33 protein-coding genes and 4 pseudogenes are annotated in these 47077 nt (G+C 69.5%); 18 read left to right on the forward strand and 19 right to left on the reverse strand.

The window, feature by feature from the left end; genetic code table 11:
* Positions 1–37: 37 nt before the first annotated feature.
* Positions 38–691: pseudogene (locus JYK17_RS34115) on the reverse strand (alpha/beta hydrolase family protein); the annotation flags it as partial.
* Positions 692–866: 175 nt separating this feature from the next.
* Here JYK17_RS34115 and JYK17_RS34120 point away from each other — a divergent pair.
* A complete protein-coding gene (locus JYK17_RS34120; protein ID WP_108012560.1) occupies positions 867–1700 on the forward strand; it encodes a PIG-L family deacetylase in 834 nt (277 codons plus the stop codon).
* Between the two features lie 128 nt (positions 1701–1828).
* On the opposite strand, the gene JYK17_RS34125 is transcribed toward JYK17_RS34120, so the two are convergent.
* From JYK17_RS34125 to JYK17_RS34135, 3 genes are all read right to left on the reverse strand, one after another.
* Positions 1829–2149 carry a hypothetical protein gene (locus JYK17_RS34125; protein ID WP_222811913.1) on the reverse strand — a complete coding sequence of 107 codons (321 nt, stop codon included), beginning with the start codon at positions 2147–2149 and terminating at the stop codon, positions 1829–1831.
* Between the two features lie 107 nt (positions 2150–2256).
* Positions 2257–3519: an alpha/beta hydrolase gene (locus JYK17_RS34130; protein WP_222811892.1), complete on the reverse strand. Its 1263-nt coding sequence runs from the start codon at positions 3517–3519 to the stop codon at positions 2257–2259.
* Positions 3520–3691: 172 nt separating this feature from the next.
* Positions 3692–3952, reverse strand: coding sequence for a tautomerase family protein (locus JYK17_RS34135; protein ID WP_108012557.1), 261 nt, complete (start codon positions 3950–3952; stop codon positions 3692–3694).
* A 97-nt stretch (positions 3953–4049) separates the two neighbouring features.
* Here JYK17_RS34135 and JYK17_RS34140 point away from each other — a divergent pair, with 97 nt between their 5' ends.
* Complete coding sequence (locus tag JYK17_RS34140; RefSeq protein ID WP_222811893.1) at positions 4050–4907, forward strand: helix-turn-helix transcriptional regulator; 858 nt, start codon at positions 4050–4052, stop codon at positions 4905–4907.
* Positions 4908–4975: 68 nt separating this feature from the next.
* On the opposite strand, the gene JYK17_RS34145 is transcribed toward JYK17_RS34140, so the two are convergent.
* Both JYK17_RS34145 and JYK17_RS34150 read right to left on the reverse strand, forming a co-directional pair.
* On the reverse strand, positions 4976–5551 hold the full coding sequence (locus tag JYK17_RS34145; protein ID WP_222811894.1) for a HutD/Ves family protein: 576 nt from the start codon (positions 5549–5551) through the stop codon (positions 4976–4978).
* 157 nt (positions 5552–5708) lie between these two features.
* Positions 5709–6278: a carboxymuconolactone decarboxylase family protein gene (locus JYK17_RS34150; RefSeq protein ID WP_234547271.1), complete on the reverse strand. Its 570-nt coding sequence runs from the start codon at positions 6276–6278 to the stop codon at positions 5709–5711.
* 136 nt (positions 6279–6414) lie between these two features.
* Between JYK17_RS34150 and JYK17_RS34155 the strand changes: the two genes are divergently transcribed.
* On the forward strand, positions 6415–6711 hold the full coding sequence (locus tag JYK17_RS34155; protein WP_108012553.1) for a winged helix-turn-helix transcriptional regulator: 297 nt from the start codon (positions 6415–6417) through the stop codon (positions 6709–6711).
* A 210-nt stretch (positions 6712–6921) separates the two neighbouring features.
* Here JYK17_RS34155 and JYK17_RS34160 read toward each other — a convergent pair whose 3' ends face one another.
* Positions 6922–7629 carry a TetR/AcrR family transcriptional regulator gene (locus JYK17_RS34160; protein ID WP_108012552.1) on the reverse strand — a complete coding sequence of 236 codons (708 nt, stop codon included), beginning with the start codon at positions 7627–7629 and terminating at the stop codon, positions 6922–6924.
* 85 nt (positions 7630–7714) lie between these two features.
* Here JYK17_RS34160 and JYK17_RS34165 point away from each other — a divergent pair, with 85 nt between their 5' ends.
* From JYK17_RS34165 to infA, 5 genes and pseudogenes are all read left to right on the forward strand, one after another.
* Entirely contained in the window at positions 7715–8833 is a 1119-nt protein-coding gene (locus JYK17_RS34165) for an FAD-dependent oxidoreductase (RefSeq protein ID WP_372465357.1), read from the forward strand.
* Between the two features lie 311 nt (positions 8834–9144).
* Positions 9145–9728, forward strand: a pseudogene (locus JYK17_RS34170) (dihydrofolate reductase family protein).
* A pseudogene (locus JYK17_RS34175) lies at positions 9725–10127 on the forward strand (VOC family protein). The pseudogenes JYK17_RS34170 and JYK17_RS34175 overlap by 4 nt, the downstream one beginning before the upstream one ends.
* A 183-nt stretch (positions 10128–10310) precedes the next feature.
* Entirely contained in the window at positions 10311–11102 is a 792-nt protein-coding gene (locus JYK17_RS34180; RefSeq protein WP_222811896.1) for a GNAT family N-acetyltransferase, read from the forward strand.
* Entirely contained in the window at positions 11099–11323 is a 225-nt protein-coding gene (gene infA / locus JYK17_RS34185) for a translation initiation factor IF-1 (protein WP_108012548.1), read from the forward strand. The genes JYK17_RS34180 and infA overlap by 4 nt, the downstream gene beginning before the upstream one ends.
* Before the next feature lie 102 nt (positions 11324–11425).
* Here infA and JYK17_RS34190 read toward each other — a convergent pair whose 3' ends face one another.
* Positions 11426–12187 (reverse strand): PIG-L deacetylase family protein, encoded by a 762-nt coding sequence (locus JYK17_RS34190; protein WP_222811897.1) that lies wholly within the window; start codon positions 12185–12187, stop codon positions 11426–11428.
* A 98-nt stretch (positions 12188–12285) separates the two neighbouring features.
* Here JYK17_RS34190 and JYK17_RS34195 point away from each other — a divergent pair, with 98 nt between their 5' ends.
* Complete coding sequence (locus JYK17_RS34195; RefSeq protein WP_222811898.1) at positions 12286–13182, forward strand: aminoglycoside phosphotransferase family protein; 897 nt, start codon at positions 12286–12288, stop codon at positions 13180–13182.
* 81 nt (positions 13183–13263) lie between these two features.
* Here JYK17_RS34195 and JYK17_RS34200 read toward each other — a convergent pair whose 3' ends face one another.
* Together JYK17_RS34200 and JYK17_RS34205 are read right to left on the reverse strand one after the other, a co-directional pair.
* Positions 13264–17328: a beta-galactosidase gene (locus JYK17_RS34200; RefSeq protein WP_372465358.1), complete on the reverse strand. Its 4065-nt coding sequence runs from the start codon at positions 17326–17328 to the stop codon at positions 13264–13266.
* A 248-nt stretch (positions 17329–17576) separates the two neighbouring features.
* On the reverse strand, positions 17577–18473 hold the full coding sequence (locus JYK17_RS34205; RefSeq protein ID WP_222811900.1) for a LysR family transcriptional regulator: 897 nt from the start codon (positions 18471–18473) through the stop codon (positions 17577–17579).
* A 90-nt stretch (positions 18474–18563) separates the two neighbouring features.
* Here JYK17_RS34205 and JYK17_RS34210 point away from each other — a divergent pair, with 90 nt between their 5' ends.
* Positions 18564–19931: an aspartate aminotransferase family protein gene (locus JYK17_RS34210; protein ID WP_128804256.1), complete on the forward strand. Its 1368-nt coding sequence runs from the start codon at positions 18564–18566 to the stop codon at positions 19929–19931.
* 333 nt (positions 19932–20264) lie between these two features.
* The gene (locus tag JYK17_RS34215) at positions 20265–21038 is read left to right on the forward strand and encodes a hypothetical protein (RefSeq protein ID WP_108012542.1); all 774 of its coding nucleotides are present in this window, start codon (positions 20265–20267) and stop codon (positions 21036–21038) included.
* A gap of 95 nt (positions 21039–21133) precedes the next feature.
* Here the strand turns inward: JYK17_RS34215 and JYK17_RS34220 are convergent, their stop codons facing one another.
* From JYK17_RS34220 to JYK17_RS34250, 7 genes are all read right to left on the reverse strand, one after another.
* Positions 21134–21730 carry a hypothetical protein gene (locus tag JYK17_RS34220; protein ID WP_222811901.1) on the reverse strand — a complete coding sequence of 199 codons (597 nt, stop codon included), beginning with the start codon at positions 21728–21730 and terminating at the stop codon, positions 21134–21136.
* Positions 21727–23037 (reverse strand): hypothetical protein, encoded by a 1311-nt coding sequence (locus JYK17_RS34225; RefSeq protein ID WP_222811902.1) that lies wholly within the window; start codon positions 23035–23037, stop codon positions 21727–21729. The genes JYK17_RS34220 and JYK17_RS34225 overlap by 4 nt, the downstream gene beginning before the upstream one ends.
* Positions 23034–23828: an ABC transporter ATP-binding protein gene (locus JYK17_RS34230; protein ID WP_222811903.1), complete on the reverse strand. Its 795-nt coding sequence runs from the start codon at positions 23826–23828 to the stop codon at positions 23034–23036. The genes JYK17_RS34225 and JYK17_RS34230 overlap by 4 nt, the downstream gene beginning before the upstream one ends.
* Before the next feature lie 47 nt (positions 23829–23875).
* Positions 23876–24676 carry a zf-HC2 domain-containing protein gene (locus JYK17_RS34235; RefSeq protein WP_108012538.1) on the reverse strand — a complete coding sequence of 267 codons (801 nt, stop codon included), beginning with the start codon at positions 24674–24676 and terminating at the stop codon, positions 23876–23878.
* Positions 24673–25212, reverse strand: a complete 540-nt coding sequence (locus tag JYK17_RS34240) for an RNA polymerase sigma factor (RefSeq protein WP_222811904.1) — start codon at positions 25210–25212, stop codon at positions 24673–24675. The genes JYK17_RS34235 and JYK17_RS34240 overlap by 4 nt, the downstream gene beginning before the upstream one ends.
* A gap of 78 nt (positions 25213–25290) precedes the next feature.
* Positions 25291–26394, reverse strand: coding sequence for a Gfo/Idh/MocA family protein (locus JYK17_RS34245; protein WP_222811905.1), 1104 nt, complete (start codon positions 26392–26394; stop codon positions 25291–25293).
* Between the two features lie 30 nt (positions 26395–26424).
* Entirely contained in the window at positions 26425–27780 is a 1356-nt protein-coding gene (locus tag JYK17_RS34250) for a phosphatase PAP2 family protein (RefSeq protein ID WP_108012536.1), read from the reverse strand.
* 565 nt (positions 27781–28345) lie between these two features.
* Here JYK17_RS34250 and JYK17_RS34255 point away from each other — a divergent pair.
* On the forward strand, positions 28346–29410 hold the full coding sequence (locus JYK17_RS34255; RefSeq protein ID WP_234547272.1) for a glycoside hydrolase family 3 N-terminal domain-containing protein: 1065 nt from the start codon (positions 28346–28348) through the stop codon (positions 29408–29410).
* 6 nt (positions 29411–29416) lie between these two features.
* Here the strand turns inward: JYK17_RS34255 and JYK17_RS34260 are convergent, their stop codons facing one another.
* The gene (locus tag JYK17_RS34260) at positions 29417–30190 is read right to left on the reverse strand and encodes a glycosyltransferase (RefSeq protein WP_222811907.1); all 774 of its coding nucleotides are present in this window, start codon (positions 30188–30190) and stop codon (positions 29417–29419) included.
* 144 nt (positions 30191–30334) lie between these two features.
* Positions 30335–31987: a beta-1,3-glucanase family protein gene (locus JYK17_RS34265; RefSeq protein WP_108012533.1), complete on the reverse strand. Its 1653-nt coding sequence runs from the start codon at positions 31985–31987 to the stop codon at positions 30335–30337.
* Between the two features lie 390 nt (positions 31988–32377).
* On the opposite strand from JYK17_RS34265, the gene JYK17_RS34270 reads away from it, so the two are divergent.
* The 6 genes and pseudogenes from JYK17_RS34270 to JYK17_RS34295 all read left to right on the forward strand — a co-directional run.
* On the forward strand, positions 32378–34984 hold the full coding sequence (locus tag JYK17_RS34270; protein WP_222811908.1) for a glycoside hydrolase family 127 protein: 2607 nt from the start codon (positions 32378–32380) through the stop codon (positions 34982–34984).
* Positions 34985–35160: 176 nt separating this feature from the next.
* Entirely contained in the window at positions 35161–38568 is a 3408-nt protein-coding gene (locus JYK17_RS34275) for a glycosyl hydrolase (RefSeq protein WP_222811909.1), read from the forward strand.
* Between the two features lie 122 nt (positions 38569–38690).
* Entirely contained in the window at positions 38691–41960 is a 3270-nt protein-coding gene (locus tag JYK17_RS34280; protein WP_222811910.1) for a family 78 glycoside hydrolase catalytic domain, read from the forward strand.
* Positions 41961–42078: 118 nt separating this feature from the next.
* Entirely contained in the window at positions 42079–44622 is a 2544-nt protein-coding gene (locus JYK17_RS34285; RefSeq protein WP_222811911.1) for an MGH1-like glycoside hydrolase domain-containing protein, read from the forward strand.
* A 42-nt stretch (positions 44623–44664) separates the two neighbouring features.
* Positions 44665–46761: a glycoside hydrolase family 30 protein gene (locus JYK17_RS34290; protein WP_222811912.1), complete on the forward strand. Its 2097-nt coding sequence runs from the start codon at positions 44665–44667 to the stop codon at positions 46759–46761.
* A gap of 95 nt (positions 46762–46856) precedes the next feature.
* Positions 46857–47077, forward strand: a pseudogene (locus tag JYK17_RS34295) (1,3-beta-glucanase); the annotation flags it as partial.

The raw sequence follows: 47077 nt of genomic DNA on the forward strand, positions 1-47077 counted from the left end.
AACTTCGTACTCGGTGGTGCACTCACACGAGTACCTGGACAAGGGCGGGTGTCGTCATCGTGGAGAAGTCCGTGGTGAGGAAGAAGGAGTAGTTCTGGGCCGCGGCCTCGGTGAGGGCATCTCCGCCCCTGCCGGGCGAGGCGAGCAGCACGCCTGCCTTGATCCGGGGCTCGGCCAGGTCGACCTGTGCTCCGTCCTGTGGATCGGTGAGCCGGGCACCCAGCAGCAGACTCGCCGTGTGGCCTCCCATCGAGTGCCCTGCCACGGCGACCCTGGTGGGGTCCAGGCGTCCGAGGAGCTGGGGCACGGCAACCTCGATGTCGTCGAGGTGATCCAGGATGAACTTCATGTCCATGGCCCGTGACCGCCAGTAGAGCGGCGCCTCCGGAGCATCGGGATCCAGGACCCGACTCAGCGTCTTGGAGCTCAGGTGGGTGGGCTGGATCACGACAAACCCGTGCGCCGCCCAGAAGTTGGCGAGCGGAGCGTAACCGTTGAGCGAGGAGAGGTGGTTCGAGTGACCGTGGCCGTGCGAGAGAAGGATGATCGGCAGATCGTCGCCGGTCACGGGCGCGGACACCCTCATCTGTAGGTCCACGGCGCGGCCAGGAGACGGAAGCACCACTGGACTGACGGAGAAGACAGGAGTTGCTGAGCCGGCGGGAGCCGACGAGTAGGTCGGGGCACTCATGTGCGTTCACCTTTCCCTAGCGGAACAACGTTCCGCTTACGATACGGAGCAATGTTCCGTATCGTCAACCCAGACAGCTCCTCGCGTGGAGGTGCCAAACGGCCGCGCCGGGAACAGGTGATCCGGCCGACAGTGTTGGATCAACCGAAGGCATGTATCACAGGAGGAATGTTTTATGGCTGACCGACCCTTGACCCTCATGGCTGTTCACGCCCACCCCGACGACGAGGCCACCGGAACCGGAGGAATCCTCGCGCGGTACGCGGCGGAGGGGATTCGGACTGTTCTTGTGACGTGTACCGACGGCGCTTGCGGTGATGGACCGGGGGGCGTCAAGCCGGGTGACCCGGGGCACGATCCGGCCGCCGTCGCCTCGATGCGCAGTCAGGAACTCCAAGCGAGCTGTGAGGCGCTGAAGATCAGCGATCTGGAGATGCTGGACTACGCCGACTCGGGAATGATGGGCTGGCCGAGCAACGACGCCCCCGGATCCTTCTGGCAGACCCCTGTCGAGGAAGGCGCCGCCCGGCTCGCCGAGCTCATGCGCCACTACCGGCCCGATGTGGTCGTCACTTACGACGAGAACGGCTTCTACGGACACCCCGACCACATCCAGGCCCACCGCATCACGATGGCCGCGCTGGAGATGATCGAGCTGACGCCGAAGGTGTACTGGACGACGGTGCCCCGCTCGGGAATGCAGCAATTCGGCGAGATCATGCGCGAGTTCCAGGAGGACATGCCCGAGCCGGATCCTGCCGAGACCGCCGCATTGGCCGAGATCGGCCTTCCCGACGACGAGATCACCACCTGGGTGGACACCACGGCGTTCAGCGGCCAGAAGTTCGACGCGCTGGCCGCGCACGCCAGCCAGAGCGAGAACATCTTCTTCCTCAGGATGGGCAAGGAGAGGTTCGCCGAGTTGATGGGCGTGGAGACCTTCGTACGGGTCCGGGACACCACCGGCGCCGCCCTACCCGAGAACGATCTCTTTGCCGGACTGCGCTGATCCAGTCGGCTGAGCCAGTCGGCTGATCCAGTCGTTCCCCGGCCAGGTCGGCAGGCCCTCGCCCGGCAGTATCGGCGAGGGCCCATCGCCCAGCGGCAGGGAACGGACGGAGTGGATTCCTCTCGGTTCTACTGAATGCCTTCGCCGTCGAGGAGGCGGAGCAGCACTTCAGCCTCCGCACGGAGTCTGGCGGCTCGGTCGGCGTGCGCGGGCGCGGTCAACTGCGCTGCGGCTTCCAGTCGTTCGGCGGCCTCGGCTCGCACGATGTCCGCGACGACGGCCTCGGTCAGCTCACGCCGTACTGCCTCGGTGGCGCCGACTCCGACCGGTGACTGTTCGAGGGCCAGGCCGCGCGCTGCGTCGGCGTCCACAGGCACGGCCTCCGCGTTGTCCAACGCGGCAAGTGTCGCGCGCAGGGCGCTCACTGCCGCCTTGTCGCGGGCGCGCATCGCTTCCGGAAGGGCTTGACGCATTCGGACACGTAGAGGCATTCCGGGACTCTACGGGCCATGATCCTCACGCCGCAACGGAGTATCTCGGCAACGCCAGTTCTCCGTCACCTGTGCTCGGTGGCGCCGGACGAGGGTTCCGCGCCGGATGCGCGTACCGCGATGTGGTCCGACTTGGGGTGGTGTCGGGGCACGACGTCCTGCGGGAAGGTCAGCTGCTGGTTCATCCATTTCAGGGTGGCCGGCATTTCCCGTGTCCAGGTCGGGAAGTTGTGGCTGCCCTTGTCCGGCAGGATCGACACCACGCGCATGGGGGCTCTGACGGCCTTGATGAAGGCCAGTGTCTGGGGGTAGCCCCGCTCGCCGTGCTTGCTCTCGGCGACCAGTACGGAGACCTGGGGTGCGGGCAGGTGCTTGAGGCGCCACATCAGGTCGTGTCCGTTGACCCGGTTGACACGGCCCAGCCCGCTGCCGAAGAGATTCCCGGTCGTGGGGTCGTCCTTGACCTTGTAGTCGGGTGAGAGGGCGCCGGCCGTCGTGTAGACGCCGGGGTTGCGCATCGTCAGCTGCAGGGCGCAACTGCCGCCGGAGGAATAGCCCATGACGCCCCAGGAGCTGGCGTAGTGGCCCACCCTGTACGTGGCCTTCAGGGCGTCGGGGAGGTCCTTCGCCAGGAAGGTCTCGGCCTGCGGTCCGCCCGGGACGTTCACGCACTCGGTGTCGCGCGGCGGCGCGATCGTCGGACGGATCATCACCATGATGGTCGGCTGCATCTGGCCGCTCTTCTGCAGCTGTCCGGCGGTCTGTGGCACGCGAAGGTACTGCGCGAGATTGAAGACGCTGCCGGGGTAGCCGCTGAGCGCGACGATCACGGGGAAGCGCTGCCGGTGGTACGCCGGCTGGAAGTACTGCGGCGGCAGATAGACGAGGGCCGGGTCGACAACGCCCGTCCGGCGTCCGATGACCTTCACCGACTCGACCCGCCCGTTGACCGCCGCAGGCCCGGTGGGCAGTCCGCTGACGCGGCGCAACTGCTGATCTCCGGCGGGCTGTATCAACGCACCCTTGGCGGCGACGCCGGTCACCGGCCCGTCGCTGCCGTGCCCGGCCGCCTGTGTGATGCCGACCGGCGCGGTGTCCACATGGCCGAATAGCTCGCCCCACGATCCGAAGAACTGGTACGACGAGTTCAACCAGCATCCGCACGCAGCGATGATCATCAGCTGAGTCACCCCAACGGCCGCCAGCCGTCCGAGCACTGGCCACAGCCCCTGCCTGGCGAGCCGTGGCCAGAACCAGACCAGCAAGGCCACACAAACGACGGAGATGGCCGCCATCACGTACACGGTCGTCTCGCTGGTCAAGCCCATTGCACTCAGTCCCCGGTTTCCTTGCCCGTGGTCTTCCCGACACCCAGAAGGAGGGATGCAGGACCCTCCACGTTCCCCAACAAACGCAAAAGGGACAAAGACCTGGGCCCTTCGGTGTTTCCTCCGAAGGGCCGGATTGGTGGCCGGTGATAGGTGACCCGTGACCGGTGGGTCAGGCGTCGCCCGGATCGGACGGTGTCGCCTCTTCCGATGTCGCCTCTTCCGGTGTCGCCCCTTCGAGCATGGCGAGGGTCAGCACGTTGCCGCCGATGCCCCAGCCGCCGTCGGCGACCTCTTCGATCAGGACCATGGTGTTGTTGCGGGCGCGCTCGCCGTAGATCTCGACGTAGAGCTCCGTGGTGCGGGTGACGATCTCCTCCTTCTGCTTCGCAGTGAGGGTCTTCTCGGGGACTTTGAAGTTCGCGAAAGGCATGGTTCTACGGTGCGGCGGTCGCAGCCTGCGCACCAGGGGATGCCATCCCCTGTGTCAGGGGCCCGTCGGCGGGCCGGCGTCGCGCAGACTGGGATGTATGGGCTCCCTCAAATACACCGAGCTCGGCGCCTTCCTGCGTTCGCGCCGCGAGCGCATCCGCCCCGAGGATGTCGGCCTGGTCGCAGGCCCGCGCCGCCGCGTACCGGGACTGCGCCGCGACGAGGTTGCGCAGCTCGCGGGTGCGTCGACCGACTACTACAACGAGATCGAGCGGGGCGCGGGATCGCAGCCTTCCGAGCAGATGCTCGCCGCCCTGGCACGCGCGCTGCGCCTGACGTCGGACGAGCGCGACTACCTCTACCGCCTGGCCGACCGCCCCCTACCAGCCCCCGGTGGGCCGCAGTCGCATGTGCACCCCGGGATGATGGACCTGCTCACGCGGCTGTGCTCGACGCCGGCGCAGGTCATCACCGACCTGCACGTCACGCTCGTGCAGAATCCGCTCGCCGTCGCCCTGCTCGGCGACCAGTCGGTGTTCCGCGGCAAGAACGCTAGCTACGTCCACCGCTGGTTCACGGACGCCGAAGCGCGCCGCCTCTATCCCGAAGCGGATCACGACACGCAGTCCCGCAGGTTCGTCGCCGACCTGCGGGCCGCCGTGGCCCGTCGCGACGCAAAGGATCTCCAGGCTCGCACCCTGATCGACGACCTCAACACCCACTCCCCCGAGTTCGCCGCCCTGTGGGCCGAGCACGAGGTCGCCGTCCGCAGGGACGACCGCAAGCGCATCAACCACCCCGCACTCGGCATCCTGGAAGTCAACTGCCTCAGCCTGCTCAGCGAGGACGGCCGCCAACGCCTGCTCTGGTTCACCCCGGCCCTCGGCACGGACAGCGCCGGCAAACTGGATCTGCTCGCCGTGATAGGAACCGAGCTCTCGGAGACCCCGCCCTGACCGGCGCTACGGTGGTGCTGCAACGTCGGCTTCGAGTGTTCAGGGCCGGGATACGGGTCGCGCTACGGCTATCGAACTTCGGCACTGCCTACGAGCGTGACGAGCGCGGCAACGCCGGTCACGTCGAGGGTCTCGTCGCGGGCATCGGTGATCAGTGCCCCGTCGAAGCGGTCGAGGACCGGACCGGACGCCTCGAAAACCGCGGAACCCTCCAGTACGACGACGAGGACCGTCGTGTCAGCGGCAGCGGAGAGCGCCACCCGGTCGCGTACGATCTCGACCTTCGCGGTGGCTCGACCGCGCCGGACCATGACGTTGAAGTCGACGAGCGGACCGCCGAGCAGCCGGCAGTCGGTGGTGGCATCTCCGGGGAAGGCGAAGGGGACGTACCGCTCGGCCACGGTGTGGGAAGTGCCGTCGACGGTGAGCACCATGCCGGGGCCGTCGACCAGGGTGATGACGCGGTCGACATCTTCGAAGCGGGAGAACGGGCCTGCCTCGGCCACGTCGGCGAGGCTGACCCGCCACGCAAAGTCCGAGATCCCTGCCTGGCTCGGAGCCGACGCGACCTCGCGGGTCAGTCCGCCTCCGTTCTTCCACGGCACTGCCGGGCGCTCGTCCGCTCTCAGCACGCGCACCGTCATCCCGCACTCCCTCTCGTCCCAGGTCCGCGCAGTGATCACCCGGACCGGCACAAGGATAGGCAGGACCGACAGGCAGGACGTTGCGGGCCTCGCCAACACGACTGGGCTGCCCGCGCCGCGGACTTCCGGCCCACCGGAGGCTGGGAGTCGCGGCTCGTCAAGCGCCGGGGAGGAAGTCGGTGAAGCGTGGCGCGTCGGGCTCGTGCGGTACGCGCGCGGCTCGTGCGGCGAAGCTGACGGCGTGGTACCAGCCGCAGAGCAGGAGCAGGTCGAGCAGTTGGAGTTCGTCGAAGAGCGAGGCGAGGCGTGCCCACAGTGCGTCGTCGATGTCGGAGTGCTTGTGCAGGGCGTCGACGGCGAGGACGAGCAGCCGTTCCCGTTCGGACGTCCAGCACTCGTCGGCGGGGCCGCCGTGCGCCAGCGACGCCGTCTGCTCGTGGCTGAGGCCGACCCTGTCCGCGTACGTCATCACGTGTACGCCCCACTCGTACTCACAGTCGCACAGCGCACACGTCCGATCGATGACGATTTCGCGCTCACGCATCGTCAGGCTCAGTCGCCTGCCCAACTCGTAGCGGCCCCATTCATGCATGGCGCCGGTCATCGGCAGGTTTCTGGCGAACATGCGGAACAGTCCGATGGGTTCGGCTCCCGCCGGCATCATGCGCGCGAGCTGCGCGCCTGCCTGGTCGGTGTATGGCGGCTCCAGCAGGGCTATCCGGGACATTGGCACTCCCCTCGTTTCGGAAACAGAAACACCACGGTCCGGATGCTAATGTTTCGGATAACGAAACACAAGGAGGGTCATGCCGACACCGCGTCCAGGAGTTCCGGTCCGTGGTTCGACGACCGGCCGTCCGATCATGGCCGCGATGGACCTCTTCGGCCGCCGCTGGGCACTGCGCATCCTCTGGGAGCTGCGCGCCGGCCCCCTCGGCGCCCGCGCACTGCTGGCGCGGTGCGAGGGCCTTTCCTCCAGCGTCCTCTACCAGCGCCTCCGCGAACTCACGTCAAGCGGGCTCATCACCCCCTCGCCGGACGGCTACGAGCTCACCCGCCTGGGAACCACCCTCGGCCAGGCCCTCCGACCGCTCGACGAGTGGGCGGTCACCTGGGCGCGGGAACAGCAGCAGGACGGCGAGGACCCCGGGGAGGCGTGAGGCCATGCCCCGGCCAGGGGGTTCGAACTCGCGCTACGAGATCGATCCCGGCGGGCCGGACCGCGCACCGGCCGGCGGAAGGCGTCGGGATCGTGCTGTTCGTGGCGGGGCGGGTCGACGCGGTGGCGCTGGGCCAGGCCAACGAGGATCGAGGAGTCGTTGACGGGCAGGACGTCCCCGAGTGCGGCCCCCTGACGCTCGTCGTACGGATCACCGGACCTTCTCGCCGATTCCGGCCAGGATGAGGTCGATGCCGGCCAGGAACTGCTCGCGGTCGTCGTGTCCGGGCAGCTGTGCCGCCACCTGGCGCATGAACGGGTACTGCGCCGGGTCGAGCTGCGCCCACCGGGCGGCGGCGGTCGCGAGGAACGCCGTTCGATCGGTGCCGGGGGCCAGGAGGCGGGCGGCCGCGGCGTGGTGTCCGGCGAGGCCGAGGACGTAGTTGACGAGCGCGGAGGCGCAGTTGAACTGCGCAGGTTCGGGGACGCCGAGCGCCTGGAGTTGGCCGCCGACGGCTTCGAAGATCCGTAGTACCGCGAACTGCCATGGCTCGCGGGAGAGTTGGGTGCCCACCCAGGGGTGCGCGTCGATCGCGTCGTACACCCCGAGGGCGATGCTTCTGATCGCCTCCCGCGACTCCGTGCCGCCCGCCACGTCGGTCACGACGCGGGCGATGACGTCGCTTGCGGCCGCCGCGAGCAGTTCGTCCTTGTTGGCGACGTGCCAGTAGATCGCTCCGCTGCCGGTCGCCAGCCGGGCCGCGAGGGCGCGGAAGGTCAGCGCGCTCTCGCCTTCGGTGTCGAGGATCTCGATCGCGGTCTCGATGATCCGCTCCTTGGAGAGCGCATCCGTACGCCGCTGCGTCCGCTGCACCCGCTTCGCCTTGGTCACCGCTCCATTTTGACACGGCTGGAACATTGTTCCAAACTCTGGATGGAACGTTGTTCCAGGCGCGGTCGGCCATGAACGGTCACGGCCGGGCACATCCGGAAGGAGCATGACGATGACCCCAGTCACGATCATCGGCGCCGGACTCGGCGGCCTCACCCTCGCCCGGGTCCTGCACGTCCACGGCATACCCGCGACGATCTACGAGGCCGAGCCCTCGGCGCATGCGCGCACGCAGGGCGGCCAGCTCGACATCCACGAACACAACGGGCAGCTCGCCCTCGAAGTGGCCGGGCTCACCGACGAGTTCCGCGCGATCATCCACGAGGGGGGCCAGGCCACACGCGTCCTCGACCCTGACGGGAAGGCGTTGCTCGACGCCCCCGACGACGGCATGGGCGGGCGACCCGAGGTCCTCCGGGGCGATCTGCGCCGGATCCTGTGCGATTCCCTGCCCGCGGGGACGATCCAGTGGGGGAAGAAGCTCGCCGGGGTCTCGGCGCTCGGCGGCGGACGCCACGCCCTGACCTTCACGGACGGATCGACCGTCACCGCCGGGCTCCTCGTCGGGGCCGACGGTGCCTGGTCGAAGGTGCGCCCGCTGCTGTCGGACGCCGAGCCCGAGTACGTGGGCATCACGTTCATCGAGACCTACCTGCACGACGTCGACCGGCGGCACTCCGCGGCCGCCGAGGCCGTCGGCTCCGGTTCCATGACCGCGCCCACCCCGGGCAAGGGGATCGTCGCGCATCGCGAGGCCGGAGACGTCCTGCACACGTACGTCCAGCTGAAGCGCCCCGCCGAATGGGTCGGCGCGATCGACTTCAGTGACGCGGCCCGCGCGGCGGCCCAGGTCGCGGCGGAGTTCGACGGATGGGCTCCCGAGCTCACCGCGCTGATCACCGACGGTGAGACCGATCCGGTCCCGCGCATGATCTACGCGCTCCCGGACGGGCATCGCTGGGACCGCGTGCCCGGGGTGACGCTCGTCGGCGACGCCGCGCACCTGATGGCGCCGAACGGCGAGGGGGCGAACCTCGCCATGCTCGACGGCGCCGAGCTGGGGGAAGCGATCGCCGCTCAGCCCGACGACATCGAGGCGGCGCTCACCGCCTACGAGCAGAAGCTGTTCCCGCGCAGCGAGTCGGAGGCCGCGGACACCCACGTGCTCCTGGACCTCTGCCTCGGCGACCGGGCGCCGTACGGTCTCATCGACTTCCTTTCCCCCCGCTGATGTGTTCGGCGAGGTGCCGAATCGGTCAATGCCCTTGGGACGACTGGTCGTTGCCGTTGACGCATGATGAGACCCGGAAGCCAATTCCATGAAGCTGTCCCGTCGCGCCACCACCGCCAAGGCGGCCGCCACGGCGACCTACAACGGCGCCTGCGGCACCGGCTACACCGTCGGCGACTCCGGCCACTGCAGCTGACCCACACCCAAGGGGGGCGGGTCTACCACCCGCCCCCCTTGCACCGATGAGTTTGCCGACCGTCTGAAGTCTTCCTCGTGACTCGAGGTGTCGACGAGGAGAGATGGAGGCCGGTATGTCCAACCCGATTCGGCTGTACATGTCAATGTCGCTCGACGGCTACATCGCCGGGCCGGAGGATCGCCCGGGCCAGGAGCTCGGACGCGGTGGTGGACGTCTGTTCAACTGCTCGACGACCGGGAGTCCGACGGCCCCAGCGGACAGGTCTATCGCGAGGCGCTGGCAACCGGCGCGGTGATCTCGGGCCGCCGGACCTTCGAACTCGCCGGCCGTTGGCAGGGCGATCACCACGGTGGTGTGCCGATTTTCGTGCTCACCCACCAGGTGGACGACGGGGACGTCCCGCCCGGCCATGCACGCTTCGTCACGGACGTGGAGGACTGCGCCCGGCAGGCTCGCGCGGACGCCGGGGACCGGCCGATCATGGTGCATGGCGCGGGCGCGGCCCAGGCGCTCCTTCGTACCGGTCAGCTGGAGGAGATGGAGATCCACCTGGTTCCGGTCCTCCTCGGGGCCGGCCGTCCGCTCTTCGCCCACCTCGGTGGTGAGCACACCGAGCTGGAACTCGTCCGACGGCTGGAGGACCGAGACGTCACGCACCTCCGCTACCGTGTCCGCCGCCCCGAGGAAACCGCATGAAGACGCTCTTCGTCTCCTACCGTGTCACCGACCTGGACCGCTCGCTCGATTTCTACTTCGCCCTGGGCTATGCCGAGTTGGGCAGGATCAACGCCGACCACGGCGTTCACCTGGCGATCCTCCACTTCCCCGGCGAACCGGCGGCCTCGCTCGAACTGGTTCACCGTCCGGCCGACGGACGTGTCGACGTGGGCAGCGGTTTCGACCACCTTGCGATCCAGGTGGACTCGCTCGCCGCGACGATGGAGCGGCTGGCCGATGCCGGTCTGCGACCGGGACCTGTCCAGTACCCGGGCGGCCTGGACCTCGTGGCTCGCCGACCCGGACGGCTACCGGATCGAGTTGGTGGAGTGGCCGTCCGGCCATGCCGACGGCATCACGGCGGCTGACTTCTCCTAAAAGCATTTGAGGCCGGCAGTGCCCCGTCGCTACGATCACGGCGGACCGTCAAGTCGTCGTAGGAGGTGAGACCCGTGAACACAGTTACCCATGGGTGCTCCCTCACCCCGCCACGGTCCTGCGGCTGACAGTCGGTGTCGCCAGGAGCGCCTGAGATCGAGGCACTCCTGGGAGGAGACTCCGATGAACACAACGCCTTTCACATCCGGCCTGAGCGAGAACGCGGTGGTGATCACCCGTGTCGCGAGGGGCCAATGGCATGCCCTGGATGACGACCTCGTGGTCGGTCGCGGGCACGCCCACCACCGGCCCGACGGACGCCTGTTCGTCAGCATCGACGCCTGGCACGACGCCGCTTTCGACCGGCTCGCCGAGGCGATGCGGGCGGAGCTGCCGGCGCCGCTGTACACGGTGGTCGACGAAGCCGACACCGAGCTCACGGACGGTTGGCTGCGTGCGGGTTTCGCGATCCGGCGCCGCGAATGGGAGTACGCCGTACCGACCGACCCGCGGGTCACGGGGCTCGACGAGGTCCTGCCGCCGGCGGGGGTGACGATCGTTCCGGCAGGTCAGGCGGACGAGACTCTGCTGCGTGCGGTGGATCGCGCTGTCCGTGACGAAGTCGAGGCGGCTGTCGGATGGCAGTCGATGCCCGCCGAGGTGATCCCCTTCCCTGAAGGAGACACCATCGTCGACCCGTCGAAGTACGCGGTGGCCGCGACGCCGGACCGCTACCTGGGTCTGATCCGCGTGGTCACGGTGAAGCGGCCGCGTATCGGGCTGATCGCGGTCCGGGCCGGTGAACAACGCAGGGGCATCGCGCGGGCGCTCCTGGCCCACGCGCTCGGGACACTGCACCGGTCCGGTTTCGCCTCGGCCTGGGCCGAGGTCCAGGAGTCCAATGGACCGGCCTCGGCGCTGTTCGCGGGCGTCGGCGCTCAACCGGTGGGCAGCAACCTGGAGTTGGTGCGATGAGCAGGGCCAAGAACGTCATCGAGGTCGAGGGCAGGGTCGTCGAATGCCTGCGAAGCGCCATGTTCACCGTGGAGCTCGAGAACGGCCATCAGGTGCTCGCGCACATCAGCGGCAAGATCCGTAAGAACTACATCAGGATCATGCTGGAGGACCGGGTACTGGTCGAACTCCCGCCGTACGACCTGTCGCGCGGCCGGATCGTGTTCCGGTACCGCAACTAGCGCCGGTCGGGGCCTTCCCCGTGGGCGAGCGTGAGGGGTGGCGAGCGCGGCCGGTCGTGTGCATCAGGACCGGCCGCGTCCGCCGCCATGCAGAACCGAGCGTCAGTCCTGCGTCTCCTCGCTGGGGAACTCCGGCGGTGCCTGCAGGTCGTGGGCGCGGAACAGGACGGCGTGCTCGACGCCCATGGCCTTGCCGCTCATCGCGGTGAACTGCGGGATGAAGTCCTTGGGGGCGGGGTGGTCCGGGAGTGCGGCCAGATAGGCGGCGTGCGATTCGAGCGAGGCGACGCCGCGGCGCAGCGGCTCGCCCGTGACGTCGACGCCGTGGGTCGCGCCGGAGCCGACGATGGCGGGCGTCATGTACCAGCGCGCGGAGTGCGGTTCGAGGCCCTCGTCGTCGATCTGCTCCGGGAAGACCCAGCGGTTGCCCGCGTCGCGCACCGCGTCGAGCGTTGCGAGCCCCGCCGCACGGTGGTCGGCCTGGTCGAAGCCCCAGGGCGCCTCGACCGCGAAGCCGCTGCCGAATACGACGTCCGGCTTGAACCGGCGGATCTCGCGGCAGATGTCACGGCGCAGGTCGAGGCCGTAGACAAGCACGCCGTCCGGATGTTCGAGGATGGTCAGATGTTTGACACCTACGACGGCGCAGGCGGCCTGCTGCTCGGCGGCGCGCAGGCGTGCCGTCTCCTCGGGAGGGTTCGGCATGCCGGCCTCGCCGCGGGTGAGCAGGAGGTATCCGACGTCGACGCCGCGCGCGGTCCAGCGGGCGACGGCCGCGGATGTGCCGTACTCCATGTCGTCGGGGTGTGCGACGACGCAGAGCACTCGCTGGAAGGACTCTTCGGGGAGGGCGGGCAATGTCATGTCGCCCATCCTTCCGCGTTTGGAGCTCACCGTCCTGTTTTTGCGGGTTCCTTCGGGTCTCGTACCGTCCAGTCCAAGCAGCCAGGAGCGCGCAAGAAATGATCATGCATGACGACCAGGTGGACGTGACCGCCGAGACCGTTGCGATCTTGATCCAGGAGCAGTTCCCTCAGTGGAGCGGCAAGGCGGTCCGACTCCTGCCGTCGACCGGGACGGTCAACGCGATCTTCCGTATCGGGAACGATCTCTCGGCGCGTTTCCCGCTGCGTCTGGCCGATGCCGCCGAAACGCTGGCCGTTCTGGAGCAGGAAGCGCGGGCGAGCGCGGAGCTGGCGCAGGTGTCCCGGTTCCCCGTGCCGGAACCCGTCGCCCTGGGAAAGCCCGGGGCGGGTTACCCCATGCCGTGGTCAGTCCAGACCTGGCTGCCGGGGACGGTCGCCTCGGATGCCGACCTGAGTGGCTCCAACGCTTTTGCCGAGGACCTTGCGGACTTCATCGCGGCCCTGCGAGGGGCCGAGACACGGGGGCGGCACTTCGACGGCGAGGGTCGTGGCGGCGTTCTCGCGCACCACGACGACTGGATGGCCACGTGCTTCGAGGAGAGTGACGGGCTGCTCGACGTGCCCCGGCTGCGCCGACTGTGGAGCCGCTTTCGGGAGTTGCCTCGTACGGGTGCGGACGTGATGAGCCATCGGGACCTGATCCCCGGCAACGTCCTGGTCGCGGGCGGCCGGCTCAGCGGCGTACTCGACACCGGCGGCTTCGGCCCGTCCGACCCCGCGCTGGATCTGGTCAGCGCCTGGCACCTCTTGCAGCCAGGTCCGCGGCAAGTGCTCCGGCGGGTACTGCAATGCGACGACCTGGAGTGGGAACGGGGCAAGGCATGGGCGTTCCAGCAGGCGATGGGTCTCGTCTGGTACTACGCCGAGAGCAATCCCGCGATGAGCGCGATGGGGCGCCTGACGCTCGACCGCATCATCGAGTCGACGGAGTGAAGTCGCGGACGGACCGCCTCCTCGTGTGCGGCGGCGGTCCGTCCGTACTCGTTGCCCTCGGGCAAGAGGGGCCGGCCGGCGCTACCCGCAGGTCAGCGTCGGTGTCGCCCAGTCGCCGTGGTCGTTGCCGTTGCCGTCGCCCGCGTCGCCGACCTTGAGGTCGACCACTTGGGCGCCGCTGATGTCGACGTCGACGGGCACGGCGGCCTGTTTGCCACGGATGGTCGGCGTGGTCACCAGGGTCTTGCCGTCGGCGATCACGGAGAACGTCACCGTTCCCGCGCCGCCTGTCTCGTCGTCGACTCCTACGTCCGCCGTGAAGCGTGAGCAGTTGCCCGCGAGGTAGAGCACCACGTCGCTGACCGAGTTGGCGCCCAGGCCCTTGGCGTAGCCGGCACCGGCGATGGTGATCTTGTGGCCGTCTCCGGCGGCCTGTTCGCCGACGCTGGTGTCGCGTTCGACCGGCCCCCACCCGTTGCTGGACGACAGGAACGGCAGGTCGCTCACGGCGCTCTTCCCGGCCGGCGGAGCCGGCGGGATCCCTCCGACGATGCGTTCGTCACCGGCGGTGGACTGCCTACCGTTCTGCCGGTAGTGCACCGTGGCGGTCAGTGCCGAGGCGGACGGCAGAGTGCCTTCAGGCGGTTCGACCTTCCACGTGAAGGTGGCCGACCGGCCGGGTTGCAGATGTTCGACGGATGTCGGGCTCGGGGCGCTCACCTTCCAGCCGTCCGGAGCGGAGAGCGAGGCCGTCAGCCGGGAGGCGGGCTGCCTGTCCTTCGGGACCCGGACCGTGGTCCGGGCGGTGAAGGCCTGTCCCGACTGGGCGGTGTCCGGGACGTCCAGGGCGACATCCGTCCCCGGACGCTTCGGCATCGCGTACTTGTGGGCGTCGTAGCGAGGACTGTCGTTCTGCGCGACGCGCAGGGACGAGGCGTAGCTGCCGTAGTTGGTGAGTGACACCTTGCCGAGCCCGCCGGTGCTGCCGTCCAGGTTCCACACGGCGATGGCGATGCTGTTGTGGCCGTTCGGGTTCAGGATTCCGTTGGGTACGGGGAACGTGTGCTGCGGGCCGAGGTAGTTGACGTAGTTGCCGACCTGCCAGCCGTTGACGAAGATCGTGGCGCGGTACTTGCGGGACGGGTCGTCGGTGAACGTCAGTCCGAGTGACGTGTCCTGCCCGTGCGGCAGGTTCAGTTGGGCGTCGGTGCGGTACCAGGACACGCCGGGACGGGAATCGGTCGTCGGCAGGGACACCTGCTTCCAATTGGAGTCCGGGTAGCCCGGCAGGGACCAGCCCGCCCGCTCGCCGTACAGACCGCCCGTCGAGAGCGGGCCGCGCACCGTGTCCTGGAGGTCCTCGCCGCCCCGTACGCCCTGCAGCCGCCAGGTGACGGAGGTCAACGGCGCGCCGACGAGGGAGGCGCTGGTCAGGCCGCGCGCGGTCTTGTTGCCGTTGTTCGAGTTGTAGTCCTCCTCGTGTCCCATGTTGACCGTGAGCACCGAAATGACGTTGTCGCCCTGGGAGTTGACCGAGCCGGCCGGGAACTTGAAGTCGGCGCTGCCGGTGGTGGAGCTGCCGAGGAAGGTGCCGTTGAGCCAGGCGGAGAATGCCTGCGCGCCTCCGCCGGAGTCCGAGACCAGGTGGATGCCGGTCTCCTTGCCGGTGGCGTGGAAGCGGCCGCGGTACCAGGTGTTGCCGGTGTGGAAGCCGTAGTCGTCGGCGTGGAGCACCGGTTGTGAGGTGATGCCGGAGACGCTGTTGGTCGTCGTCCTGTCGGCCACCTGCCAGCTGGTGTCGTCGAAACCGGGGTCGGCTTCGGGTGATTCGTCGGCGTGCTTCCAGTTGGTGAGGGCCGGCAGGTGCACCGGGGCGGCCACCGGGATCTTCCCTACGAGGCTTCCCGTGGCGGAGGCGCGGGAGCTCAGCGTCCTGGCGTTCCAGGTGACGTGGGCGGCGGAGGTGAACACCTCGATGTTCTTGTCGTCGGCGTTGTCTCCGGTGAGGGCCATGGTGCGGCCGCCGTCCCGGCTGGTCGCCGTCCGCAGCAGGTGGCTGCCGTGGACGAGCACCGGGCCGTTCGCGGTGTCCTGACGCCAGAAGGTCTTCGCCGTGTCCTTGTCGCCGACCAGGAGCAGCAGCGGGCGGTGTCCGCCGCCGCTGATGCTGATACGGGTGAGTCCCTTGTGGGTGTAGTTCAGCCGCAGGTCGCCGGTGGCCGGGTCCCAAGTGGTCGCGGCCGTACCCTCGTTGACGGTCACGGTGGGCTTGGAGGCATAGCGCAGGACGGTCTCGCCGTCGCTGCCCTGGTCGCCGTAGAGCACGGCGACGTCCCGGTTGCCGATGGTCGCGTTGGTCATGAGTTCCGAGGTGGAGTACCGCAACTGGGAGTCCCCGAGGCGGTAGTTCGCCAGGATGATGCGGGAGTCGCGTCCGTCGAGGGTGATGGCGGTGCCCGGCTGCTGGGGCACGACCGGGTAGGTCGGTTGCGCGGCATCGGCCGTGGGCACGTCGATGGCGTCGATGGCCACGAAGTTGTCCGTGGACGCCGAGCTGTGGGTCCCGTCGACGACGATCTTCAGTGTGTGCGATCCGGGCTTCAGACCGGTCTTCTGGAAGATCACCGCCTGGTTCTCGCTGCCGGAGTCGTCGACCGTCGCGACCTTGTCGCCGTCGAGGTAGACGTCGGCGTTGCCGTGGTTGTCGGTCTTCGATCCGATCCAGCGGATCGCGGTGCCGTCGAAGGGAACGGTGACCGAGTCACCGGCCTTGTTGGAGAACGACTCGGTGTGCTTGTAGTCGCCGCCGGTGTAGCTCTGGTCGGCCACGTGCGACCACGAACCGCTGTACTGCAGCGCGGAGTCGGGGTCGTCCCAGGTGTAGGTGGTGTCCGCGACCGGCTGGGCGTTGAAGTCGAGGGAGACGTGCGTCCTGTCGACCGCGTTGGACGTGGAGTTGCCGTGCCGCAGCACGTGGAACTGCGTCTTGGTGTCGGGGTTCATCCGGGCGGTGTCGACCACCGCGGAGTTGTCCGGTGGCGTGGCCCTGATCGCCTCGGTCTTGGTCAGCGGGGCGACCGACTGGGTGAAGTACCCGATGAGCTTGTCCTCGTCGTACTTCGGATCGAGCTGGCGGTTCTCGCGGATCGCCGCCCCGTAGTCGTACGACGTGTAGTTCTCCGGCATGCCCAGCCAGCCCCAGTTGGTGCCGCCGTAGGTCATGTAGAAGCTCTGCGCGGTGGCGCCGACGGCTATGTTCTGCTTGTAGAAGACGTCGGCGAACTTGTCGTTGATCAGCTGGGCGCACTTGTCGTAGCCCGGTCCGCCCCAGGGGTCGAAGGCGCCGCCCTGGAACTCCGGTGAGTACAGCGGCTTTCCGGCCGGGTGGTCGTAGCTGATGTCGGGGACGCCGTTCCACTTCTCGGGGGTCGAGCAGTTGAAGCCCTGCGGGTAGGAGTCGGGTCCGTCGACGTCCAGGGCGCCCGTGCCGGAGTTGAAGGTGCCGTTGTTGTTGCCGGTCAGCGGGACCGTGATGCCGTCGGCGCGGGCCTTGTCCTCCAGGTGCTTCATGTACGAGCGGCCGGCGTCCGAGCCGTTGTAGTACTCGTTCTCGACCTGATAGGCGATCACCGACCCGGTGCCGTTGGTCAGTTGATGGCGTGCGATGATCCGGTCGATTTGGGTCATCCACTCGTCCGCGTACTTGAGGAACCGCGGGTCGTCGCTGCGGTTGTTCTCGGCCTTGGTGGTCAGCCAGCCGGGCAGGCCGCCGCTGTCGACCTCCGCGTTGATGTACGGCGCCGGGCGCGCGATCACGTAGAGCCCGGCCTCCTCCGCCATGTCGAGGAGCTTGTCCACGTCCCGTACGCCGCTGAAGTCGTAGACGCCCGGTTTCGGCGAGTGGTAGCCCCAATCGAAGTACAGCGAGGTGGAGTTGAATCCCGCGGCCTTCATCTTCTGGAAGATGTCGCGCCACAGGTCCGGGCTCGGGAGCCGGAAGTAGTGGAACTCGCCGGACCACAAGTAGGTGCGCTTGCCGTCGACGAGGAACGAGTAGCCGTCGAGAGTCACCGTGTGCGCCCGCGCACCGGCGGCGGGCGCGTCGACGGACGTCCGCCCGCCCCGCGCCACGGCGGGCGCTGTCATGCCGGCGGCCAGGGCGATGGTCGCGGCGGTCGCGAGGACCGCCCTCCGCCACCGCCGGCGTCCGGGTCTCGCACTGTCAGGATCGATCCGATTACCCCGCACTGCGGCCTCCATACCGCCTGAGCAATCAGAGTCAAACAGACTCAGGCAAAGCCGAACATTAAAGGGGCACATGGCGCGACACAATGCTGCGGGAGGAGACAGCTGTGGCGGCTTTGCCTGTTGCGCGCATCAAGGCATCCGGCGGATCACGCGTCCCCCGCCGTGGACGGCCGCAGCGCGTCGAGCACGAGGTGGACCGCAGCGCGGGGCGGCGCGCCCCTGCGGATCGCCGCCGTGATCGTACGGGTCACCGGGTCGGCCAACTCCCGTGTGGCGACGCGGTAGCGGCCCGCGTCGACGGCCAGCCCCGGCAGCAGCGCGACCGCGTGCCCGGCCTCGACCAGCTCCAGGGTCAGCATGTAGTTGCTGAACCGGCCCACCACACGGGGCTCGAAGCGCGCCTGCCGGCACAGCCGTAGGGCCAGATTGGCCATGTACGACTGGGGGATGTCGAAGGCCCACGGCTCGTCGGCGAACGCGGCGAGGTTGACCGGTCCCCGCCCGGCGGCCGGGTGCTCGGGCGGCAGCACCAGCAGGATCGGATCCGTCGCCAGCGGCAGGAGGTCGAGGTCGGGGCCGAGGGGCAGCTCCCCGAAGTCCGTCGTCGTGATCACCAGGTCGGCGTCGCCGACCCGCAGCGCCGGAACGCTCGCGTGTGGCTCCAACTCCAGGAGCTGGACGTCGAGATGGGGGTACTCACGGGTCAGGCGGGTCATCGCCGGTACGGCCATGGTGTGCACCGCGCTCTGGAACGCCCCGAGCCGCACCAGACCCGACGGCTCCTCACCGAAGCCACGCAGCTCCGCCTCCACGGTGTCCATGTGGTCGAGGATCGCCCGCGCACGCCGGGCCAGGATCAGCCCGGCCGAGGTCAGCCGCACCCGGCGACCCGTGCGTTCGATCAGCTGCGTGCCGGTCTCGGTCTCCAGCACGGCGAGCTGCTGGGACACGCTCGACGGGCTCAGGTGGGCGGCCTCGGCCACCGCCCTGACCGTGCCCAGCGTGTCCAGCTGGGACAGCAGCCGCAGCCTCCAGGGGTTCATCACCCCCTCATTGTTGTGCGGTTTTTCCGAACAGTACAGCCGGAATTGTGTGATGGACGCGGCCCTCGCCACCGCCCTACCGTCGACGTCATGGCTGCTGCGACCCCTACGTCCACCGTCCGACCCGCCCCCGAGTCCACGCCCGCGTCCACGCCCGACTCCGCGTTCTGGGCCGACGCCGATCGGCACCTCGTCCGCTACTACGGCGGAGGCTTCACCCGCGAGGTCGTCGAGCGCGCCGCCGGAAGTTTCGTGTTCACCGCACAGGGCCGGAAGATCCTCGACTTCACCTCCGGCCAGATGAGCGCGATCCTCGGCCACTCGCACCCCGCGATCGTGGAGACCGTCCAGCGCCAGGTCGCCACCCTCGACCACCTCTACAGCGGCATGCTCAGCCGCCCGGTCGTGGAGCTGGCCCGGCGCCTCGCCGGGACCCTGCCCGCGCCGCTGGAGAAGGTCCTGCTGCTGACCACGGGCGCCGAGTCGAACGAGGCCGCCATCCGGATGGCCAAGCTGGTCACGGGCAAGCACGAGATCGTCTCGTTCGCCAGGTCCTGGCACGGCATGACGCAGGCCGCCGCCTCCGCCACGTACAGCGCGGGGCGCAAGGGCTACGGCCCGTCCGCGCCCGGCAACTTCGCGATCCCCGTCCCCAACGCCTACCGCCCGGACTTCACCACCCCCGAGGGAGACCTCGACTGGCGCCGGCAGCTGGACTTCGCCTTCGACCTCATCGACGCGCAGTCCACGGGCAGTCTCGCGGCATGCCTGGTGGAGCCGATCCTCAGCTCCGGCGGCATCATCGAACCGCCGCCCGGCTACTTCGCGGCCCTCCAGCACAAGTGCCGCGAGCGCGGCATGTTGCTGATCCTCGACGAGGCCCAGACAGGGTTGTGCCGCACCGGCACCTGGTACGCCTTCGAACGCGACGGTGTCGTCCCCGACATCCTCACGCTCTCCAAGACCCTCGGTGCGGGCCTGCCGCTGGCTGCCGTCGTCACCAGTGCCGAGATCGAGCAGGAGGCGTACGACCGCGGCTTCCTCTTCTTCACCACGCATGTCTCGGACCCGCTGGTGGCCGCGGTGGGCAACACCGTTCTCGACGTACTGGCCGATGACGGCCTCGACGTGCGCGCCCGCGAACTCGGGGCCTTCCTGCGCACCGGCCTGGACGACATGGCCGCCCGTCACGAGGTCATCGGCGACATCCGCGGCCGCGGCCTGCTCGTCGGCCTCGAACTCGTCGTCGACCGCGAGACCAAGCAGAGCTCGGACGAACTCGGCGCCCGGGTCACCCGCCGCTGCCTCGAACTCGGCCTGCACATGAACATCGTCCAACTCCCCGGGATGGGCGGGGTCTTCCGCATCGCTCCCCCACTGACGGCGACCGAGGACGAACTGGCCCTCGGGCTCTCGATCCTGGACACCGCGATCGGCGAGGTGAGCGCCGCGCTGTGACGCAAGCGGGACGGCACATTCGTACTGAATATGCAGCTCGGTCGCCCCGACGCTAAGGCGTGCATCGAGGCGTGGCGGGTGTAAGAGCAGGGTAAGATCCGCGACGCTCAGCCGGACAAAAACTACGGGGGAATTGCTGTGAACGCGTACGGGGGAAATGGCTACGGGGGCCCGCAATTCGGCCCGAACGGGCAGCCGACAGGACCGGGACCGACGGGCCCGCCGCCCGGCCCGTACGTTCCTCAGCCCGGCGGCCCCTACCCGCCGCAGCCGCCACCGCCGGGCTGGGGCCCCTACCCGCCCAACCCCTACGGCGGGCTGCGACCGCCCAACATGCCCCCCGCCCCGGAGCCGACGCGGAGCCAGAAGATCCTGCGCTGCGTCCGCAATCCGTTCTACGCCGCCCAGAGAGTCTTCCGACCCTCGCGCCCGGACCGCGTCGAGGACCCCACCGTCGGCCGACTGCAGCGGTGGCGGACCGTGTTGGGCGTCGTCGCCTGGTTGTGGCTCACCATCACCTACGGCCTGGTCAGCGACGCCACCGACGTCGACGCCGCACTCTCGGACCGGTTCGACCAGAGCTGGGTCAGCGTCCTGGTGCTCATGTGCACCTTCCCGGTAGTTCTCGGCGGGTTCGTGGCCGCCGCCCAAGGTCACCTCAGACGCCTGTACCTGCGCCGCGCCCTGCGTTCCCTCGCCGCGATCGGGGCCCTGCTGGCCTCCATGGCCACCTTCCCGCTGGCCATGGCACCGGACCCGGTCACCAAGGGATTCCGCGACTTCATCGGACTGCCCGGAAAGATCGTCCTCGGCGTGTTGTGCGCGTGGTCGCTCGGCTTCGCCCTCTACGGCATCGGCCTGGCCCTCATCCACGTCCTGCGGACCGCCGACATCCACGAACTGGTCCCGCCCGTCCTCGCGATCGCCCTGTCCTGGGAGTTGGCGCTGATGGATGTGATCACCGGCGCCTACTCCGGGGTCCCGGTGCTCGCCAGAGTGGTCTTCATGATGGGCGCCCCCATCACCGTGACCGCCGTGTCCTGCTGGGAGATGCACCGACTGCGCCACCACTACGGCCTGCACCTGCGTCAGGCGCTGCGTACTTGAGATCGCGGCGGGCTTACCCGCCGGACGACCCAACAGCCCGACCGCCCGACCGCCCGTCGGCGAGCACCCGAGCTCCACGCCGCCCGTGGGCAGCCTCAAACGTTCTCCGACGACGTCCGGCGGCGTGGGCCTCCGCTGACGTAGGCGACCGTTCCCGTGATGGCGAGTACCGCTGCGACCACGGTCGCGGGTCGGCTGTCGGCGGCCTGTGTCTGCCAGGTCAGCGCCTCCCCCGCCGTGCCCGCACCCGGGAACGTCGCCGCGCCGAGCGTCCAGCCGAGGGGCACGAACCACGACCGGGCGGTGCCGACCGTGGCTGCTCCCAGGGCGGTCAGGCCGAGCAGGCCGCCCGCGTCACGGACGGCGCATCCGACCGGCCCGAACCGGGTGGCGGTGAGCAGCGTGGTGAGCAGGAGGGCGAGTACGCCTCCCAGGGCCGTGGCCAGGTGGGAGATCCGCAGCCACCCCCACGGCCGCGCAGCCGTACGGTCCAGGGCGTCGTCGGGGCCTTCGAGCGTGGCTGTGGCAACGGCCACCAGGAGAAGGGCCGTCAGGACGAGTACGGTGCTGCTCACCTCGCCCTTGCCGCCGAACCCCGTGGCGCAGAGCCACGCGACGGTCGTGGCAGCGGCGGCCGCGCCGAGGGCCGCCGGGACCTGACGTGAGCGGACGTAGAGTGTCAGGCCGTTCATCGGGCGCCTCGCGTCAGGAGGTTGGTGGTGTCCTGGCATTTCTGGGCGGCCTGTTGGACGGCGGTCACGCGGGCCTCGGCCTCGGCTCGTGGCAGTGCCCGAAGTTTCTTCCAGAGCTTGACGGCGTCCGGGTCGTCGAATTCGAGGCCATCGGAACCGGCGGTCGGTTCGCGGTCGAGCAACCAGTAGGCCGCGGCGGTGGCCACCGTGAAGTCCCGGTTGTCCCCGCAGCTCGGAGGACCGGTGAACACCCCGGTGAGCAGGGTCGGTTCGAATCGGCCCGGGTGGGCGAGGTGACCGCGCTTGTCGACCGTGATCGTCATGAGTGCGGTGTCCGCTCGCGTCCTCGGTGACGTGGGCGGAAAGAGCGTGGAGGTGTCCTCGTGTGCCTGGACGAGCGCTGTTCTCGACAGGAGTTTCAGTGCGTGCCGGGCTTTGGGGGTCACCTCGGACAGCAGACCTTCGTGCGCTCGGCTGACGCAGACGCGCGGAGTGTCGTGGGTGCACACGAGTTCCTGGGCGACCGGGTCGAGCGTCGACCGGTCGTAGGCGTGTCCGGTCGGCACGACCAGGGTCGTGGCCGTGGCCCCGATGGCCAGCGGCGCCAGCGCGGTGAGCGCGAACGTGCGGTTGTGGACGGCCAGGAGCACGACGGCGGCCACCGCGACCGCGGCCATCCAGAGCGCCTGGGCAATGCTGACTCGGGCGCCGACGGTGTCGTAGTCGCTGAACATGCTCATCCCCAGGGCCGGGGAGAACGCCGCCGCGACTCCGTCGTCCGCGAGGGCGTGTGGCGCGAGGATCAGCAGGGCGAAGCCGAGCACGGCCAGTGCGGGGGCGGTCGCGAGCGCCGGCAGCAGGCGTCCGACGGCCAGCCCGAGCCAGACCGAGGCGATCATCGCGATCAGGCCGACGGCCACGACGACGAACGCCGCAGGCGGCAGGTAGCGCGCCGTGTCGGCGATCCGTGGCGTCGCCGCGAGGAGCGTGACCAGGTACGCGACGAGCACAGCCAGGGCGGTCGCGAGCAGGATCGGCACGATGCGCTGTGGTCGCGGGCGGGGCGCGGTGGCGAACAACTCGCCGGTGTTCGCCCGGTGTTCGCGATAGGACTGCCATGCACCGGCGGCCATCGCGAGGGGTGAGAGGACCGCCAGATACTCGCGTTGCCTCATGGCCAGCGCCATCCATCCGGCGGACCATCGTCCGGGGGTGGCGTGGAGGACGATCGCGCCGGCGACGGAGATCAGGAGTGCCGCGCCGAGGGCTGCCGAGCGCCGGAGTTCGATTCCGAGGATGCGGTTCATGCGTTGCTCCGGTGTCGGCGCAGGAGGGCGGAGTAGCCGCGCTCTGCCGGGCTGTCGCCCGCGTCGCTGTGCCCGCCGCGGGCGATCAGGTCGTCGGGGGTGCCCTGGAAGAGGAGCCGGCCTTCGTTCATGAGGAGGACGTCGGTGCAGGCGGCGACGACGTCCTCGACGAGGTGCGTGGAGACCAGCACACAGCTCTCGGAGGCCAGGTCCCGCAGCAAGTCACGGAATTCCAGGCGCTGTTCGGGGTCGAGTCCGACGGTGGGCTCGTCGAGGAGCAGCAGCCGGGGGTCGTTGACGACGGCCTGCGCGATGCCGGCCCGGCGCAACATGCCGCCGGACAGCGTCTTCATCCTGGCATCCGCCTTGCTGGTGAGTCCCACCCGGTCGATCGCGCGTTGCACGGCGTCGGGCACGGCGGCCTTGGGTATTTCCTTCAGCCAGGCCATGTAGGTGACGAACTCACGGACGGTGAACCGCGGGTAGAAGCCGAACTGCTGCGGCAGATAGCCCAGTTGGCGGCGCACCTCGCGCAGGTCGGCACGGCCGTCGACCTGCGCGCCGAGCAGTGTCAAGGTGCCGTCCGCGGGTTTGACGACGGTGGACAACGCGCGCATCAGCGTGGTCTTTCCGGCGCCGTTCGGGCCGAGTACACCGTGCACGCCCGCTGTCAGCGTGAGGTCGAGTCCGTCGACGGCCAGGTGCCGGCCTGCCCGGACACGCAGTTTCTCCGCGTGCACGAGCCAGGGATGAAGGGTGGGTGCCGTTTCGGCAGTGCGCACCGCTCGCATGGGTTTCTCCTGTGTGAGTGGGGGTGTGATGGGGATGTGATGGGGCGTCAGTTGCCGCTGGCCAGGCGGCGGAAGTGGGCGGCGGCCAGCGGGGTGATCGCGGCCAGGGCCACGGTGGTGACCGCCCAGACGGCGGTGCTGCCCGACTGCAGTACCGGGGAGAGGGATCGGGTCGCCACGCTCGGCAGCAGCACCGCGGCGGACCAGGCCACCGCGAGACCGATCGCCGCTCGGCGTACGCCGATGAAGGCGCCCAGCGCGAGGGCGGCCGCCGTGAACGCGAGGCAGGGCAGCAGGGTGAGGGCGAGCGAGGTTCCGGTGCTCACGCCCGCCACGAGCAGTGCCGGAAGCACGACGACGAGGACGGCGAGCGTCCGCCTGAGCACCATGGCCAGCCCTGCCGCGGGTGTGGTGGCGATCAACTCCCAGGCGGGGTCGATGCGTTGGCTCCAGGTCACCGCGACGCCGGGCAGCGGGGCCACCGGGGCCAGCAGCAGGACGAGCGAGGGCAGGCTCGGCTCGACGGCGTCGAGGAGCACGCCGCAGCCCAGCACCGCGACGGTCACCGCGAGCCAGGGCAGCAGCGTCCAGGCGAGCCAGCGTCGGTGCACGGCCGCTGCCGGTGCGGGTTGCCGGGCGGGCGGAGGGGCGCCGTCGATGGCCTGGCCGAGCGAGACGGCGACGCGGTCGAGCAGTTCCGTCGTGTCCGGGGTGGTGTGGGCGGCCAGTTGACCGCGGCAGTCGGCGCATGCGTCGAGATGGACCTCGATCGACCAGAGGGTGGCGTCGTCGAGTCCGTGCCCGCCGTCCGCGTAGCCGGCCAGGATCGTGGTGGTGGGATGAGTCATGACAGCGCCTCCCGCAGCGCGATCCGGGCCCGCCGCGCGCGGGTCTTCACCGTGCCTTCCGGCATGCCGAGCAGGACCGCCGTCTGACGTACGGACAGGTCGTCGAGCACCATGGCCTGCAGCACCTGTCGCAGCTCCGGTGGCAGCCGCAGCAGCGCCTGTTCGAAGTGCTGGTCGACGCGGTGCGCCATCACCTCGTCCTCGGCGGCGGGCGCGGTCGTCTCAAGGAGGGCGACGGTCGGCACCCGCTCCTGCCGGGCGCGCCTGCGGAACGCGTCGACGAGACGGTTCGCGGCGATCGACCAGAGCCAGCCGACCGCACTGCCGTCGGTCACGGAGCCCGCGTAACTGCCGGCCGCGCGCCAGACAGCCAGATAGGTCTCCTGCAACACGTCGGCGACCACGTCCTCGTCGGCGCAGCGGCGGCGGAGCCGCACCGCCAGCCAGGGCGACGTGCGCCGATACAACTCGTCGAACGCCGTCCGGTCACCACCGGCGACGCGGCGCACGAGTTCTGCCTCGTCGGGTTCAGCCATGCCTTTCACGATCAGCAAGACGAACCGACCGTCGATTCAGGTTCTCGGACGCCTCGGCGCTGCAGCCGCGGTGACCGATCAGCGATCCGCCCAGGCGTGCACCCGGGTGGTCACCGGAGCCCCGGTCCGCGCCGACTCCTCGCAGGCCAGTGCCAGCAGATGGTCCTGGCACCCCTCGGCCAGCGGATACGGTTCGGGGCCCGCGTCCCGTACCCATGCGCCCGTACGGCACAGCAGATCCACGACAGCCAGGTCGTCCTCGGACAGGCTCGCTCCGAGGTACTCGTTGCGCCACACCACCCGTCCGTCGAAGGAGATGTGGTGCACCTCGGCGCCTTCGAGATTGAGGTCGGTGCCGGTGCGGCGGCGCATCAGCGTGGATTCGACGGGGGTGCGCGGATCGGTCATCCGCACCACCGTGTCGTCCACCATCTCGCCGAGCGATGCGCGTACGACGATCCGGCGGGCGCGCAGCGGGTTCCACCACTGGTTGTCCGTGAAGTCGTACAGAGCCGTGCGGGCGTCACCGAAGTCCAGGAGGGCGAGGGTGGTGACGGCGTCCTTGGGCGTCAGGTCGTCCGACCATCCGCCGGGAGACAGCGGATCGGCGAGGGGGGCGGTGAAGGCCCGGGCCGTCACCGTCGCGGGCCCGTGGCCGACACCCAGCGCGTGCCGGATGAGTGACATCGCGTGGTACATGTGGGTCGACGACACCTGTACGGAGGTGACCTGCCCGATCACGCCTTCGCGCACGAGGGCGAGGCGAGCCGCGTGGCCGGGCATCAGGGTGTACTGCTCCGCCACTTGAACCAGTGCGCCTCCCCCGGCGCGCCTGGCGGCTCCCACGGCGTCCCACAGCTCCTCGAGCCCTTGGACGTCCGGCGCCGGCGGTGTCTCGGCGAGGACCGGCATCTCACGCTCGACGAGGTCCCGTACGACCTGCGGGGTCACGTCCCACGGTACCGAGGGGATCACGAACTCCGGTCGGGTGTCGCACAGTTCGCCGACCGTGCGGAACGCGGGCACTGACCACTTCGCCTGGATCTCGGCCGCGCGCTCGGCGGAGCGGGTCACCACACCGGCCACTGCGAGCCGTTCGGGCAGCGCCTTCGCCAGCCGGACGAAGAACTCGGCCCGCCAGCCACTGCCCACGATGCCGAACCGTACGGGTGCTTGGCTCACTGTCCCCTCCTAGCGATCAGCGCCGCGAGTCTAACCTCCGACGTCTGCCGTGCCGCCTTGCCGTCGGACCAGTTCGGGCCCCGGGACGGCCGGTTGCCGGGCGGGCACCGTTCCCGCTTCCCAGGCCGCGGTGGTGCGTATGTAGGCGTAGATCACCGAGGCCATGGCGAGGAGGAGCAGGGGGCCGGCCAGCCAGGGGTGCAGGGCCATCTCGACCGGGCGATAGCGGTACGACAGCAGGAGGGTGCCGAAGACGGTCGTGCCGTAGGTGACCAGGTGGATCCCCGACCAGTCCCAGCCGTGGTCGTGGGCACGCAGGGCGGCCTCGATCGTGAGCGTGAACACAACACCGGCGATGAGGTCGGCGCCGTAGTGGTATCCGAAGCCGAGCGTCGCGGTGAGGGTGGCGATGAGCCAGAACGTGCCGGCGTAGCGCAGCGCGCGCGGGCCCTTGCGGGAGTGGATGAAGATCGCGGTGGCCCATGCGGTGTGCAGGCTCGGCATGCAGTTGCGTGGGGTGACCTGGTCGAAGGGCATGTGGTGCGGGGCGCCAATCTGGACCGGCGTCCGCGGCCACAGATCGGCGGCGGCCCAGTGCGCGCTGGGCGGCATGTGGGGCGCCCACAGGCTGACGCCCTCCCAGTGCGCGGTGCCGGTGCCGTAGGCGAACAGCGGGCCGACCACCGGGAAGATCATGTAGAAGACCGGTCCGACGAGGCCTATCACGAGGAACGTGCGCACCAGGTGGTGGCGCGGGAAGCGGCGTTCGGCGGCGACATGGCGCAACTGGTACAGCGCGACGGCGACGGCGGCCACCGGGAGCTGGCCGTAGACGATGTCGAGGAAGTTGAAGCCGACGGGGCCGCAGGCGGTCACGATGCGCCCAACCAGCCAGGAGGGGTTGCCCAGTGCGTGGTCGGTGGTCGCCACGTACTGGTCGAGCACCATGGGGCGGGTTTGGGCGGTGATGAACAGCCAGGCGTCGCCGGTCTTGCGGCCCGTCACCAGCAGCAGGGCCAGTCCGACGCCCTTGAGCAACAGGGTGCGGTCCGCGCCGGTGCGGCGGGTGACGGCGATGACCGCGCAGCCCAGGATCACCCACAGCGCGCCGTTGCCGAAGGGGTGGCCGTCGGTCACCCTGATGCCGGCCGTCCAGCGGACCAGCGAGAAAACGATGTCAATGCCGAGGGCCGCGCCCAGCGCGATGAAGCGCTGCCGCCAGGTGAGCACCACCATCATCAACGCCATGCCCGCATAGAGCACGCCGCCTGATTTCGGCGGGAGGATCACCTCTCGCGCCTGGGTCGTGATTGGCCCGGGCAGGCCGTAGTGGCGTACGGCGAATTCCAGCCCGATGAGGAAGCCGGCGACCGCGATCGCCACCACGGCCCAGAGTCTCGCTCCGGGCTGCAACTGTCTGCCTGTCAATTGCGAACCGCTTCACTAGATGCCGGCTGTGCCGCCCGCCCCGTCTGTTCTGCCCCGGCCACCGCACCCGCGGTTCGAATGAATCTCCCCATACCCTGCTTCACTTCGCCCCCTAGATCGAATGAGCGAAACACAACGAATCTGCGCAGGTCAATAGAGATGCGAAAGTCATCACTCAGCGAACGCACAGTGACCTCTGAGTCAACTCTCAGTGATCACTTGGTGCCCGCTCGTCAGCCGGAGAGCGCCATCGCCAGCGGAGGCGTATCCCGCCTTCTGGATGTACGTTTACTCGAACGGGAGGAATGTCCATCGTCGGCGGCCGCCTGAAGGGATACCCGGTCCGCCGGGCGTGCCGCGAGGGACCTTCATGACATCTCAGCAGGCGCCGAATCATCGCTCGAACAGGATGCGGGCACTGTGGCCCGTCCCCGTGGTGACGCTCTCGCTGGCGGCAGCAAGCCTGGTGGGCGCATGCACGTCTCACGCGGCCGGCAGAACGAACGCACCGGCCCCCTCCGCCATGAGCGCAGCCCCTAGCTGCGTCGACAAGGTCTACGGAGCGATGACGGGTCCGCAGCGCGTCGGTCAGCTCTTCATGGGCGCCGTCACCGCGTCCAGCCCTGACCGGCAGAAGATCCAGCTGATGCGCCAGTCACACGTCGGGTCGGTGTTCCTGGCCGGACGCAGCAGCGCGGGTACACGGGCGACCAAGGCCCTCGTCGACAGCCTCCAGGCGCAGGCCGACACCGTGGCCGGGAAGCGCGTGTCCCTGCTGGTCTCCACCGATCAGGAGGGCGGCCATGTGCAGGTGTTGTCCGGTCCGGGGTTCTCGGCCATTCCGAGCGCGCTGACGCAGGGCAGCTGGTCGACCTCGTATCTGCGCAGCCAGGCCGCCACATGGGCCGAGCAGCTCGGGGCGGCCGGAGTGAATCTGAACCTCGCGCCCGTGGCCGATGTCGTCCCGGCCTCTGTGGGCAGGAACAACGCGCCGATCGGCGGCTACGACCGCGAGTTCGGCCATACGGCCGCGACGGTGACGCCGCACAGCAACGCGTTCGCCGCCGGAATGGCCCGGTCGAAGGTGCTGGCCACGCTGAAGCACTTCCCGGGGCTCGGCAGCGTTCGCGGCAATACGGACACCACGGCGAACGTGGTGGATTCGGTGACGACACGCACGAGTTCGAGCCTCGACCCGTTCCGTTCCGGGATCAAGGCGGGCGCGCCCTTCGTCATGATCTCCTCGGCCACGTACAGCAGGATCGACCCGAAGCACCAGGCCGCGTTCTCCTCCACGGTGATCAAGGACATGCTCCGCAAGGACTTCGGCTTCAAGGGTGTGGTCGTGTCCGACGACCTCGGCCAGGCGGTTGCCGTGAAGGCCGTGCCCCCGGCCGACCGGGCAGTGAACTTCTTGTCGGCAGGCGGGGATCTGGTGCTGACGATCGAGCCGACCCAGATCCCGGTCATGGCCAAGGCGGTGCAGACCCGCATGGCACAGAACTCGGCCTTCCGCGCCCAGGTCGACCAGAGCGTCCACCGCGTCCTGGCGGCCAAGCAGCGGGAAGGGCTGCTGTCCTGCGGGTGAGCTGGTTCAGTCTTCCTCGTAGCGCCACTGCCCGAGGCGGGCAAGGGCTTCGGCCCGTTCCCCGATGACGGCCATGCGTGCCGTGCGCTCGCCCTCGTGCAGATGGGACTCGTGGCTGGTCACCTGCCCCGGCCACTTCCGGTAGAGGAGCCCGGTCTCCGCACTGAACCAGCCGCGGCTGACCGCGTTCAGCGCGAGCAGGAGGCCGGTGTCCTCCGATGCCGGCAGGGCCATCCATCCGCCGAGGGCGAGGAGGAGATTCCGGCGTACGCAGAGCGTTGCGGGGTGAACCTGGGCGCGGTGGTCGTGGGCTTTCCAGTGGTCCAGGACGGCTCCCCGCTCGATCGGTCCCTCCGGCGGGTCCTGGTCGAAGGCGACGGTCGAGCCGTCCGGCAGGAGGTCGAGGGCCCGCGAGGTCGCCCAGCCGATGCCTGCCTGCGAGACGGCGGCGATGTCGCGTGCGAGCGTGCCGGGGGTCAGCATGTCGTCCGCGTCCAGCACCTTCACCAGGCTGCCGCGGGCGCGTGCGAGGCCCATGGTCCGGGCCATGGCCGCGCGTCCGGCGCGCCCTTGACCGAAGCTCACGCGTACGTCGTCGGGCACGAGCGGGGTCACGGCGTCGCTCTCACCGTCCTCCTGAACCACCCACTGCCACTCCCACCCAGCGGGCATCTCCTGGTCGAGGAGCGACTGGTAGGCGTCCGGCAGATACTCCGCCCCCGGCGCATGCACGGCCGTGACGATGCTGATCGTCCCGCCCGCGATGCGCTCGTGCGCCATGGCCACCTGAACTCCACCGGTCTCGATCGGCGTGCCCGATCAAGATAGCTCCTCAGGAGGAGTTGATCACCGCCGGCCAAGGCGGAGGTCGAGATCGGCGTCGCCCAGTTGCTCGACGCCGTCCCGACCTCCGTCTCACCGGGGTCAGCGGGTGAAGGTGAACCAGTTGACGTTGGTGAAGTCCGAAGTGCTTCCCGAGAAGACCAGATAGACGTCGTGGACGCCGGTGGCGGAGGCGACGACGTTCGCGGGGATCGTCTGCCAGTTCTGCCAGCCGCCGTTGTTGCCGAAGTCGATCTCGGCGATCTTGGTGCCGCCGGTGCTGTCGAGCCGTACCTGGATGGCACCGCTGACACCGGCGGCCGCGCCGGACGCGAGCCGTGCCTTGAACTGGCTCGGGGAGGTCGAACCGAAGTCCACGGAGGAGTACTTCAGCCAGTCACCGTTCGCGATGTACCCCACGTCGCTGCCGCCCCCGGTGTCGGAGCAGCTCTCGGTGGTGGTCCCGCTCTGTGCCGAGTAGGACTCCGCCTGGATGGTGTCGTAGGCGCTGACGCCGCCTCCGCCGCCGCCCCCTCCGCCGGCGGCTCCGGCGCCCAGGGTGATGCTCCACGAGGTGGGCGCCCCGTCCTGGATGTGACCGTCGACGGGGGCCGAGCCGGTGGGGCCGACGTCGTCGTAGGGGAAGGCGTAGCCGATGCTGGCGTACTTGTGGACCAGCCTGGCGTAGTGGTTGGTGATCGAGTCCTGGTAGTACTGCGAGGGGGTCACGCCGTCGGGCTGGTTGTTCCCGCCGGAGACCAGAAGTGAGCTGCGGTTGAGCGCGGCCGCGAGCCGGGCGGCTATCGCCCCGCGTGCATCCCCGCCCGAGTTGTAGAGGGGCCCGGACGCACAGCCGAAGATGTCGACGGCGCTGGGCTTGGTGAACGGCACGCCGTTGGTGTTGAGGCCGGAGAAGACGATGGCGTTTCCGGAGACGGTGCCGGTGTAGGAGCCGATGCTGCCCTGGCCGTTGATGGTCAGCGGAGTGGAGGCGTAGTGGCTCCACACCCGGTTCAGGTAGTCGTCCCAGTAGCCGCCGAAGTCCACCGGCGAGTGCGAGGGCGACATGACGCGCAGCACCCCGCCGGACGAGTCGGAGACCACCAGCCTGTCCCAGGGCGCTCCGTCGGAGGCGTGCTGTGCCTGGAGCCCGGAGGCGATGGAGGCGAGCGCGCCGGCGGGCAGCGGGGTGACCGACTGGTTGCCGCCGCTGCCGGTGCTGGCCATCGAGATCGGCAGCGCGACCATGTCGACGTAGGAGATGTTCGCGTAGAGGTTGGCGCTGTTGAAGGTGAACTCGCAGAACGTCCAGTTGGTGGACCAGTTGGGGTCGGAGCTGACGAGCGCGGGCTGTACGACGCCGGGTGGGTTGCCCGGGTTGACGAAGAACTGGAGCTTCTTGCCGACCGAGAACCAGACACGGCCGCCGATGACGTAGTCGGTCAGGTTGACGGTGACGCCGGCCGAGCCCGAGGCGCCGAGGGCGATGGAGTAGTCGGCGATGGGGGTCACCGGCGACGACGGATTGGGCAGCCGATTCAGGGCGCCGTTCGCCGAGACGAAGACCGGCCAACCGCTGCTGTCGGAGCCCGAGATGTAGGCGTAGACCGTGTCGTTGCCGGAGTTGTTCGCCAGTTTCACGGGGAGAGAGACGCCCGCTGCCGCCGCGGTGGAGGCCAGCGGCGTGAACGGGCCGAGCGCAGTCGCGGCGGTGACGGAACCAGCCGCGGCCAGGAAGGAGCGTCGCGAAACCACAGGGGCCCTCCCGGAGGAATGAAGCCCGTCAACTCATGTGACGGATGGGGGGTGTTGCGTCTTGTGCGGTTCTGTGCGAGGGGACGTTATTGGACTGGACCAATTCGGTCAAGAGTCCGGACGAGGCGGGCGGTCCGGGTTTGCGCTCGGAATGCAGGTCGTTGCCTGTAGCACGTATGAATTGAACGTTTCAAAATCGCGGACGGGATCCCCGCCCATCGCCGCCCCCTGGATGCTCGACATTTCGAACGAGAAGCCTACTGATCAGTGTTCTTGTCAGAAGCCTTGACGGCCACTGTGCACGCATTTACCGTCTCCCGGCAGCGCCTTAAACGATTCAAATTTCTTGGCCACTCAGGGAATTGCTGCCCACTCGAAGGGAGCCAGCGCGTGCCCGAACAGCGCGTCCCCGCCACTCCTTCCCGCCGTCAGATCGTGTTCGCGGCCTCGGCCGCGGCGGCCGTCACCGCACTGCCCTCCCCCATGTCCGCGCCCGCATACGCGGCCGCTTCGACAGACGCATTTGCGGCAGGCCTCGCGGACCGTGGTCATGCCGAGAGACCCAAGGCGGAGCCGCTCCTCTCCGCCTTCCCGCTCTCCCAAGTACGGCTGCTCGACAGCCCGTTCCTCGCCAACATGCGGCGCACCTGCGCCTATCTCCGCTTCATCGACATCGACCGGCTGCTGCACACGTTCCGCGGCAATGTCGGCCTGGCGTCCACCGCCCAGCCCTGCGGCGGGTGGGAAGCGCCGGACGTGCAGTTGCGCGGGCACAGCACCGGCCATCTGCTCAGCGCACTGGCGCAGGCGCATGCGAACACCGGTGACAGCGCGTACGCCGACAAGGGCCGCGCTCTGGTCTCCGCACTGGCGCAGTGTCAGCGGGCCGCGACCTCGGCGGGATTCCACCGGGGCTATCTGTCCGCCTTCCCCGAGTCGGTCTTCGACCAGCTGGAGGCGGGCGGCAAGCCGTGGGCCCCGTACTACACGCTGCACAAAATCATGGCCGGACTGCTGGACCAGTACCAACTGAGCGGCAACCGAGAGGCGTTCGAGGTTCTGCTGGAGAAGGCGGCCTGGGTGGACGCACGGACGGCGCCGCTCTCCCACGAGCAGATGCAGACGGTGCTGAAGGTCGAGTTCGGCGGCATGAACGACGTACTCACCCGGCTCTACCAGGTCACCGGTGACAGTGCCCATCTGCGGACCGCTCAGCGCTTCGATCACGAGGACCTGTACGCGCCGCTGGCCGCGGGCCGCGACGAGCTGGCCGGACGGCACGCCAACACCGAGATCGCCAAGGTCGTCGGCGCCGTGCCGAGTTACGAGGCGACCGGCGATTCCCGGTATCTGCACGTCGCCGACACCTTCTGGACGACGGTCGTCCGGCACCACTCCTACGCCATCGGCGGCAACTCCAACCAGGAACTCTTCGGCCCGCCGGACGAGATCGTCAGTCGGCTCTCCGAGGTGACCTGCGAGAACTGCAACAGCTACAACATGCTCAAGCTCGGGCGGCAGCTCTTCCTGCACAGCCCGGAGCGCGCCGAGTACATGGACCACTACGAGTGGGCCCTCTACAACCAGATGCTCGGCGAGCAGGACCCGGACTCCGACCACGGCTTCGTCACGTACTACACGGGCCTGTGGGCGGGCTCGCAGCGCGAGCCGAAGGGCGGTCTCGGCGCGGCTCCCGGCAGCTACAGCAGCGACTACGACAACTTCTCCTGCGACCACGGCACGGGCCTTGAGACGCACACGAAGTTCGCCGACAGCATCTACTTCTGCTCCAACGCATGTCACTCACGGCCCACTTTGTACGTGAACCTCTTCATTCCGTCCGAACTCAGCTGGTCGGCGGTAGGTGTGACGTTGCGTCAGGAGACGGACTACCCAAAGGGCGACCGCACACGGCTGACCGTCACGGACGGCGCCGCGCATTTCACGATGAAGATCCGGATCCCGTCCTGGGCGGCCGGAACGGGTCGCGCGCCCACCCTTCAGGTCAACGGCCGCCCGATCGCCGCACATGTGCGGCCCGGCAGCTATGCCACGGTGGAACGTCATTGGCGAACCGGCGACGTCGTCGAACTCGTACTGCCGCGCACGCCCGTGTGGCGTGCCGCCCCGGACAATCCGCAGGTCTCCGCGCTGTCCTACGGTCCCCTGGTCCTGGCCGGGGAGTACGGCGACACCGCCCTGGCCACCCTGCCCACCGTCCGGCCCGACAGTCTGCGGGCTACGCCAGGCAGGCCCACCGCGTTCACCGCCGTGGCCGACGGTCGCACGGTCACTCTGCGCCCGTTCCACGAGGTCCAGCACCAGCGCTACAACGTGTACTGGGCCCACACCCCACGACCCGGCCGCGAAAGGGACATCGCCCGCTACCCGTTGCGCGAAGGCAGCGGCACGACGACGGCCGACACCACCGGTACCTTCGCCGACGCGACACTCGCGGGCGGCGCCACCTGGACGACCGACGGCGGCGACAGCGCCGTGGCGTTCGATGGGGTGAGCGGTCATCTGGCGCTTCCGGCCGGGCTGTTGAGCGGCCTGGACGAGCTGACCGTCAGCGTCCGGGTACGGGTCGACATCCTCGCCCCGTCCGCCCGGGTCTTCGACCTCGGGTACCACAAGGACACGTACCTCTTCCTCGCCGCGACCACCGGAGCCGGGCGTGCCCGCGCCGCGCTGAAGATCGCCGGCATGGAGGCGGAGGACGTGGTGGACGCCGCCGGGCCGCTGCCGGTCGGCAGCTGGACGCATGTGGCCCTGACGCTGGGCAACGGCACAGGCGTGCTCTACCTCGACGGCATAGAGGCCGGCCGCAATACCGCGATGGTCAGCGGTCCCCTGCTGCTGGGCGCGACCAGCCGCAACTATCTGGGGCGCTCGCAGAACATTACCCACCCGTACCTGCACGGAGCCGTGCGCGACTTCCGGCTGCACAACCGGGCGTTGAGCGCGGCGGAGGTGGCACGGCTGGCCGGCGGCTGAGCCCCGGTCACCTGTCTGCCGCACCGCCGACGCAGGAGGCCCGGCGACGCAGGAGGCCCGGCGACGCATGACCGCGCCCCATCCACTCCCGCAGGGTCGTACCCGTATACGCACGTGTCGGCGCACCTCGACCCACCTCACCTACCTGGCAACCGCACCCGCACAAAGGACCCTCCATGCCCGCACCACAGCCCGAACACCCCCTTCCCAGACGCACGTTCGTCGTCGCGGCCGGCGTCGCCGGTGGCGTGCTCGCCACGGGCCTGCCCGTGCCGGCCTGGGCGGCAGGTTCCGCCTCCGCGGCACCAACCACCGAGACCACGCGCCGCGGTTACTCCGCTCCCGGCTTCGCCGACCCCGCCAAGGACAGCCGGCCGACCGTCTACTGGTACTGGAACGGCCCGGTCACCCCCGACCTTGTGGACCGTCAGATGGCGGACCTGCGCGACAAGGGCATGTACGAGGTCGTCCTGTTCTCCTTCGACAACGCCGAGATGCAGCCCGCCTTCTTCACGGAGGGATGGTTCGACATCGTGGGCCATGTCCTGCGCACCGCAGAGCGCACGGGCATGCGGGTGTGGCTGTTCAACGACGACCACTTCCCGAGCGGCCGGGCCGGGGAGTACATCGTCAAGGGCGGCACGGTCGGCTCCCGCACCTACCCGCCCCGGCCGGAGCTGCGGCTGAAGGCTCTGTGGCGGTCGACCACCGTGGTGAAGGGACCCGCCACCTTCGACCTGCACCGCAGCACGGGCGTCGGCGTGGAGGGGGGTCATCTGGTTGCCGACGCCGATGTGCTGAACGGTGCCGCGGTCCTGCGCGGCGGAGAGAGCTGGAGCGACTGCACGGTCAGCGGCAGTGCGAAGGCCGACCACACCGCGGCCGGGCTCGTCGTCCGCGCCACCGCCGACGGTCTCGGCGGATACGCGGTCGGCTTCGACCAGACCGGTGTCGTCACCGTGCTCCGCCTGCAAGAGGACGCCGCGCCGGTGGAGCTGCTGCGCAGCACCCGCACCGACGGCTTCAACAAGACGAAGTTCCACACGCTGAACGTGTCCGTGCGCGGCAACAGTTTGTCCGTCACGCTGGACGGCCGGGACAAGGGTTCCGTCACCGACGACCGGTACGCCACGGGAAGTGTCGGCGTGCGCGCGGTCGGGGACGAGCGCGGTCTGTGGGACAGCCTGTCCGTCACGTCGGCCGACGGCAGCACCCTGTACACGTCCTCCTTCGACACGGCGGACGCCGCCGGGGACTTCCCCGAGCGTGCCGCCCTGGCGTCCCGGGCAGTGGCCGCCGCGGCGCGCCCCGCGGCCTCCGCCGACGCCTCCGACGTCGTCGACCTGACGGACCGGCTCGACGGGGACGCCAAGTGGCCGGTCCCTGCGGGACGTTGGCAGATCGACGTGTTCGGCGGGGTGCCGCTCATCGACGACAGCCAGGGTTACAGCCGCAGTTACGTGGATCTGCTCGACGACGAGCCCGTCAAGCTGTTCCTCGACATCGTGCCCGGCGAGTACTACCGCCGCTTCGGCAAGTACTTCGGAACCGTCATACCGGGGTTCTGGGACGACGAGCCGTTCTTCGCCTCCGCCGAGGCCCACTTCAAGCGGCTGCCGTGGTCACCCACGCTGGACCGGGCGTTGCGCGATGTCGGTGTGGAGCCGGGAGTGGCGTACGCCAGTGCGTTCGACGATCTCGGGCGGCCCGGCCGGATCGCCCGCGGCCGTTTCTGGCAGGCGGTGTCCAACCGGTTCGCCCGCTACTTCGAGCGCCAGTCCCGCTGGTACGACGAGCGCGGGGTCTCGTTGATCACCAATCCGCTGTACGACGAGACGGCGCCCGCCAAGCGGATTCCGTCGACCGGGGACCTGCACAAGGTCAACCAGTGGGCGCAGGTGCCCGGCGGCGACATCATCACCGCCGAGTACGTGGCCGGGGAGCAGACCATGCTGCCCCGCAACCCGGTGTCCGTCGCCCACCAGATGGGCCGTGAACGGGCCCTGATGGAGATGTTCGGGAACATGGGCTGGCAGGTCACGCCGTCGTTCGTGCATGCGACGGTCGGCGCGCAGGCAGCGCGCGGCGTCAACTTGACGGTGCTGCACGCCCTTTGGACCGACGAGACACTCGTCTACTTCCCGCCGCCGTTCGGACCCCGGGCCCCCTGGTGGTGGGCGATGAGGCCGCTCGCCGAGTGGATCGGGCGGCTGATGGAGGTCGCCCGAGGCACCTCCGGTGCTCGTACCGCGCTGCTCCAGCCGCAGCGCGCCGCCGAGCAGTGGACGGGCACCGACCGGCAGGGCGAGGTGGACGGCGCCTTCTCCGACGCCGCTTTCGCGCTGGAGCGGGCGCAGGTCGACTTCGACCTCGTCCACGAGGGCGCGCTCGCCGGGGACGACCAGCTGCTGTCCCGGGCTCGGGTGCGCGACGGCGCCCTCGCCGTGGGCGCCGCGCGCTACGACCTCGTGGTGCTGCCGGACACGTTCACGCTGGACGCGGCCTGCGTCCCTACGCTGGCCGCGTTCGTCCGGGCCGGTGGGACCGTCATCGCGGTCGGCGATCTGCCGGCCGATGACGCCGACGGCAACGACCGCTCGCTGGCCCGTGGCCTTTCCGACCTGTTCGGTGATGCGGAGTCCAGCAGCCGCCGCTACGGCGCGGGACGGGCCGTACGGGTGGCGGACGTGTCCGGTCTGCGGGCGGCCGCGCACGAGGCTGGGGTCGCCGCCGCCGTGCTCGAACCGGCCAGTGACGCGGTGCGGGTGCTCCGTGTCACGCGGGGCGCGGACACGGCGTTCCTGCTGAACAACGAGAGCGGCACCGCCGTCGAGACCACGGCGACCCTGCCCGTCGACGGCCTACCCGAGCTGTGGGACCCGTTGACCGGCGACACCGGCCCCGCGCCGCTGTATCGCACCTCCAAGCGGGGCATCCATCTGCCGGTCTCGCTGGAACCGTACGAGACGCGGATCGTGGTGGTGCGGCACGGTGGGCCGCCCGCGCCGCACCTCACCTCCTCGCCGCTGCCCGTCCTCGCCGTGCAGGAGGCCGGTCGCTCCTTGCGCGCGACCGTCGAGGCCTCGGCACCGGGTGTGCACCGGCTGACCGGCACGAGCGGCGGCCACACCTACGAGGGCACGGTCCGCGTGGACGATCCGCTCGCTCCGCTCGCCGTCACGGGCGACTGGACCCTCACCCTTGAACGCGACGGCGCCACACCCGTCACAGGCCCGCTGGGCAGCTGGACCGATCACGACCCGCTCTTCTCCGGCAGCGGCACCTACACGACCACTGTCTCCGTGGAGCGTGCGCAGCTCGACGGGCGGCGCGTCCTTCTCGATCTCGGCGACGTACGGGACATCGCGGCCGTGACCGTCAACGGCACAGCGCTGGAGCCTCAGTTGTGGGCACCCTTTGTCACCGACGTGACCGATCACCTGGTCGCGGGCGACAACCGGCTGGAGGTCCGGGTCGCCAACACCCTGTCCAACGAACGCAACAAGCCGCTGCCCTCGGGGCTGCTCGGTCCGGTGACGTTCCGCTTCCACCGTCGCGTCACGACCGACCTCAAGCGCGTGTGAACCACCCACGCAACGCCCTCCGTCGGTCCCCGTCCTCAAGGATCACAAGGATCACCATGCCCAGAGCCGATAGACCCGATAGACCTGAAAGGCCCGATAGACCTGAAAGGCCCGACAAACCTGTGAGGCCCGAGAGGCTCGGCAAACGCGGTGGCACTCGCCGCGCGCTCGTCCTGCCCGCCGCCCTGACCGCGTTCGTCACCGTGCTGGCCGTAACCGCCACCGCCACCGCCACCGCCACTACGGACACCACCATTTCCGCGAGCGACCTGCGAACTCAGCATCTCGACACGGCACTTGGTATCGACGACACCACCCCCGACCTGAGCTGGCAGACCACCGCGCACGCCGCGAACGCAGTGCAGGGCGCCTACCGTGTGCAGGCCGCCAGCTCGCCGCAGCGACTGCGGTCCGGGCGGCCCGACCTGTGGGACTCCGGCAAGGTGGCGTCGGCGGTGCCGGAGACGACGTATCACGGTCGCGCGCTCGGCTCCCGCGCTCATGTGTACTGGCGCGTCATGCTCTGGTCCGGGCACGGGCGGCAGGCGTCCCACTGGAGCGCCCCGGCCGAGTTCGAGACCGGGCTGACCCGTTCGTCGGACTGGGACGCGGACTGGATCACCCATCCCGACTGGCAGTTGAGCCATCGCAGCGTCGATCCTGTGGTCGTCAAGGTGCCGCGCACCACGGCTCGTTACGTCCGTCTGGACGTGACCCGTCTCGGTCTGCCGCTGGAGGAGAACTTCCCCGCCCGCACCTGGCGGCTTCAACTGGGCGAGATCGACGTGCGCGACTCCGTCACCTCGGCCGACGGTCTTGCCAAGGGCGCCGCAGTCACCGCGTCCGAGACGAACACGGTGCGCAAGACCTGGGAGCCCGCCCTCGCCGTCGACGGCCTGCCCAACAGCGCCCTGCAGACGGCGGCTGGTTACTCCAGCGCGGCCCATGACTCCGCCGACGTCTCCGACCATCCCGTAACGCTCACCCTCGACCTCAAGTCGGCCAAGTCGTTCGACGAGGTGGCCCTCTATCCGCGGGCGGACGTCCTCACCGACGACGGCAACGTCCCCTCCTTCCCCACCGACTACGCCCTGTCCGCGAGTGACACGGCCGACGGGCCCTTCACCGGCCTGGCACACGTGACAGGCCAGCAGCCCCCGAAGCCGTATCTGCCGTCCGGACTTCCCCTGCTCGCAAAGGACTTCGCCCTTCCGCGTGCGGTACGCAGTGCTCGCCTCTACATCGCCGGGCTCGGCATCTACGACGCCACGCTCAACGGCAAGCCGGTGGGTGACGCCGTCCTGGAGCCCGCCAACACGACGTACAACCGGCGTGTCCAGTACGTCACTTACGACGTCACGGACCGGCTGCGCAAGGGCGCCAACACCATCGGCGTGGCGCTCGGCAACGGTATGGCCAACGTGGTCAGCACCGCAGACCGCTACCGCAAGCTCTACGGCAACATCAGTGACCCCAAGCTCATCGCCCGGCTGGAGGTGACCCTCGCCGACGGCAGCGTCCGCACGATCACCAGCGGCGACGACTGGCGTGCCACGCTCGGCCCGACGACCTCCTCCAACTGGTACGGCGGCGAGGACTACGACGCCGGCCGCGAGACAGCGCACTGGGACGAACCGAGCGGCGACCGCTCCTCCTGGGAGCATGCGGTCACCGTCTCCGCCCCCGGCACGGAGCAGGATCCGGCCGTGCTCAGCGCCCGCGAGACGGAGCCGATCCGGAACGTGGAGACGCTCACCGGCAAGGAGGTCGAAGGGGCCGCGGGCAGTCGCGTCTTCGACCTGGGCCGCAACATCGCCGGCTGGCCGGAGATCACGATCGGCGGCGCCCCCGCGGGCAGCGAGATACGCATCTACCCGGCCGAGAGTCTGAAGGACGGGCACGCCTTCCAGTCCATCAGCAACATCGGATCGCCGGTGTGGGACAGCTACACGACGGCTTCCACCCGCACCGCGACCTGGCATCCGTCGTTCAGCTACCACGGGTTCCGGTACCTGGAGTTGAAGGGCGTTCCCGCGGGTGCGACGGTCACGGTACGGGGCAGGGTGCTGCGCACCGACAACGACTCCGCCGGTGAACTCACCACCTCCGACCCGCTGATCAACGGCATCCACTCACTGATCCGGCGCGCCATCGAGGGCAACACCATGAGCGTGCTCACCGACTGCCCCAGCCGGGAGAAGCTGGGCTGGCTGGAGCAGGACCAACTGGTGTTCCCGGCGCTGGCCGCCAACTTCGACATGGAGGCACAACTCCGCAAGATCGTGCGGGACATGGCGGACGCACAGACCGAGGACGGGCTGATCCCGAGCACCGCGCCGGAATACACCAGCCTGCCGGGCGCCTACCGCAACGACTCCAACTGGGGCGGCGCCTTCGTCCTCGTACCGTGGCAGCTCTACACGACCTACGGCGACGTCGACACCCTGCGCACCTACTACCCGCGTATGCAGCAGTACGCGGCGTTCCTTGAGAAGCAGGTCTCCGGCGGGATCCTCGACTACGGCCTGGGCGACTGGTTCACGCCCGACCGCACCTTCCCGCGGGCGGTGGCGGGCACCTACGGCTACTGGCGCGTCGTGGACACGATGGCGCGGATCGCCGCGCTCCTCGGAGATCAGGCCGCGGCCGACGACTACCGGGCGAAGGCCGACGCCAGCGTCCGGGCGCTGTCGGACACGTACTACTCCACGGCGACAGGCACGTTCGGCGGTGGCGGCCAGGGCGCCGAGGCCCTCGCCCTCGACATGGGCGCCTACCCGGCGGGCGAACGGGACCGTCTGCTCAGCCACTTCACGTCCTCCGTCGAGGCCGCAGGTCATCATCTGCTGCTCGGCGAGATCTCCTTGCCGTCCGCCTTCCGTGTGCTGTCCGCCGCCGGGCGCGACGACGTCATCGAGAAGATCGCCACGCAGACGACCAGTCCCAGCTACGGCTACCAGGTCCTGGCGGGCAACACGACGCTGGGCGAGTCCTGGGACGGCGGACCGGGGCAGTCGCAGAACCACTTCATGCTCGGCGCGATCGACTCCTGGTTCACCACGCGCGTCGCGGGGATCGACCAGACCGCCGACTCGGTCGGCTATCGCGAGCTGCTGATCGACCCTGCGGTGGCAGGCGAGTTGACGTCGGCGTCCGGTTCGTACCGCACCCCGTACGGCGTGGCGCGCACCGCGTGGAAACGGACCGGTGAGCAGTTCCGGCTGAGTGTCGACGTGCCGGCCGGCAGTACGGCCGAGATCCACGTCCCGGCGGCGAAGGGCCGGGCGGACGCTCCGCGCGGCGCACGTCTGCTGCGGGCCGGTGACACCGAGTCGGTGTACCAAGTGGGCTCCGGGCACTGGCAGTTCGAGTCGGGCATGCCGTCCTCCTGAGGTCGGTCGGGCACACCTCGGCGGCGAGGTGTGCCCGACGTTCCGCATACCTCGCGTCGAGGCGTGCCCGATGTTCCGACCGTCATCCGAAATACCGAACAAGAGAAGAGGACTGCATATGGCACCGCATCAGATGCCACGACGGCACTTCCTCGGCAGCGTCGGCGCGGCCGGGCTCGGCAGCGCGGCGATCGGCCTCGTGCCGGGCGCCGGCCAGGCCGAGGCGGCTCCGACCGGCACCGAGGGGCTTGTGGACGCGTCCGGCCGGCACCGGCCCGAGCTGCCGTATCCGACGTTGCGCCGGCCGTTCGCCATGCCCGGTGTCAAGGAGCAGGACTGGACCGGCGCGTTGTTCGTCGGCACCGGCGAGTCCCGGTTCGCCCTGCGCGTCGGGCTGCTCACCGCGCAGGGCAAGCTGCTCCGCGAGAAGATGACCAACTACCTCTGGCGGATCGGTCCGATGGCCCCGGACGGCGCCTACAAGGAGGTCCAGGTCACCACCGACGACCGCACCATCATGCCCGCGCACCTGGAGGCGCTGCGCGAGGTGATCGCGCACCCCGACCAGTGGTCGCAGAGCGAGGTCGACGATGCCACGGCCAAACTCCCGCAACTGCAGCAGAAGTACGACCAGGTGCAGAGCGAGAAGCGCACCATCCGCGTGCGTTACGCCCGCACGGGCGACGGCAGCGGTCTGGTCGGTGCCGTCACCGCACTCGACGACGACACGACCGTGGTGCTCGAACTCTCCTCACCCTGGGGTGAGTTGGCGTCCTACGCCGTGGACGGCAGCTGTCTGACGGGCAGCGCCCCGGGATTGTCGGACACGACCCGCACCGGTCACGTACGGCTGTCGCCCACCGAACCCGCCGACAGCAGCGGCTGCTACGCCTCGGTCGCCGACATGACGGCGGCGGTCACCGGCGGCACCGGCACACCGGGCAGCGCCGTCGCCGCGCTCGTCTACCGTCTCGGCAAGGGACGGACCATCACGTTCGCCGCCCGCGTCGACGACCGTACGGTCAAGGCCGAGGCGCCGGAAGCACACGAGGTGGAGCGCACGCTGGCCGCGGGCGCTCATGTCCGCGGCGGCAACCTCACCGGCTCGGGACCGGTGGGACGGGCGGCTGACACCGTACGCGACGCGCTGTCGCTCAACACGAACTACGACCGGGACCGCCACCGCAACTTCGTGATGTGGGGATGGGGCGGCGGAGGCGGCCTGTTCACGGGTTGGGACTCGGCCTTCGACGCCGTGAACGCGGCCCTCGTCAGTCGGACGCTCGCCCTGCAGCACGAGACGGACGTCTTCGAGGCCCCGGCGCCGCCCAACCAGGTGCCGCTGCTGGGGCCGCGCTACGACCAGCAGAACTCCGGGCCCATGCACGCCTACGCGGCCTGGCGGCTGTACACCAAGTTCGGCGACCGCTCGATACTGGAGAAGACGTATCCCGCGCTCGTCACCTTCCACGACCTGCTGCCCGAGTGGGACACCGACCGCGACGGCCTGCTGGAGACCCCCTACTTCGGGGACCGGGTCGGCGGCCGGGGCAACCACCTCGGCCTGGACGACAGTCCCGTCTACGCCGACTACCACCGCATCCCCAAGCAGGGCGGCAGCGGCGACAAGCGCGACAACACCGACCTCACCGACGTGGCGCTCAACTCCTACTACGCGCTGCTCGCCGAGACTTTGGCCAAGATGGCGCTCGTACTCGACAGACCGCAGGACGCCCAGCGGTTCGCCGCACAGCACGCGACGATCCGGCGCCTGCTCAACGACCGCCTGTGGCACGCCGAGAAGGGCCTGTACCTGAGCCGCTACCTCGACGGCACCTGGAACGAGGTCGTCACCCCGACCGTCTTCTACCCGCTGTTCGCAGGCATCGCCACACCGGAGCGCGCACGCGTCCTGGTCGAGCAACACCTGCTCGATCCTAGGGAGTTCTGGGGTGAGTACGTCGTCCCCAGCGTCGCCCGCAACGATCCGGCCTACTGCTCCGGCGGACCGGTGCACCCCGACTCCGAGCACTTCCGCTTCTTCGACCGCTACGGCGAGGACACTGCGCCGGAGCAGTGGAAGGGCGCGGTGTGGCCGCCGATGAACGCCACGGTCTACGACGGCGTCAAGCGGTACGGCTTCGACCACGTCGCCGGGCAGTTCGCCGCGCGCAGCGCCGCGATGTACCTCGACGCCTGGGACAAGGAGAACTGGTTCCCGGAGTCCTTCGACCCCGAGCCGGGGCAGTCGATCATGGACTCGGCCGTCGACACCGCCTGGCGCACCTACTCCTGGTCCAACGCGATGGCCGTGCCGGGCCTGCACGAACTCATCTCCGACAATCCGTGGGACGGCGACGCTTCGGCCCTCATGTTCGGCACGCTCTCACTGCCGGGCACCAACACCGTCGCCAACGTCCAACTGCGCGGCCACACTTACGCCGTCTCCGCCGGACCCGACAGGACCACGCTGGTCCGGGACGGCCGCACCGTCTTCCGGGCCACCGGCGCCCGCGTCGCCGTCCGCAACTTCGTACTCCATGCCTCCGGCGCCTCCTTCGACATCAACGCCGACGGCCCCGCCCGCATCGAGGTCTTCGGCAAGGACGGCCGTGCCCGAGGCCGGAAGGTACCCGCCGGCCGCACCCACGTCTCCCTCTGAAGCGCCCGTCTGAACCACCCGCCCGACAACCTACGGAGAACCATGCCCGGAACCCCAAGACGGAGCGGCGCGCTGCGCCGGCTCCCCGGACGCGCCGCCCGCGCGGTGTGCGCCCTTGCCGTGTCCTGCCTGGCGCTCGTCGCCCCGGCCACGGCACACGCCGACACCGGCACGCCACCGGTGCAGCAGATCGCCGTGGACGGCGCCGGTACCGGGCGCGTCTTCGACGGCATCGGCGCCATCAGCGGAGGCGGCGGCACCTCACGGCTGCTCGTCGACTACCCCGAACCGGAGCGCAGCCGCATCCTGGACTATCTCTTCAAGCCCGGTTACGGCGCCTCGCTGCAGATCCTCAAGGTGGAGATCGGCTCCGACACCAACTCCAGCAACGGCGCCGAGCCCAGCCACATGCGCACCCCCACCCAGGTTGACTGCGACCGCGGCTACGAGTGGTGGCTCATGGAGCAGGCCCACAAGCGCAACCCGCAGATCCGGTTCTACGGCCTCGAATGGGGCGCGCCCGGCTGGTTCGACGGCGGCTTCTGGTCGCAGGACAACATCGACTATCTGATGCAGTGGCTCGGCTGCGCGCAACAGCACGACCTGCACATCAACTATCTCGGCGGCTGGAACGAGAAGGGCTGGGACGCCGCCTGGTACGGCAAGCTCAAGGCCGCCCTGGTGCGCCACGGCCATGGTGACGTCAAGGTGGTGGCCGCCGACAACGCCGGCTGGCAGGTGGCCACCGACATGAAGAACGACCCCGCCTTCGACGCGGCCACGGACGTCGTCGGCATCCACTACCCCTGCTCCGCCGTCCACTGCTCCAGCTCACCGGACGCCCTCAGTCTCGACAAGCCGCTGTTCGCCAGTGAATCGGGCTGGAACAACTACCTCACCGGTGCGACGCGACTCGCCGCAGAGATGAACCACGAGTACGTCGACTCCCGCATCACGGCGTTCATCAACTGGCCCGCCGCGTACGCCTGGTACCCGACCGTCCAGATGCAGGGCAGCGGTCTGCTCCAGGCCAACGAGCCGTGGAGCGGTCACTACGACCTCGGTCCGACGCTGTGGACCATCGCGCAGACCGCGCAGTTCACCCGGCCGGGCTGGAGCTACGTCGACTCCGCCAGCGGTTACCTCGACGGCGGCGGCACGTACGTGACTCTGCGGTCCCCCGGCCCTCGGCCCGCGTACACGACCGTGTTCGAGACGACCGGGGCGAGCGCGCCGCAGGATGTCAGCGTCACGCCGACCGGCAAGCTGCCGCGCGGTGCGCTGCATCGCTGGACGACCACCCTTGAATCCACCGACCCGGCCGACTGGTTCGTCCGCGGTCACGATGTGTCCCCGGACGCGAAGGGCGGCCACGGCATCACCCTTCAGCCGGGCACGGTCACGACGCTCACCACCATGTCCGGGGGCAAGGGCCGTGCAGCGGCGAGCGCGCCCCGCGCCCGGACCATGGCTCTTCCCTACCGCGACACCTTCGACGGCTACCGGACCGCGGCCATCCCGCGCTACGTCTCCGACATGGAGGGCGCCTTCCAGGTGGCGCCCTGCTCGACCGCGCCGCAGGCCGCCTCCGGCAGTCGGGGCACCGGCCGGTGCCTGCGTCAGTCCATCACGACGCCGCCCACGAAGTGGTCCAGGGTGGCCGCCCCGCTCACGTTGTCCGGTGACAGCCGGTGGACCGACTACACCGTCTCGGCGAAGGTGATGATCGACCACACCGGCACGGCCTCGCTGCTCGGCCGCGTGGTCAACCAGCTCAACAACGTCGGCACCGGCCGCGTCAACGCCTGGCAGGGCTACTACCTGAAGCTGTCGGACGCCGGCACCTGGTCGCTCGAGGTCCTCGCCCCCGACAAGACCACGCGTGTCCTGGCGAGCGGCAGCCTCTCCTCCCCCGGAGCCGACACCTGGCACCGACTCTCGCTCGGCTTCTCCGGACAGACGATCACGGCCCGGATCGATGGGACGGAGGTCGCCCAGGTCTCCGACACCACGTACGACCACGGCCAGGTCGGCCTGGGGCTGGACTCCTACACCACCTCGCAGTTCGACGATCTGACGGTGGTGGCGGCGCAGCACGCGAGCGCGTCGATCAGTGGTCCGTACCAAAGTATTGACTGACTCTTACTTCACTCCTTAAATCAAGAGGCGACGCCTTCATCCCCCACCCCGGTCGGCTCATCCGTGCGCCCGGCCGCCGTATGGAAGGAAGAGCCGTGGCCTCTCCACGTCTGCTCCGAAGATGCTTGTTCGCAGCCCTCTCCGCCGTGCTGGTCGCGTCCGCCGCGACCGGTGCGGCGCAGGCGGTTCCGCCGGACGCCTCCCCCAGCGCCTCGCACGCGGCCGCCGCGGTGGCTGCGTTCACCGACAACTTCGACGGCCCCGCGGGTGCCGCCGTCGACGGCTCGAAATGGCAGACCGAGACCGGCGACAACGT

This window comes from Streptomyces plumbidurans (assembly GCF_019857225.1).
Lineage (GTDB): Bacteria > Actinomycetota > Actinomycetes > Streptomycetales > Streptomycetaceae > Streptomyces > Streptomyces plumbidurans.

Bases quoted from the DNA above. Each gene is read 5' to 3' on its own strand.
- JYK17_RS34200 (WP_372465358.1), bottom strand. From the start codon at position 17,328: ATGACAGCGCCCGCCGTGGCGCGGGGCGGGCGGACGTCCGTCGACGCG.
- JYK17_RS34195 (WP_222811898.1), top strand. From the start codon at position 12,286: ATGATCATGCATGACGACCAGGTGGACGTGACCGCCGAGACCGTTGCG.
- JYK17_RS34155 (WP_108012553.1), top strand. From the start codon at position 6,415: ATGGCCGCGATGGACCTCTTCGGCCGCCGCTGGGCACTGCGCATCCTC.
- infA (WP_108012548.1), top strand. From the start codon at position 11,099: ATGAGCAGGGCCAAGAACGTCATCGAGGTCGAGGGCAGGGTCGTCGAA.
- JYK17_RS34215 (WP_108012542.1), top strand. From the start codon at position 20,265: ATGCCCCCCGCCCCGGAGCCGACGCGGAGCCAGAAGATCCTGCGCTGC.
- JYK17_RS34190 (WP_222811897.1), bottom strand. From the start codon at position 12,187: ATGACATTGCCCGCCCTCCCCGAAGAGTCCTTCCAGCGAGTGCTCTGC.
- JYK17_RS34235 (WP_108012538.1), bottom strand. From the start codon at position 24,676: ATGACTCATCCCACCACCACGATCCTGGCCGGCTACGCGGACGGCGGG.
- JYK17_RS34260 (WP_222811907.1), bottom strand. From the start codon at position 30,190: ATGGCGCACGAGCGCATCGCGGGCGGGACGATCAGCATCGTCACGGCC.
- JYK17_RS34290 (WP_222811912.1), top strand. From the start codon at position 44,665: ATGCCCGGAACCCCAAGACGGAGCGGCGCGCTGCGCCGGCTCCCCGGA.
- JYK17_RS34120 (WP_108012560.1), top strand. From the start codon at position 867: ATGGCTGACCGACCCTTGACCCTCATGGCTGTTCACGCCCACCCCGAC.
- JYK17_RS34165 (WP_372465357.1), top strand. From the start codon at position 7,715: ATGACCCCAGTCACGATCATCGGCGCCGGACTCGGCGGCCTCACCCTC.
- JYK17_RS34225 (WP_222811902.1), bottom strand. From the start codon at position 23,037: ATGAACCGCATCCTCGGAATCGAACTCCGGCGCTCGGCAGCCCTCGGC.
- JYK17_RS34150 (WP_234547271.1), bottom strand. From the start codon at position 6,278: ATGTCCCGGATAGCCCTGCTGGAGCCGCCATACACCGACCAGGCAGGC.
- JYK17_RS34135 (WP_108012557.1), bottom strand. From the start codon at position 3,952: ATGCCTTTCGCGAACTTCAAAGTCCCCGAGAAGACCCTCACTGCGAAG.
- JYK17_RS34130 (WP_222811892.1), bottom strand. From the start codon at position 3,519: ATGGGCTTGACCAGCGAGACGACCGTGTACGTGATGGCGGCCATCTCC.
- JYK17_RS34275 (WP_222811909.1), top strand. From the start codon at position 35,161: ATGCCCGCACCACAGCCCGAACACCCCCTTCCCAGACGCACGTTCGTC.
- JYK17_RS34145 (WP_222811894.1), bottom strand. From the start codon at position 5,551: ATGACGGTGCGCGTGCTGAGAGCGGACGAGCGCCCGGCAGTGCCGTGG.
- JYK17_RS34240 (WP_222811904.1), bottom strand. From the start codon at position 25,212: ATGGCTGAACCCGACGAGGCAGAACTCGTGCGCCGCGTCGCCGGTGGT.
- JYK17_RS34230 (WP_222811903.1), bottom strand. From the start codon at position 23,828: ATGCGAGCGGTGCGCACTGCCGAAACGGCACCCACCCTTCATCCCTGG.
- JYK17_RS34180 (WP_222811896.1), top strand. From the start codon at position 10,311: ATGAACACAACGCCTTTCACATCCGGCCTGAGCGAGAACGCGGTGGTG.
- JYK17_RS34140 (WP_222811893.1), top strand. From the start codon at position 4,050: ATGGGCTCCCTCAAATACACCGAGCTCGGCGCCTTCCTGCGTTCGCGC.
- JYK17_RS34205 (WP_222811900.1), bottom strand. From the start codon at position 18,473: ATGAACCCCTGGAGGCTGCGGCTGCTGTCCCAGCTGGACACGCTGGGC.
- JYK17_RS34285 (WP_222811911.1), top strand. From the start codon at position 42,079: ATGGCACCGCATCAGATGCCACGACGGCACTTCCTCGGCAGCGTCGGC.
- JYK17_RS34220 (WP_222811901.1), bottom strand. From the start codon at position 21,730: ATGAACGGCCTGACACTCTACGTCCGCTCACGTCAGGTCCCGGCGGCC.
- JYK17_RS34160 (WP_108012552.1), bottom strand. From the start codon at position 7,629: ATGTTCCAGCCGTGTCAAAATGGAGCGGTGACCAAGGCGAAGCGGGTG.
- JYK17_RS34125 (WP_222811913.1), bottom strand. From the start codon at position 2,149: ATGCGCGCCCGCGACAAGGCGGCAGTGAGCGCCCTGCGCGCGACACTT.
- JYK17_RS34210 (WP_128804256.1), top strand. From the start codon at position 18,564: ATGGCTGCTGCGACCCCTACGTCCACCGTCCGACCCGCCCCCGAGTCC.
- JYK17_RS34255 (WP_234547272.1), top strand. From the start codon at position 28,346: ATGAGCGCAGCCCCTAGCTGCGTCGACAAGGTCTACGGAGCGATGACG.